The organism is Nocardia abscessus NBRC 100374, from assembly GCF_000308455.1.
Classification (GTDB): domain Bacteria; phylum Actinomycetota; class Actinomycetes; order Mycobacteriales; family Mycobacteriaceae; genus Nocardia; species Nocardia abscessus.
Genome location: NZ_BAFP01000003.1, coordinates 57,400 through 115,070, shown reverse-complemented (window position 1 = coordinate 115,070; position 57,671 = coordinate 57,400). Strand labels below are relative to the sequence as shown.

Below are 57,671 nucleotides of genomic sequence, written 5' to 3'. Positions count from 1 at the left end.
AGCGGTCACCGAAGGTCTCCACGACCTCGATATCGGCGTCGCTCTGCGTCTGCGCGGCGATCGCCGGGACCGGCTCGGCCGCGACGGGCTCCGGCGTGGGGTGCGCGGGCTGACTCGAGGTCAGCACGGCGTCGAACACCAGCCGGAAGGCGTTGCCCTCCTTGGCGTGAACCTGCACCGAAGCGCCGCCCGGATGCGGGGTGAGCGTGGTGGTGAGCGTGCCCGCACCCGGGATCGGCGCGTGCGGAACGGACGCGCCCAGCGAGACGTCGCTGAGCACCTGCGCCGCCGCGGCGCGCACCAATCCGGCGAGATCGGTCACCGAGGACGCCTGCACTTCCCAGACGTGCCTGCCGTCCGGCAGCGCGACGTGCGCACCGGGAACCCGTCCGTTGCCGCCGGTGGACAGCTGGACCTTCGGCCAGTACTCCTTGCGCAGGAACGTGGTGCGCGGGACGTCGGCGTAGTCACCCGGCCCGAGCAGCGAGAACAGATCCACCTTGTGCCCGTGCACGTAGAGCTGGGCGAGCGCGGCGATCACACCCGCGGACTCGTCCTCCTTGCGCTTGAGCGTGGGGATGAGCTGCGCGTCGTGCACGCCCGCGGCGAAGGTGGTGCCCAGGACCTGCATCAGCGCAACGGAATTCGGCGCCAACTCCAGGAACGTGGTGTGGCCCGCGTCCACCGCGAGCTTCACCGCGTTGGTGAAGTACACGCTGTGGCGCATGTTCTTGACCCAGTAGTCCTCGTCGTGGAGTGGGTCGCTGCCGGGGCGGAAGTACTCCTCCTTGTGCACCGTCGAGTACAGGCCGGCCTTCAGCTTCGTCGGCTCGATGCCCGCCAGTTCCGCGGCCAGCTCGCCGAGCAGCGGATCCATCTGCGAGGTGTGGCCCGCGCCGCGGGTCTGCAGCACGCGGGCGAACTTGCCCTCCGCCTCCACCCGCGCGACGATCGCCGCGACCTGCTCCTGCGGGCCGCCGATCACCGTGTTGGTCGGCGCCGCGTACACCGCGACCTCGACGTCCGGGTAGTCCGGTAGCAGGTTCGCGACATCCTCGGCGCTGTACTCGATGAGCGCCATGTTGCGCACGTCGTCGTCGCTGATCATCTGCTCGCCCTCGCCCATCAGGCGGGAACGGGCGCAGATCACGCGGACCGCGTCCTCGAGCGGGAGACCGCCGGCGATGTACGCGCCCGCGACCTCACCCATGGAATGGCCCACCACCGCTTCGGGTTCGGCACCGTGCGCGCGCAGCAGCGCGGCCAGGCCGATCTGGATGGTGAAGATGCCGACCTGCGAGGTGCCTACGTTGTAGTCCTGGCTGTCGTCCAGGAACAGCTCACGCACGGAGTATCCGGCCTCGTCCTGCACCAGCTCGTCGACCTCGTCGACGGCCTTGGCGAAGATCGAGTTCTCCAGATAGAGCTGCTTGCCCATCTTGCGGTGCTGCGCGCCGAACCCGGCGAACACCCACATCGGGCCCATGGCGGCGGGCGCGTCAGCGGTGAAGACACCGGTGCCCGGCTTGCCCGCCGCGATGGCGCGCAGTCCGGCGACCGCCTCCTCGTGCGTCTTGGCGAGCACCACACCGCGCGAACGCCAGTGACTGCGCTTGGCCAGCGACCGCGCCACGTCGGCGAGCGGGGTTCGCGCGCCCGCCTCGGACTCCAGCCAGTCGGCCAGCTCGGCGGCGGCGCGACGGCGCCGCGAGGGCAGGTAGCCCGACACGGGCAGGATCTGCGGCAGCGGCTCGGCGCGCTCGGAGGTCCATTCGGCGACGGGCGCGGCGGCTTCGGCGGCCGCCTCGGCCCCGGCGTCGAGCGCGTCGGATTCCGCGTCCCGGTCTTCCAGCGCATCCTCGTCCAGCTGGGCCTCGAGTTCGGAGAACGGTGCCTGGTTCTCGGCCGCGGCGGCAGGCACGTACTCCTGCACGACGAGGTGCGCGTTGGTGCCGCCGAACCCGAAGCCGGAGACACCGATGGTGGCCTTGCCGCTGTAGCGCGGGAACTCGGTGGGTTCGTCGACGATCTTCAGGTGCGCCTGGTCCCACGGAATGTAGGGGTTCGGACCGGCGTAGCCGATGTTCGGCGGGATGACGTTGTGCTGCAACGACATGACCACCTTCGCCAGGCTCGCCGCACCGGCGCCCGACTCCAGGTGACCGAAGTTGGTCTTGGCCGAACCGAGCAGCGCGGGCTTGTCCGCCTCGCGGCCACGGCCGACGACGCGGCCCAGCGCGTCCGCCTCGATCGGGTCGCCGATCAGGGTGCCGGTGCCGTGCGCCTCGATGTAGTCGACCGTGGACGGAGCGATGCCCGCGTCGCGGTATGCGCGCCGCAGCACCTCGGCCTGGGCGTCGGGATTCGGGGCGAGCAGGCCGTTGGACCGCCCGTCGTTGTTGACCGCCGAACCCTTGATCACCGCGTAGATCGTGTCGCCGTCGCGCTCGGCGTCGGCCAGGCGCTTCAGCACGACCAGACCGCCGCCCTCGGAACGGACCATTCCGTCGGCGTCACTGGAGAACGCCTTGATGTGGCCATCCTTGGCAACCCCGCCGTTGGCGTCGAAACCGAGCGTGGCCATCGGCGCGAGCAGCATGTTCACACCGCCGGCCAGCGCCAGGTCGGCCTCACCGCCGCGCAGCGCCTGCACCGCCTCGTGTACCGCCACCAGCGTCGACGAGCACGCGGTGTCGACCGCCACCGACGGGCCGCGGAAGTCGAAGAAGTAGGAGACCCGGTTCGGGATGATGGACGTGACGCTGCCCATGATCGCGTAGGCCTCGGCCGAGACCGGCACGTTCGGATCCCGGTCGCCGCCCAGCCCGAGCGCCGCGAGCAGCATGAAGTCGTTGCCCGACGAGCCGATGAACACGCCGACCGGCTCGCCCTTGAGATCGCTGGCCGGAATCCGGGCGTGCTCCAACGCCTCCCAGGTCAGCTCCATCATCAGGCGCTGCTGCGGATCGACCCGCTCGACCTCCACCGGCGACATGGCGAAGAACTCGGCGTCGAAACCTTTGACGACCTCCTGATCGAGGTAGCCGCCCTTGGTGTTGGCCTTCTCGATCGCCTCGGCCAGCTGCGGCTCGGCCGTGAACTCCGACCAGCGTCCCTCGGGCCGCTCCCGGATGCCGTCACCGCGGCCGATGAGGAAATCCCACGTCGACTCGGGGGTGTCCCCCGCGCCGGGCAGGCGGGTCGACAGACCCACGATCGCGATGTCGTGCGCCTCGCCGGGGCGGTAGCCCGCGGTGTAGAAGGCGTCGTCCTTGGATTCCTCCGGCACGTCCGGCTCGCCGTTGACGATCCGCTCGGCCAGCGCGGCGATGGTCGGATGCTGGTACACGATCGTCGCGTTCAGCATCACGCCGGTCAGTTCCTCGATGTCCCCGCCGAGGGCGATGGCGTCACGCGAGGCGAGCCCGAACTCCTCCATCGGCCGGTCCACGGTGATCTGCTCGATCGGTTGCCCGGTCGCCTCGCAGACCCAGCGCCGCAGCCACTCACGCAGCTCCGCCACCGATAGGTCGGTCTGCGCGCCACCGCCCTTCGCGGACTCGGCCGGGGCCGCCGCGTCGGCGACGGTCTCCACAGGCGGGGTGTCGGTCGTCTGGGTGGGCGTGCCCTCGTTGTCAGCCATCAATTCCTCAAGCTACCTGTCTGCGTACCGGGCGTACCGTGTATCGACGCCCGGCGCGTGGGAAGGTCGGCGCCGAGCGTCGATGGTCGGTCCGAGGCCGCCCCTGGCAATTACTCTTCCGGTGCATCGGGGAATGCCTGCTGGGTGTAACCACCCCGCAGCGTTCCCTCCAGATAGGCCGCCCGGCAGGCACGTCGGGCGATCTTGCCGCTGGAGGTGCGCGGGATCGAACCCGCGGGCACCAGCAGCACGTCTCGAACGGTCACGCCGTGGCGCTGCGAGACCGCCGCGCGCACCGCGTCGGCGATGGGCAGCGGATCGGCTTTACCCGCGCCCGGACCCCGCTCGCCCACGATGACCAGCTGCTCGGAGGCGTCGTCGGCGTCGAACTGCAAGCCGGAATGGCTGCCCTGCTCGAACACCTCGGCCGGCAGCTGGTTGGCGGGCACCGAGAACGCCGCCACGAAGCCGGGCCGCAGCGCGGTGCTGGCCTCCTGCGCGGAGAACTCCAGGTCCTGCGGGTAGTGGTTGCGGCCGTCCACGATCACCAGGTCCTTGACCCGGCCGGTGATGTAGAGCTCGCCCTCGAAGTACACGCCGTAGTCGCCGGTGCGCATCCAGTTCGAATCCGGCTCGGTGCCCTCGGCGTGGCTGCCCTCGGGCAGGCGCTCGGTAACCTTGTTCTGGAACGTCGCCGCCGTCTCGTCGGGACGACCCCAGTAGCCGATGCCCATGTTGTTGCCGTGCAGCCAGATCTCGCCGACGTGCCCGTCGGGCACCTCGCGGCCACCGCCGGACTCCGGATCGACGATCGCCGCCCACTGCGAGAGCGCGACGTAACCGCAGGACACCTGCGCGATCGCGTCCTCGTGGCCGGGATCGACCTTCACCATGCGACCCGCGTTGAGTTCCTTGCGGTCGACGTAGGTGACCTTGGCCTCGTCCTCGGCTTTGGTGGCGGAGACGAACAGCGTCGCCTCGGCCATGCCGTAGCACGGCTTGATGGCGGTCTTGGGCAGGCCGTAGGGGGCGAACGCCTCGTTGAACTTCTTCATCGACGAGGTGGTCACCGGCTCGCTGCCGTTGATCAGGCCGATGACGTTCGACAGGTCCAGCGACTCGCCGTTCTTCGGCAGACCACGCGCCGCGGCGTGCTCGAACGCGAAGTTGGGTGCGGCGGCGAAGGTTCCCGCGCCGTCGGAGACCGCGGCCAGTTCCTTGATCCAGCGATAGGGACGGCGCACGAACGCGCTCGGCGACATGATCGTGATGTACTTGCCGCCCACCGCGGGCAGGATCACCGTCAGCAGACCCATGTCGTGGAACAGCGGCAGCCAGGTGACGCCGCGCGAGTTCCAGTCCAGATTGATCGCGTCGACCATCTGCAACAGGTTGGTGCCCACCGCGCGGTGGGTGATCTCGACACCGGCGGGCACCCGGGTGGAGCCCGAGGTGTACTGCAGGTAGGCGATGTCGTCGATCGCGATGTCCGGACGCACCCAGCTCTCGCCGACGCCGTCCGGGATCGCGTCCACCGCGATGATGCGCGGGCGCTGGGCGGCGGGCAGCGAGCGGAAGAACTGCCGGACCCCGGCCGCGGAGGAGCTCGCGGTCAGGATGGCCGAGGGCTCACAGTCGCCGAGCACCGCGTGCAGGCGATCGGTGTGGCCGGGCTCGTCCGGGTCGAACAGCGGGACCGAAATGGTGCCCGCGTAGATCGCGGCGAAGAAGGAGATCACGTAGTCCAAGCCCTGCGGCGCGAGGATCGCGACCCGGTCGCCCGGGTTGGTCACCTGCTGCAGTCGAGCGGCCACCGCGCGCAGCCGAATACCGAACTCACGCCACGTCAGCTCCTGCGCCTCGCCGTCGCGCTCGCGCGAGTAGTCGATGTAGCGATACGCCAGGGTGTTCGCGTCGTTCCGGGTGTGCTTCTCGACGTGATCAACCAGGGTGTGATCCTCGGGAATGCGGATGTTCCCGGTTTCGTCCAGGTAGTCGTCGAAAGTCTCGTCCATTCCTTCTTCTCCTCCGAGGCACACGCAGCAAGACGGCGAGATCGCCGCTTTTACCTGTGAGGCCCCGACTCGCTTTCGCCCGCGGGTGCTCCAAGTGCAGAGCCAGCCTGCAGATTTTGTGCGGTCTGCGCGGTGACCGCTATCGGCTAGATGTACTCAAACCAGAGTCATGTTACAGAGAAGACCGGCTCACTCGTCCCGCAGCAGGGGAATAACGGGGGCGAACGCGTCCATCTGGGTGGGGAATACACCGACGTAGGACATCGAGGTGAGTTGCCGCACACGTCGGATCTGCTCGGCGATCTCCTCGAAAGTACCGATCGCCACGTAGGGCGAGTTCAGGATGTCCTCGACGGACAGCTGGACATCGACCTCCAGATTCGGGTGCAGTCCCCGGTCCAACGCCGACAGGGCCATCTCCGCGGTCTTCTCGCGATCGTCGGTGATCACGACGGCGGTGATGGCCCAGTTCAGCTCGATGTCGGCGAACCGGTCACCGGCGGCCTCCTTGATCAGATTCACCTTTTCCACGGCCTTCTCGATGGTGATGCCGGAGAGCAGGCCCTTGCCGTTCTTGGTGGTCACCGGAACGACGGAGACGATGTCGGCGTGCTTGGCCGCCAATCGCAGCATCTTAGGACCGCCGCCGCCGGTGCAGATCGGCGGGCGCGGGCCCTGCCGCGGCCGTGGCGTCCCCTTGACGCCGCGGACCTGGTAGTGCTTGCCCTCGAAGGTGCACTCCTGGCCGCGCAGCAGCACGTCGAGAATGGTCAGAGCCTCGTCCAGCTTCTCCAGCCGCACACCGGGCGACTCGTAGGAGATGCCCGCGTTCTCGAACTCCTCCTTGATCCAGCCCGCGCCGAGACCGACCTCGAGCCTGCCCTTGGACAGCACGTCGATGGTCGCCAGGTCCTTGGCCAGCACCACGGGGTGGCGGAAACCGTTGGCCAGCACCGACGTGCCGAGCCGGATCTTCTCGGTGGCCTGGGTCAGCGCGCCGAGCGCGGCGATCGGACCGATCTGCTCGCCGAGGTGGTCGGGCACCACGAAGGTGTCGAAGCCGTACTCCTCGGCCTGCTGAGCGGTCTGCACGAACTTGCGCGCACCGCCCTCCTGCTTGTTTCCTTCGCCGGCCGCCGCGAAGCGGAACAGGCGCAACGGAGTGCCCAGCGCGGTCAACGCAGCATCCGCGTCACGGCTCGCCGTGGTGGCCGGTGCGGCGGCTTCTGTCATGAACTCATGCTCCTGGCTGTAAGGAAATTACGGGCGCGACGCCCGCCCGAGGTCTGCGCTGCGGCGATGCCCGGCGTCGCGATCACCAGCGCACTTTACAGCGTGCTACCCAACTCGAGTTGCGCTTGTCACGCCAATCGGGTGCGGGGTATCTCACGGCCTGTGAATTCTCACGAATGGGCGGGATGCGGCGCTGCCTCGACGAGGCCTTGGGCCCAAGCCGCCGTCCACTGGGTGGCGGTGGTTCCGTCACCGTCGACGACGTAGCCGTTGTAGAGGGCGTGCACCGGGTTCCCGGCCGCACGGACCAGCGCATTCACGCTGCCCATGATGTTCCACGGACTCAGGGCCTCCCGGGGCGCGTCGCAGATCAGATCGCCGGGCGCGCAGATGGTGTAGGTGCGGTCGGCCAATTCGCCGAAGCCCCCTTGACGCGGACCGGTCATCGTGATGCCGGGCACGTTCAACCCCTTCAGCGCGACTTCGGCACCCACCCCCGGCGGCGGCGTCCCGATCGGGATCGCCTGACCAGGGCCGGTCTCGCCCGTGCGGCGTCCGTCGGCGATCAACGCCACGCCGAGCACCAGGTCGGCGGGCACAGGGCCGTTGCCCGCGCCGATCTGCGCGGCCACGTCACCCGCGATCACCGCGCCCTGGGAGAACCCCGCGAGCACGTAGGTGGTCAGCGGGCACTCCTGATGACGGGCCGCCATGACGTCGATCATCCGGCGCATGCCCTCGGACCGGCTGTTGTTGTAGGACTGCTGGCCGTCCGGCGGGATCGCGATCGGATTGGAGAACTGCGCGACGTACGGAACCGTGTACACCTCCACCCGCTCGCTCGGGAACCGCTGGGCGACCGGGCCGGAGACATTGAGCATCAGCGACACCGGGTTGGCGGTCGGATTGTGCGGATCGTCGAAGCTGTTGGACTCCCAGGTGCCCGGCACCGACATCAACTGCACGTCCGGACAGCTGGCCGGCTGCGAAGTCGGCCGTTCCGGCGGCTTGGGCCCGGGGCCGGGCGGGCGCAGACGGCCCGCGAGCAGATACCACAGCAGCACGACGACCAGGACGATCAGCAGGACGACGCCGATCACGACCAGACATCCCGCCGGCTTGGACCGGCGGGAGGTCGAACGGACACGCGAACTCACTGGCAGTACGTGGCGCGAGCGGTCGAGATGTAGATCTGCCCGGCCTTCTCCACCGGCATCTTGGCCGGGTCGAAGGACGGATCGGAACCTGCCATGGCGTTGACGAAGGTCATCAGATCCTGGTCGGACGCGCCCGCGGCGGTGCCCTGGCAGACGTAAGCGCCGATGCTCAGCGCGATGTCCGGGGTCGACGGGGTGACACCCTGCTTGGCCAGATCGTCCAGGAACCGCTTGTCCTTGTCGGTGAGCTTGGAGGTGTCCGCGGGCGGGACGGCTTCGGTCGGCACCGGCTGCGGACGTTCGGGCGCCACCGTCGTAGTGGGCTCCTCCGGCGCGGGAGCGGGCTGCCCGGTATCGGCGGGCGTCGACGCAGCCGGCGACGTCGGCGCCACCGTCGTGGTGCGGGTCGGCGTCGGGGTGCTCGTCGCGGTCGAATCATTGTCGCCGCACGCGGCGAGCAGGCCGGTAGCGGCGATCGCCGCTACCGCGCCGAATACCTTTCCACGGGTCCGATGCATGAATTCTTGTCCTCGATCTGTCGCTGAGCGGGGGTCAGGTCGCCCACCAGGCTAGCTGTGTTGGATTTGCCGCGCCTTCGCGCGGCGGGTTCGCGGCCCTCTTGTGGCTCGAACCCAACCGGCGCTTCTCACAGGGCGTGCACTTCCGGCTTGCCGTCGCGCAGCGTGATGAAGCCGCCCTGGAAGTTCTGCTGCACGCCGTCGGAGATGGGGAACTCGTCGCCGGTGGGGTAGCCGAGTTTGCCGTTCTCGTAACCCATCTCGCGCCAGGCGTCCAGCATCGGGCCGTTGCGTACCGCCCAGGCTCCCGACACCGGGCTCCAGTAGATGTTGCCGCCCTCGAATCGGCTGAACCGGCCCAGATCCTTCAGCTCCTGTTCCCCGGCGACCGGGAAGCCGAGCGGGCTGTTCTCGAAGCCCAACTGGGCGTATTTGCCGAGGATGAGGCCTTGGACACGGTGCACGCCGGTGGCCTGGCTGTAGTAGTACGGACCGTTCTCGAACGCCTGCACCGCACCGTCACGGCTCGGCGTCTTGATCTCCGGTGCGACCGGATAGCCCGCTGGGCCACGCTCGAACCCTTGCTTGCCCCACTCGTCCAGGATCGCGCCGCGGACGACCTGGGCGCCGGTCTGCGGCGTCCAGTACAGCGAACCGTGCTGGAAGGTCTGCAATCTGCCGCGGCCGTCTTCCAGCGCACGCTCGGCGCCGGTCGGCAGGCCCAGCGGTCCGGCGGGCCCACCGGCCGCCTGATAACCGGTGGCGAGCACGCCGCCGACCGGGTACGCGCCGCTGTCGGGGGTGAGGAACACCCGTCCACCCTTGAAGTCCTGAGCGGTGCCCCCGGCGACCGCGTACTCCGCGGTGAGGCATTCGCCGAGCCAGCCGGTCGCTGCGGCCACCGGGCCGATCGCGCCCCCTGGCTGGCAAGCGGGCTTTTCCTGGTCGGTGCCGAGGGCCGCCGCGGCCTGAGTCCAGGACTGACGCATCTCGAAGTCCCAGTACGGCCAGGAGTGGGTGCCGGACGGGCGATAGTTCACCTGCGCCGGAATGGCCAGCTTGGACAGCTTGGTCACGAAGTTCTGCGAGGTGAGCCGGGAGAGGATCTCCAGGCCCATGCCCGCGACGTTGGTGCTCACTCCGGGAATACCGAGGGCCTGGTCGTAGGGGCCGATCGCGCCGCTGCCGCTGGAAACGTAGAGGCTGACGCCCCGCAGCTTGTCGGCCAGCGCGTACGGATCGTGCGCCTCCCACGCCGGGCCCGTCTGCGGGCCCCACATGGCGGTGGAGTCGAAACCGCCCGCGTCGCGCATCGCGAACTCGATGGCCTGCGGCATGCCCAGCGTCGTCGTGGTCAAGAAGCCGGAGTACGACGCGGCGTGCCGCGCGAAGCCGGGGTTGCGGGCGGCGAGGAACATCGCGGCCGTACCACCCATCGACAGCCCCTCCACGCCCCGCACGCTCGTCGCCCGCCAGTGGCTCTCCAGCAGGGGCGGCAGCTCCTTGGTCAGGAAGGTCTCCCACTTGTAGGTGCGGCCGTTGTTCGGTTCCAGCCAGTCGGAGTAGAAACTGGACTGCCCGCCGACCGGCAGCACCACGGTGACGTTCTTGTCGGCGAAGAAATCGACCGCCCCCGCCTCCTTCGTCCAGCCGTTCTCATCGTCGGTCGCGCGCAAGCCGTCGAGCAGGAACAGGACGGGGAAGCGGGCCTCCGGGCGGGCGTTCCAGTCCCTGGCCAGCAGCAACTGCACTTGGATCGGCACACCCATGGACGGTGAGGTCACCCACAGCGCCACACGACGCTCGCTGAGCCACTGAACCCTCTCCAGCACCGGCGCGGTCACGGCCGCCGTCGGCTGCGCGGTGGCGGGTGCCTCCACGGACATGCTCGCGGCTAGGGGAACCACCATTGCGGTGGCGAACAGCATCAGCTGCTCGCGTGCCGAACGAGCGCCGAGACGCCCGCGTATGCCACAGCTACCGCGCGTAATCCCTGCCACTAGAGCTTTGTACTCCCGTTATAGCAAGGTTTACGGGAGACACGCGCTGCACAGCAAACTATGTTCGCCGCCTCGCGATCGAGACTGCCCCCAAACGCAATTCGGGCCGCACCGAATCGGTGCGGCCCGAATGTGTCGAGCGAATCAGGTCACCAGGCGCCGGTGGCGTCCAGGATCATGTTGCGCGAGGCGAACAGCTGGCCCTCCCAGTACTTCCAGGAGTGGGTGCCCGCGGCCGGGAAGTCGAACCGGGCGGGGATACCCAGCGAGCTCAGGCGGGCCTGGAACGCGCGGGTGTTGACCAGCGAAAGGGCTTCCAGCGCCATCGCGTTGCCGGTGTTGAACACGCCGACCGCCGAGTTCGGCTGGTCGAACTGACCGGGCAGACCGCTGGCCGCCGAGATGTACATCGGCAGGCCGCGCAGCTGCGGCGCGAACACGAACGGGTCCATCCGCAGCCACTGCGAGCTCCACGGCGCGGCCATCGAGTCCACGTTGTAGCGGCCGGCGTCCAGCATCGCGATGCGGATCGCCTCGCGCATGCCCGGCGCGGAGATGTTCAGGTAGCCCGAGTAGGAGGCCGCGAACTTGAACTGATCGCGGTGGTAGGCCGCGAGAGCCAGCGCCGCGCTACCACCCATGGACAGGCCGACGACCGCGTTGTTCGTGCGCGAGACGCCGTAGCCCTCCAGGAAGGCCGGGAGCTCCTTGGTGAGGAAGGTCTCCCACTTGTAGGTGGTCTTCTGGCCGTTCAGGTTCGACGGCGCGTACCAGTCGGTGTAGAAGCTCGACTGGCCACCGACCGGCATCACCAGGGTGATGTTGTCGTTGCCGAACTGCTGCAACGCGTTGGTCTCGAACGACCAGGCGTTGCGGTCGTCGCGTGCGCGCAGACCGTCGAGCAGGTAGAGCGCAGCGTTGCCGCCGCGCGAGGCCCACTGCACCTGAACCTTGATGGGGCCCATGCTGGAGGGGACCATCAGGTCCTCGAAGCCACCCGCGGGCGCCCGTAACACCGGCGCGTGCGCCGACGGCGCCGCGGTGGCGAGAGTCGGGGTCGCCATGCCTGCAGCGATCGGTAGCGCCAGTACGGCGGCACCGACAGCCAGAACTCGACTACGCCAACCGCGAGGCGTGCCTCGCCGTCCCGACTGTGTTCTCTTCGGCGCGGCCGCCCTGCCGAAACGCATGAATCCTGCTCTCTTTCTGCTGTTGTGGTGCCACCTCGCCACCCGAAGGGCGAAGCGGCACCCGTGTTGCCAACGAGACGCGCGTCACGGACATGGTCCCGACAATCCGTTACCCGTGGCGGCGCTACAACGATCTGGTCACACTTGCGCTCGCTGGACGATATTCGACGCCCTTCGCTTTAGCAAGATCCGGGTCTTTCCACTGGCCGAAATCCATCCGTTTGCGCAAGGTAATGATGCGGTGACCTTATCGCGTTCTCGCGGTGATGTCGTGTTGGATCGCAAGATATTTGCGCTCCTGGCGGGAACTGTCACCGACCCGAGATCTTCGCAATCCCGGCACCGGCCACAGCCCCGGCCCGAACCCGAGCTTCGGGACGCGTGGACTACCCGCGCCGAAGCCCGTGACCGGACCGTGATCGGGACCGAGATGCACCGTGATAGCACACGGAAATGACCTCTAGCAAACAGCCCTTATCACCGATAACCATACAGCAGCGATCAATTGGCAAACATTCGGAGGGCCGTGTCGCGACCCCTAGTTCGCGCGGCCGACCCGTACAGCTCGCTCCCTATCCCCCAGCTCGACCCCTAATACTCGATCCCCTAGCGGACCCCGATCCCCTAGCGGACCCCCTAAGGCTCGATCCCCTATAGCCCGACCAAGCGCGGCAGCCTTCCAGCCACCACGCCCCTCCACACGCCTACGGAGAACACCACCGAACAAACGCGAACAAATACTCCGTCCCAACCAACCCCGCACAATAAATCCCAACGCAGGACACCCACCCTCTCCACCCCTCGGGTGCGAGTCTTACGAGCACCGTTCGCGGCCCGGCTCGCGTCCGAGCGGACGAAGCGCATGCGCCGCAGGCGCGAGTCTCGTCCGCTCGGACGCGAGCCATCCAGGGGCCGCGAACACGCAGCGCCGCAGGCGCTGCCAATATTTCAGCCGATGTGCGCCGACATATCCCGAATCATCCGCATGGCCTCGTCGGCCCAGTTGTTCCAGGCGTGGATACCGAACGGTGGGAAGGAGTAGACCGCGTTGCCGCCGCCCAGGCTCCCCATCCGGACCTGGAACGCGCGGGTGTTCGCCAGCGCCAGTGTCTCCAGCCACATGCCGTTGAGGGTGCCGAAGCTCGGCGGGTCGCTGCCCGCGGGCAGGCCGCTGGCGGCGGCAATCCACAGGCGGGTGCCGTTACGGACCAAGTTGGGCGCGAAGACGAACGGGTCCATGTGCAACCACTGCGGGCTCCACGGCGGGGCCATCGAGTCGACGTTATAGCCGCCCGCGTCCAGCATGGCGGCGCGGATCGCCTCACGCATGCCCGGCGCCGAGTTGTTCAGGTAGCCGGAGAACGAACCGGCGAAGCTGAACTGGTCCGGGTGGTAGGCCGCCAGGGTCAGTGCCGCGCTGCCACCCATCGACAAGCCGAAGGCGCCGTTGCGGTACGGGTTGAATCCCAGCCGGTCGCGCAGCGCCCAGCGCAGGTTGTTGGTCAGGAAGGTCTCCCACTGGTAGCGGTAGCTCTTGCCCGGTCCGCCCGCGAACCCGTCCAGCCCGCCGGAGCCGGTGCTGGAGCCGCTGCCCGCCGGCACGCCGAAGAACTCGCTGGCCGCGTTCCAGTCGGCGTAGAAGCTCGACATGCCGCCGACCGGCATCACTACGTTGATGTTCTGACCGGCCAGAACCTCCGGGATGTTGGTCTCGATCTCCCAGCCGTTCAGCGACTCCGGCGCCCGCATGCCGTCCAGCACGTAGGCGACGCGGTTGGTGTTGCCGTCCGCGGCACGCAGGATCCGGGTCTTGATCGGCCCCATGCCGGAGTCGACCCAGAAGTCGAAGGCCGCGGGGTTGAACGCGGCCGATGCCGTGGCGCCCGTGCCCGCGATGGCCGTGCCGAGCGGCAACAGCATCGCCACGGCGACGCCGACAACGGACCTTCGCAACCAGGAACGGGGTGTTCGAGACCTCTCGGGCCCGCGCTTGCTGCGCGCACTTCGCATCACATTCGACCTTTCCCTCGGGCGGCCTGATCAGCAAACTTTTAGCGATCTCTACTGGCACCCTCATCGGGCACCGAGGCACGACTTCCACCAGTACCCGGACGAAACGACCTCGGTGCATGTTGTTCGCGTATCAATCGGAAGCGAATGCCTTCATGTTGCTGGATGGTGATCCAGACCACAACTACCGAAGCCGTTTTCTCTTCGTATTCGTTGCCCGTGTATCCCCGGACGACCGTGGAAACGCCGAAAGACCGCTTCGCGCCAATGACGCGGAGCGGTCTTTCGCCGAGATCGTCCGGGCTATTACCCGATGTTCGCGGACAGGTCCGGGATCATCCGGTAGACCTCATCGGCCCAGTAGTTCCAGTTGTGCACACCCACGGCCGGGAAGTCGTAGGTGACGTTGTTCGCACCCAGGGTGAGCATGCGGACCTGGAAGGCCCGGGTGTTGGCCAGTGCCAGCGCTTCCAGCCCCATCGCGTTGATGGTGTTGAAACTCAGGCCGTCGACCGCGCTCGGCAGACCGCTACCGGCGGAGACCCACAGGCGAGTGTTGTTGGCCTTCAGCCGCGGCGCGAACACGAAGGGGTCCATCCGCAGCCACTGCGGGCCCCACGGCGGCGCCATCGCGTCGATGTTGTAGCCGCCCGCGTCCAGCATCGCCACGCGCAGCGCCTCGCGCATGCCCGGCGCGGAGATGTTCAGGTACCCGGAGTACGAACCGGCGTAACGGAACTGGTCGGGGTGGTAGGCCGCCAGGGTGAGCGCGGCGCTGCCGCCCATGGACAGGCCGAAGACGCCGTTGCCCCTCGGGTTGAACCCGAGCCGGTCGCGCAGCGCCCAGCGCAGGTTGTTGGTGAGGAAGGTCTCCCACTTGTAGGTGCTGGTCTTGCCCGGCCCGCCCGCGGAACCGGTGAGCAGGCCCGAGCCCGAGTTCGCCGAACCGGTGGAGGACGAGCCCGCGCTGCCCAGGCCGAAGAAGTCGCTCGGCCCGTTCCAGTCGGCGTAGAAGCTGGACGGGCCGCCGACCGGCATGACCACGTTGATGTTCCACTTGGTCAGCTCGCGGACGACCTCTGTGTCGATCTCCCAGCCGCTCAGGTCGGTGCGCGCCCGCATGCCGTCCAGCGCGTAGACCACGCGCCCGGTGTTGCCGTCGGCGGCGCGGAAAACGCGCGACTTGATCGGCCCCATCTCGGAATCGACCCAGAAGTCGAAGCCGTCCGGATTGAACGCGGCGGACGCCGGGGCGGCAGGACCTGCCACCGACACCCCGAGCGGTAGCAGAACAGCCAGCGACACCAGCATGGACCGCTTGAGCCAAGAACCTGCTCTTCGAGTTTTAAGACGACGCCCGATCACGCCTCGCATCAGATTTAACCTTTCGTTTGCACAAGCGACAGCGGCAAGCCGTCCACACGGTAACCCGCCCATGCCCACGACCGGTGGACGCCGGGCCGGGCATACGGTCGTAGCGTATATCGGTATCGACACGGTGGCGTTACCAAAAAGAGATAAAGCGGCGTACGCCACTCAATCTACCGCGCAGATCGAGATCACCGGGCCCATCGCGACCGATGGGCCCAGTGTGATTCCGGCGTCAGCGCGGCGCGAGCGGCTGCGGGAACGGATCGACCAGCCCGCAACGCTGGATCTCGTACTTCGGCACCCGGTCGATGCGGTACTTCGCGAACCGCAGCGCATTGCGCAGATTGTGCCGGAAACGCTCGAAGGTGAGCGGATCACGGTGCGAGATCATCAGCGCCTGGGTGTCGGGGCAGGACATCGCGGTGCGCGCCTGGGTGACCCACTTCTCGTCCAGGTACCAGGGCATCCACGGCTTCTTGTCCACCATGCCGGCGTCGACGACGACCCAGTCCGGGTAGAGGCTCTTGTCATGCCCGATCCGGCCGTCGGTGAGCCGGTCGGTGTGCGCCGCCAGCGGATAGGCCAGGCCCATCGGATCGATCACCGGCACGTCCAGCGGCACGTTCATGCTGGTCATTCCGAGATTCAGGAAGTAGACCGTGTGCCCGGCGCCGCCGTCCGGAATGGGCTGCGGTGGCGGAGCGATGTACCAGAACATGAACGAGGGCGAGTTCAGCAGCAGGCCGCCGTCGGGGGTGTTGGTGATGTCGTTGACCATCGCGCGGATGCGCGGGTAGTCCAGGTAGTCCTCGGCCAGGATCGGGTGGTCGTGCCCGGTATTGAGGACGTAATAGACGCGCTCGTCGACGATGCCGGTCGAGGTGATCTTGGTGCCGGTCTTGATCGCGGTGGTGTCGGCCGCGAACAGCGCCCAGCCCGTGACGCCGACGAAGGCGACCGCGAGCGCCGCGAGGGGCCAGTCGGCGGCCGTCGCCGCGCGCAGGCCACCCTGTGGCACCCGGATCGGAAGGACAGCGACAGGGAGCAGCAGCAGGAACAGCTGCGGCAGCAGCATCCGGCCGTGCATGAAGTCGCCGCCGACCCGCAGCGCGTACAGGGTCAGCAGGAATCCGCTCACCAGAACCAAGGTGACCACCGCGCTCGGCGAACGCAGCCACTGCCGGACTCGGCCGGCCGACCAACCGCGCGCCGAGTCTCCCTCGGCAGGGGCGGTGCGGCGCGCCCGTGTGCGCGCGGCGAGCACACCGGCGATCAGCAGCACCAGCAGCGGCGCCCACAGGAAGTACGGACCGACCAGGTCCCAGAGGTAGGTGAAGCCCTGCCCCCACTTCGCGCCGCCCGCGTCCTTCGCGACGGCGGTGTTCGGGTACGGCAGGCCGTAGTAGCCCATCCGCCAGACCTGATAGCCCAGCGGAACCAGCCCCGCCACCACGACGATCACCGCGCGCAGCAGGATCGGGCGCAGTCTGCTCTCCGGCATGGGGGCACAGAAGATCATCAGCAGCGCCAGCGCGCCGACCAGCGTCATCTCGGGACGGATCAGCGGCGCGAGACCGGCGAGGAAGACGAGTCCGAGCAGGCCGGGCACGCGCACCGACTTCGCCTGGCTCCAGCGCATCAGCTGCCACCACAGCAGGCCGATCCAGCAGATCACCAGACCGCTTTCCAGGCCGGAGGTGACGTAGTCGCGGGCCGGGGGCAGTGCGATGTAGACCAGCACACCCGCGGGCAGCAGCAGCCCGGCGCCTGCCCCGCCCCACAGCCGCGCGGAACCGAACATGGCGAACACCACCGCGGCCAGCGACACCGTGAGCGCGACGCCGAGCACCACGTACTCGAGCCGCGCCTGGGTCAGCCAGCTGAAGAACCAGACCAGATAGGTCCACGCGGTGCTGGTGTTGGTTTCGACGCGCTCGCCCTCGTTGAAGACGGGCCCGTTGCCGGCCATCAGGTTGCGCACGGTGCGCAACACGATGAGGCCGTCGTCGGCGATCCACCGCCGCTGCCAGCCTCCGATCGCGAAAAGGACAACGGTGAGCGCGATCCCACCGACGAACATGGTTTTGGATAGACGCGCGAACCGCGACGCGGAGCGGCTCTGCTCATCGGCCTGCCGCTGCGCCGCGTATTCCGTTCGCTCCGCTACCAGCATCTCGTCAGGTGAGATAGACAGCGACACCTACCGCTCCGATCCAGGCGATTGCGAGGAACTGGAGGATGCGGTCCCCCAGCGCGATCTCTTCTGGTTCCCCGGCCTCGCCGCCATCGACGTCGACCGCGTAACGCAGGATTGCGATGGTAAACGGGATCATCGAGATCGCGAACCAGTTGGTGTCTTTGATGCCGTCCTGCTGAAACGCCCAGAGTCCGTAGAACACGACGACCGCCGTCGCGGCCAGGGTCCAGATGAAACGCAGGTAGGTGGGCGTGTAGTACTCCAGCGACTTGCGGATCTTGGCGCCGGTGCCCAGCGCGATCTGCAGTTCCGCGTAGCGCTTGCCCGCCGCCATGAACAGCGAGCCGAAGGCCATGATCAGCAGGAACCACTGCGACAGTTCGATGTTCGCGGCGGCGCCACCGGCCACAGCGCGCAGCAGGAAGCCCGAGGAGACGATGCAGATGTCCAGCACGGCCTGATGCTTGAGGCCGAAGCAGTAGGCCAGCTGGATGCCGATGTAGACCGCCATCACCACGGCCAGGTGCCACGACGCGAGGAACGACCCCGCGATCGATCCGGCGAGCAGCGCCGCCGACAGCAGGTAGGCCAGGTTCACCGGGACGACGCCCGCGGCGATCGGCCGGAACCGCTTGGTCGGGTGCGCCCGGTCGGCCTCCACGTCGAGCGCGTCGTTCACCAGGTAGATGCCCGAGGCCGCCATGCAGAACACCACGAAGGCGATGCCGACGGGCGCGAGCACGTTCACGTCGGTGGCGGTGCCCGCGGCCAGTGGGGCGGCGAGCACCAGGACGTTCTTGACCCACTGCCGCGGACGGACTGCCTTGAACAGACCGCCGGCCAGCGTCTTGGGCGGACCCTTGACTACCGCCTCAGCGAGGTCGGCGCCGGTCGGCTCTTCACTCATGTCAACCAAGGCTCTTTCTTGTGCGGTCACTGTCGAGTCTCTTTTCGGCGGCGAGCAGGGCGGCGGCGGACGCGGCGCCGAGCGCGGAACCGGCGAGCACGTCGGAGGGGTAGTGCACCCCGAGGACCACCCGGGAAAGCAGCATCGGGGGGACGAGCACCGCAGGCAAGGGTAGCCCGGTCAATCTGCCGAGCAACACGGCCGCTGCCGTCGTCGAGGTCGCGTGCGAGGACGGGAAACTGAGTTTGCTCGGCGTCCCCACGTTGACCTGCACCGACGGATCGTTCGGCCGCGGACGGCGGACCACGCGCTTGATGACGATCGAGGCCGCGTGCGCGCCGACGGCGCCCACCGCGACCCCGGCCCACTGTCTGCGCCGCGGCTTGTCCACCAGCCAGCCCGCGGCGGCGATACCGACCCAGCCGAGCGCGTGCTCACCGAAGTGCGACAGCCCGCGCGCCGCGGACACCACGGCGGGCTTGCCGCCGAGGGCGGCCTGCACGGCGTTGATGATCGCGACCTCCGGCGGCGCCTGCTCGGCAGCCGCCGGTCGCGCCGACACCGGGCCGCCGTGACCGTTGGCGCTGTGCAGGTGTGGCTGCACCGCCGCGTCGTCGGCGGCGCTCGCTCCGAGACTCACTGCTGCCCATCCTTCGTGTCGATGCCGAAGACCTTCTCCCACGCCGCGGTGCTGGTCAGCTGCGGGTGAGCGGCGCGGTAGCGCTCCTGCATCTCCGGGAAGCGGGCGGCCAGCTCCTTGCGCAGGCGCATGGCCTCCTTGAACAGGCCGAGCGCCTGACGCGGATCGCGCTTGCGGTAGACGACGCCGCGTCCGTCGGCCGTGGTGACGGTGACGCCGTCGACCTGCGAGAGCAGGAACCAGCGCGCGTCCAGCGTCGGCACGTTCAGCTGCGGGGTGTCGTGATGTTCGGTGTGCGCGGGGCGGAAGTTGTGCACGACGCCCTTGGCCAACCGCACCACCTTGGCGATCGGGTTGGCGGGCTCGCCGACCGCTCCGACGCCGACGTGGCTGGCCAGCGGCAGTTCGGTGGACGAGGGCAGGATCACCGCGTCCGGGTACTGCTTACGCAGTTGGTGCACCGCGCCGAGCGCGCTCGGCAGCAGCTGGAACAGCCGTTCCGGGCCGGCGAGGAAGTCGCGGATGGCCAGGTTCTGGATCGCGACCGTCGAGTACTCCAGGCACAGCAAGTGCTTCAGGGTGGCCTTGATCGTGTTGACGACCATGGCGCGCCCGTTGCCCGGCAGGTGCAGCGAGGCGACCACCAGGCGATTGCGCAGGTGGAAGTACGCCTGCCAGTCGATGGCGTCGTCCTTGTCGCTCCAGGCCATGTGCCACACGGCCGCGCCGGGCAGGGTGACGGTCGGGTACCCGGCGGCCCGGGCGCGCAGGCCGTACTCCGCGTCGTCCCACTTGAGGAACAGCGGGAGCGGCTGGCCGAGTTCCTCGGCGACGCGACGCGGGATGACGCAGGTCCACCAGCCGTTGAAGTCGACGTCGATGCGCCGGTGCAGCAGCTTCGAGTTGTCCCGGTCCTTGAGCGGGTACTTCGAGAAATCGTGGTCGTACTCGACGTTCGGCGCCGCGGTCCACATGAAGATGCCGCGGTCGACGACCTCGCCCATGACGTGCAGGTGCGAGCGCTCCTGCAGGTTGAGCATCTGGCCGCCGACCAGCACCGGCGACTTGGCGAACCGGGCGAAGGCCAGCGCGCGCAGGATCGAGTCCGGCTCGATCTCGATGTCGTCGTCCATGTAGACGATGTACTCGGCGTCGGTGTTCTTCAGCGCCTCGTACATGACCCGGCTGTAGCCGCCGGAGCCGCCGAGGTTGGGCTGGTCGTGAATGGACAGGCGATCACCGAGCGCCGCCGAGGACTCCGCGAAGCCGGGCTCGTCGACGACCTTCCTGGTGCCCTGGTCCGGGATGATGACGGCCTTGATCTTCTCCAGCACCAGCGGATCCGAACCGAGGGCGGCGAGGGTTTTCACCGCGTCGGTGGGCCGGTTGAAGGTGGGCATGCCGACCGCGATGCTGCCCTCGCCGGGCGCCTCGACCGGCGCGTACCAGCCGCCGGACAGCAGCGTGACCGCCGTGTCGGTGGTGATGTCGAACCAGATCCAGCCGCCGTCCTCGAACGGGCCCAGGTCGGTCTCGAATTCCACGATCACCGAATCGGCGCCGGTCGCGACGGCGAATTCCTTGCCCTGCACGTGGATCCGCGAGCCGTCGGCCTTCGAGCGGTACACGTCCACCCGGCCGTGGCCGGCCAGTTCCAGACGCAGCACCACCGAGGGCAGGACGCTCCAGCGCCGCCAGTAGCTCGCGGGCAGCGCGTTGAAGTAGGTGCAGAACGAGACCTCGGACTCCGCGCCGATCGACAGCGACGTGCGCGTGGTCGCGTGCGCGCGCCGGGCGTTGGTCTGCGACTCCTCGACGTAGAGCGTGCGCACGTCCAGCGGCTCGCCCGGCCGGGGCAGGATGATGCGCTGCAGCAGCGACTTCGCGCGGGTCTCGGTGGTCATGTCTTCCAAAATGGATTGGGAGGTCATCGGTGCTCCTACGCCTCCTGGTCCACGAGCGGTGCTCCGTCGGCCAGGTGCGGCTGGAGCACGTTGTCGAACATGCTCAGCGCGCTGCCGATCGCCATGTGCATATCCAGGTACTGGTAGGTGCCGAGGCGACCGCCGAAGACGACCTTCGCCGAGGCGGTCTCCTGCTTGGCCAGCTCGCGGTAGGCCAGCAGCTTGGACCGGTCCTCCGGCGTGTTGATCGGGTAGTACGGCTCGTCACCGGTCTGCGCGAAGCGCGAGTACTCCCGCATGATCACGGTCTTGTCGGTGGGGTATTCGCGCTCCGGGTGGAAGTGGCGCGGCTCGATGATGCGGGTAAAGGGCACGTCCGCGTCGTTGTAGTTCATCACCGAGGTGCCCTGGAAGTCGCCGACCGGCAGCACCTCGGTCTCGAAATCGATGGTGCGCCAGCCCAGCTCACCCTCGCGGTAGTCGAAGTAGCGATCCAGCGGGCCGGTGTAGACGACGGGCGCGTCCGGGCTCTCGGCGCGCAGCTGCTCGCGCACCTCGAACCAGTCGGTGTTCAGCCGCACCTCGATCAGGTCGGAGGCGGCCATGTTCTCCAGCCACTTCGTGTAGCCCTCGCGGGGCAGGCCCTCGTAGGTGTCGTTGAAGTAGCGGTTGTCGAAGGTGTAGCGGACCGGGAGCCGGGTGATGTTGCCCGCGGGCAGCTCCTTCGGGTCGGTCTGCCACTGCTTGGCGGTGTAGTCGCGCACGAACGCCTCGTAGAGCGGGCGGCCGATCAGCGAGATGGCCTTCTCCTCGAGGTTCTGCGCGTCCTTGGTCTCGATCTCCGCGGCCTGCTCCGCGATCAGCGTGCGGGCTTCTTCCGGCGAGAAGTAGCGGCCGAAGAACTGGGAGACCAGACCGAGGCCCATCGGGAACTGGTAGGCCTGACCCTTGTGCATCGCGAAGACGCGGTGCTGGTAGCCGGTGAACTCGGTGAACTGCGTGACGTAATCCCACACCCGCTTGTTCGACGTGTGGAACAGGTGGGCGCCGTACTTGTGGATCTCGATCCCGGTTTCCGGATCCGGCTCGGAATAGGCGTTGCCACCGAGGTGGTGGCGCCGTTCGATCACCAGAACCCGTTTACCCAGCACGGTGGCGGCGCGTTCGGCAACGGTCAGCCCGAAGAATCCGGAGCCGACGACGATCAGATCGAACTGTGAGGCGGAATGGACGGAGTTACCCGGGGACGATGCGACGGTCACGGGAGCCCAGAGTATCGGAAGTCCTCGCCGCGTCCGGGTGGAGTCGGAAGTGCGCTGAGCGGCACCGCTCACCGCACCCGATTTCACGCCTCCGACCTCCTGATTTCGCCCGATGTTTGCCGAAATGGGCTTCGCCGGCAACCGGCGTGCTGTTTACTCCCCTGGCCGGATGATCGCGTCCGCTTCGCGGCGTTGTCCGTTCCCATCGGCCGCCGCGAACCGGGACGCGATCCAAGGGCTTCCTTCGTGTGGGCTGCGCTCAGGCCGGGAAACCGACGTCGAGCTCGACCTTGTCCCGCTCGGTGTACAGCCGCCAGTAGTGGTCACCGAGTTCGTCGCCGCTCATCCGGACGATCTCCAGGCCCTCGGGAATCACCTCCGGGTGCTCGTCGACGATCTGCGCGGCTTTGCTGCGGTCGATCAGCGCGCCGATATTGAGCAGCCCGACGTAGACGCCGGTGCCGCGCAGTTCCACCTCGAGCTGGCGCAGGTAACCGCGCTGCGCGGCCAGCGCGATACCGAAGTGCGCCAGATAGGGCGCCACGAAATGCTCGGACGAGCCCGACGAGAACAGCAGCGCGCCGTCGCCTCGCGCCACCATTCCCGGCGCCAGCGCCCTCGTCATCAGGATCGGTGAGTGCAGCTTCAGCGCGATCGGCGCATCGAGGGAGGGGAGGTCCACCTCGAGGGTGGAGGGCAGCCGGTCGCTCATATTGCCCGCCGCGCCGTGCATCGCCACGTCGATCGGCCCGAAGGTCGCCTCGATTTTCTCGATCACGCCCGTGACCTGCGCGGCGACGGTCACGTCCGCCGGGAAGGCGGCGGCCTCGATGCCTTCGGCCGTCAGCTCCTCGGCATGCCACCGCGCCTTCTCGGGATCGCGCCCGATGACCGCCACGCGGAACCCTTCGCGTCCGAATCTGCGCCCGGTGCCGACCCCGAGGCCGGGGCCGTACCCGAAGATCGCGATGGTCTTGGTCATTTTCACTCCCGGATAAGTTGAGCCATGGTTCAAGTTCGCGCTCGACGTTAGCCTAAGTTGAACCCATGCTCAACATATATGGGGCGTCCGATTTGTAGGATCGGCGCGTGGACAAGCCGTTACGCAGCGATGCCCAGCGCAACCGGGACGCGCTCGTGAACGCCGCCCGCGCCGTCTTCACCGAACGCGGCCTCGACGCACCGCTGAAGGAGATCGCCGCCCGCGCGGGCGTCGCCATCGGCACGCTCTACAACCGCTTCCCCACCCGCGACGACCTCATCGCGGCGGCGGTCGAGGACCGGATCGAAGCGGGCAGCCGCATCGCCGAAGACGCGCTGGCCATCGACGACCCGTGGGCGTCGTTCGTCTACCTGGTGGAGCAGGTCTGCGCCTTGCAAGCCGCCGACCGGCTGCTCAGCGAACTCGCCGTGCGGGCGGCCCCCAGCCACGCCATCGCCCGAGCCCAGGAATACGGCCACGGCCTGATGCGCCGGATCATCACCCGTGCGCAGGAAGCCGGGGTGCTGCGCGACGACTGGGTACTGGAGGACATCGCCTTCATCACCTGGTCACACACCAGGATCGTGGAGGCGACAAGTCAGATCGCCCCCGAAGCCTGGCGCCGTAACCTCGGCCTCGTACTCGACGGCCTACGCGCGGAGGCCGCTCATCCTCTTCCGGTGCCGCCGATCACCGAAGACCAATTGATGCATGCGCTCGGACGCGACGACGACCAGGCCTAGCGACGCCGTGACGTGGCTATGGCGTCGCGGCGAGCGAGCCGGACCGCGCGTCAGTGCGGCGGTAGCGACTGCGGTGCGGGATGGGGGCCGAACTGCGGCGGCGGTGACTGATGGCCGGGCTGCGGCGCCGGTGACTGGTGACCGAACTGCGGCATCGGTGACTGGTGACCGAACTGCGGCGGCGCGGGCATGGCTGACACCGTGGGGCGGGCCGGCGGACTGGTCGCGATCGTGACGAACGCGACCGAGCAGAAAGCGGCCCCGACGATCAGGTAGAGAGACGAGGCGGACGACTGCGCCGACAAGCCGTACTGTCCGCCATAGGTCGCGGCGATCAGACCGCCGACGAATCCCCATGCGGACCCGATCAGCACCGCAGGCCGTCCGGCCGGCTTGCCGAGCAGCAGGAGAATCCCCCCGGCGAGCAGGACAAGTGCCAGCAGGGCGGACACCCCGAGCAACGTCTCCTGCACGTGACGAATGTTGGTCGCGGCCCACCAGGCGTCGAAATCCTTGACCGAGTCCGGGGTTCGAATGGAAGAGCGGTGCAGTAGCTTGATGCCCAACAGTGCACCGACGCAGATCCCGCCGCCGCCGAGACATGCCGCGATCACCGCCAACGCGGCCTGCCACGTCGACGGCGCTCCGCTGCCGCCCTGTACCTCGGGCCGCGCGTACGAATTGTTCATCGAACCCCCCTTGTGGCATCGAACCTTACCGCGCCGCGCCCACGCCGAGCGACCCGAAAGCCACTCCTGCACAGCGCAGCGGGCAGCGCTGGATCACCGAACGACCGGTGGCCGGTACGCGTGCACGCGTACCGGCCACCGGAGGGTTGTGATTTACAGCCGCCGCTCGGCGTAGACCTTCATCGCGTCGCGCACGAACTCGGCGGTGCCCGCGCCGTGCACGTCGTAGTTGACCGCGAATCGCGGGTCGGCCACGTACATCTCACCGAGGTTGACGAACGCCTCCTTCACCACCGGACGGCCCTGCCAGCCGATGCCGATCCAGTCGTAGTGACGCTGGACGACGGCCTGCACCTCGTCGCTGTCCGGGGTGAGCCCGTCGGCGTGCGCCCGGCCGTAGTCGGCGGCGATGTCGAGATGGGTCTGCTGGAAGGTCTTCTTGTCCGCGTCGGACATCGAGCGCCACCAGCGGTCACCGCTCTCGTAGGCCTCCTTGCCCCAGCGTTCGATCACCTCGTCCTTGTACTTCGTGTGGTCGAAGCCGTCGAAAACTTCTGCTGCCACGAGTTGTTCACCTCTTTCCGTCTTGTGCAGGGTGGTTTGCACCGACTCGATCTGCCGCCGGATCCGATCCTGTTCCTGCCGCAGCAGTTCCAGGTGCGTGCGCAGCGCGGCGGCGGTGTCCTGCTCTCCGGCGAGGACTTCGGCGATGACCGGAAGGCCGAGGCCGAGTTCCCGCAGCAGCAGGATGCGTTGCAACCGCACGAGGGAGCCCTGGTCGTAATAGCGGTAGCCGTTGGCGCCGATCCGGCTGGGCGGCAACAGCCCCAGCTGCCCGTAATGGCGCAGCGTGCGACTGGTGGTACCGGCCGCCTTCGCCAGATCCTGAATGGACCATTCCCCGGCTTCCACGACCTGTCCTCCCTTCTCTCTCGTCGGTGTAACCAGCTTGCAAGTTGACGTTACGTCAAGGTCAACCCTTATTCAGCAGGAACTTTCCGGCGCTCAGCGCAGTCCCGGAGCAGGGGCGACCAGTACGGGCGACGGCACGGACAAGCCGGTGCCGTCGGTGCACCGACCGCTCGGCCGAGCAGCGTGCCGCCCAGCGCAATCGCCATACCGAGCATCCGCAGCCCGGTGAGCGCGTGCCCGAGTGCGACCCATCCGATCACGGCGGTCGACACGGGACTGAGCAACCCGCGGAAGGCGAGACCATTACTCACCGCGGGTGCCGCCGAGGGTGGTCATGGTGACCTCAGGCACCATCACCAACCGGATCGACCGGCTGGCGGCCAAACGCCTGGTAGTGCGCAAACCGTGCGCGGAAGACCACCGGGCGGTCCGGATTTTCCTCGCAGAGCAGGGCCGAGCACTGATGGACGACCTGTAGCCCCGAGCACATGACGAACGAACAGCGGTTGCTCGCGGCCTTTGACCGCACCTCCCAAGAGCAGTTGACCTGTTTGCTGCACGTCGGCCGAGTCACTCGGCGACATACCTCGGGAGTGGGCATCCGCGGCGAGGAGCGAGAGCGGACGCCGCACCGAGCGGCGCCGCACTAGCGGGAAGGCGCCTGCCAGGCAGGCGGAGAGGCGGGCGCAGCTCCTGCGGCTCGTGACGAGCCGGCAAGCTCCGCAGGCGAAGGGAGGGCCACACCAGCACCACCAGGCGTAGCTCCACCGCCCGGCGAAGCCATTCCATCCGGAGCCGCAGCATCGCCGATCCGAGCCGCACCACCAGGCAAAACCCCACCGCCAGACTGAGCCGCACCACCAGACTGAGCCGTGCCGCCAGGCTGAGCCGGACCACCAGACTGAGCCGGACCGCCAGACCGAGCCACGCCATCGGGTGCCGCCGCAATATCAGGCAGAGTCTCGCCGCCGGGCTGAGCCGCACCGCCGAACGCGGTAGCACCGCCAGGTGCAGCGGCGCCGGACTGCGCGCCACCAGGCGTGACCGCAACTGGAGAAGACGCACTGCCGGGCAGCGGCGCGGACGGAACCTGCTGCCCCTCAGCCACTTCCGGCACCGGCTGCAGCATGCGGGAGTAGTCCACCACCTGCGCGCCCAGCGTGGACGTCACGATGATGACGCCGTTGGTGTAGAGCCGGTAGGTGCCCGCGCGCCGGGGCAGGATCATCTCCGGCCCGAGCGGCGTACCGATGGTGCTGTTCGCGCCGCCGATCCGGCGGTACTCGGCATCGATCGCGGACTCGGCGGCCGCCTGCTCGCGCGGATCGTCGGGTGGCGCTGTGGTTACCAGCTCGCCGGGCGCGGGTCCGACAGCCATGGTCTGGATGTCCGCGGGTTCCCCGCCACTGGGCGCGGCGGAGTACTCGGTCCGCAGGATCCGGCCTTCGCGCAGCAGGACCGTGGCCGCCGTGGCCGCGACGGCAACTGCCGTCCGCGGGTCCTCCTGCGCGGTACCGGGATACCTCTGACAGTCGGTGGTGTCGCAGGTCTGAGCGTATGGATAACGCTGTTCGGCAAGGGCATACGAGCGCGCCGCGATCGCCTGGGCGCGCAGCGCCTCTGCCGCGCCCTTGTCCGCCCAGTTGGCCTGCACCTCGGCCGGAACCACGCCGAGCAGATAGTCCTCGACGTCCACCTGGTTGATCGTGCGGGCCGCGCCTTCCTCGAGCGCCACCCCGAGCGCACCGCGGTACGCCGAGCCGCCGCACAGCGTGAGATGTTCTGCCGCAGGACGGTCCGGCCGCGGGTCGATCGGATGTAGCCACGGGTCGTCGGTCCGCGCCTGCCACAGCACGTCACCGTCACAGCCGACGGTCACCGCCACGTTCGCGCCGCCACCTGGCAGCGGCGTCAGATGCGCGACCTGGCCGGGCGCGACCTCCCGACCGCCCACGCGCAGACCGGCGGCGGCGAAGGCGTCGAGAGACGAGTCGTCCTGCTCCGCGAGCCGGACGCGAACGGCCGTCGGCGCGATGGTGGAGAGTGCCGCGCCGGGGTAGAAGTGCGCGAGGATACGTTCGGCGGACCACCCGTCGCGAGCGCTCTCGAACGCGCCCAACTGGCTCATGCCCCGTCCATGTCCTGGACCAGCCAGTGTCCGAAACGGGACATCATTCCGCGCAGTAGACAGCGTCAACACCACGCTGGCAATCAGCAGGACTCCACAGAGCAACACAGACTGGATCATCGGCAGGCCACTTGGCGGTCGGCGCGGCACCCGACGTACGGGTCTCCCAAAAATACTTCTCACCAGCATTTTCATGCCCTCTGCGTGTTCGCATTACGGCGCATACGTGCACTCCCACGGTTTCCAGGGCGGATCGATCCGGCATGGTGCGTAGATAGGACAGCGATCCAAGAGTTACATTCAAGCAATCACATAATCCTCAACAAGAGGTTTAGCTATGTGACAATTGTGGCTATTGTGATCATTGATACATCAGGAAGCAATCTGAATCGCAGGTGATCGCCGGTTCGACCTGATTGGAGACGCTCGTGCGGTACCGCAAACCGAAACGCTCCTACGTGCTCCCGGTAGTCACGACCCTCGCGGTAGCGGCACCGCTCGCCACCCTCGCGCTCGACGATTCGACCGACTACCACAGCGCCAACAACACCGGACCGGCCGCCGTACCGGCCGAACTCGCCGAGGTCGCGCTCACGAACGCGCCCGATACCGTGCTGCCGCTGCGCGAACTCACCGGGCTGAGCCTGCCTGATCTGCATCTTTCCGATCTGCGCATGCTGCCGATTCCGGAGTCCATTCCGAATGCCGACCGACCACCCCTACCATCGGGCGTGCCGCGGCCAGAAGAAATACGACTACCCAGTTCTTATTCCGGCCAAACCTCCGGCCCGAACATTTCGAGTCCGACACCCGACCGGCCGAATTCCCCAGCTCAGCCGATTCCCGAACGCGTACCGGGCAGTGTGCGCTTCATCGCGGATCCCGCCCGGCTCCAGCCCGGCACTACTCCCGACACGCCCGCGCTGTCTCCCGGCGCCGTGACCCCCCAACTGATGAGCCAAGTAGGGGCCCAGGTGAAGGAACTCTCCAGCGAGACTCCCTTCAGCATGGTCGCGTTCACCGCCAAGGAGTTGGCCGACACCACGGCCACGATCCGCGCTCGGCAGCCCGACGGCACATGGGGGCCCTGGTACGACGCCGAACCGGTCGACACTCATCGCACCGACCGTTCCGGCCCCGGCGCGACCAACGGCACCGAACCGATCTATGTCGGCGACACCAACGCGGTCCAGGTCCTGGTCACGCACAAACAGGCGGCGGCAGAGACGATCCGGCCGGTGGCCGAGACCGCCCCCATCGTGGACGACCCGGCCGCGCAGGCGGGCGACCCGGCCCGGCAACCCGTGCCGCACTCCGACGACCCGGCCCAGCAGCCCGCCGACCTGACCGCCGTGCTCATCGATCCGGGCCGCGGCGCCGTCGACGGCGCGCTGCACAACGTCGCCGCGGAGCTGCCCGGCGGCGGGCCGAGCGTGATCACCCGCGCCCAGTGGGGCGCCGACGAATCCATCCGCTGCGATCAGCCGACCTACGACGACCACATCGGCGGCGTCACGGTGCACCACACCGCGGGCCGCAACGACTACAGCAAGTCCGAGTCGGCGGGGATCGTCCGGGCGATCTACACCTACCACGCGAAAACGTTGGGCTGGTGCGACATCGGCTACAACGCGCTGGTGGACAAGTACGGCCAGGTCTTCGAGGGACGCTTCGGCGGCCTCGACCGCCCGGTGCAGGGTGCGCACGCGGGCGGGTTCAACGAGAACACTTCCGGCGTGGCCCTGATGGGCAGCTACGAGTCCGAGCAACCGACCGAGGCGTCGATCGAGGCGCTCGGGGCTTTCGTGGGCTGGCGCGCCAAGGTCGCCGGGCTCGATCCCAAGGGCCACACCACGATGTACTCCGAGGGCACTTCTTTCACCCCGTATGCCCAAGGCGAAGCGGTGCGGTTGCCGATCGTCTTCGCGCATCGCGACGTCGGCAACACCACCTGCCCCGGCGACGCCGCGTACGCGCTGATGGATCGGATTCGCGACATCGCCGCCGGTGCGCCGGGCGCGCCCGGCACGCACGACAGCCAACCCCCCGCACCCAGCGAATCGGATGTGGCGGCCCTCGCCGCACTCACCACCAAGCTGCTGAACATGGTGCACGACAACATCATCGCCAGGCACTGGTCGCAGTCCGGGGGACCGAACGGACCGCTCGGGCCCGTGCGATCCGACGTGCTGCCCGCCGTGCAGGGCCAGCAGTACGCGCAGTTCTCCAACGGCTACGTCTACACCGCAGCGGACGGGCAGGTCGTCGAAGTAATCGGCACCATACTGGACCGCTTCCTGCAACTCGGCGCCGACGCGGGCGTCCTCGGACTCCCGCTGCGCAACGCCTACCCGGTCCCGGACGGCCTGCGCGCCGACTTCGAGCACGGCTCACTGATCCTCAACCAGCTCACCGGCATCGTCACGACGGTGTGGAAGACCTACAACGACACCTACCAGGAGGAAATGAGCCGCAACCCGGTCGCGGCCCAGGTGAGCGCCCCGGTTGCGGGTCGAACACCGGCTCCGGACAGCGCGCCGGTTCCGGCTGGTACCCCCGCACCCTCCATCGGCCCTGCTCCGGAGGCGCGAACCCCACTCGCCCAGGCTCCAGCGGAGGCGGGCGCTCCGACTCCGATCGGTCCCGAGGGACAGACCCCACTCACCCAAGGACCCGCAGAGGCAGGCTCCCCGACTCCGGCCGGTCCCGAGGGACAGACCCCACCCACCCAAGGACCCGCAGAGGCAGGCTCCCCGACTCCGGCCGGTCCCGAGGGACAGACCCCACCCACCCAAGGACCCGCGGAGGCGGGCGTTCCAGCCTCGCTCGGTCCGTCTCCGACAGGCGCGCAGAAGCCGGATGCCGTCCAGCGACCGCACGTTCCAGCACCCGAGGTCGCGCCCCCTTCCGGAGACACGTTCGCGAACTCATCGCCGTCCCCCGAAGGTTGATCGCGAACGACCCGACCTGATCCGGAGCCCGCGTACGGTGCGCGGGCTCCGCGTCGTTCCGGATACTTCACCGCCCGCACGAGCCGCGTCCTCTGCCGACCAACGCGACCGAGCATCGCCCGTTCGCGGCGCCGCGAAGCGAAACCCAGCTCACGCCCACCAGCGTTCGAGGACGCGTGCGACTCCGTCGTCGGAGTTCGATTCGGCGATCTCGTCTGCCGCCGCGAGGGCCTCCGGGTGGGCGTTGCGCATCGCGACGCCGTGGCCGGCCATGGTGAGCATGGGGACGTCGTTGGGCATGTCGCCGAACGCCACGATGGTGGCCTCGTCCACGCCGAGTCGCTGGGCGACCACGGACAGGCCCGCGGCTTTGGTGATGCCGGGCGCGGACAGTTCGATGAGTCCGTGCTCGGTCGAGTAGGTGATGTCGGCTCGTTCGCCGATCAGCGGAGCGAGCACCGTGCGCATATCCGAGCTGCGCGCGCCCGGCAAGCGGATCAGCATCTTGATGGCGGGCGCGTCGATGACCTCCTCGCGGGCCACCGAGGTGTCGTCGGGGTTCAGCCAGGCGTGCTCGTACTGCGGCGAGCTGACGAACTGCGGGGTCACCGCGTCGTGCGCGCTCTCGCCGACGCGTTCGGCCGCGAGACCACAGCCGGGCAGCGCCCGCTCGGCGACGTCGGCGAGCCAGGAGAGCGTCGGCACGTCCAACGTCATGCTGGCCAGTACCCGGTCGGCGGCGCTGTCGTAGATCACCGCACCGTTGCCGCACACGCACAGCGGCGCGTAGCCCAGGCCCTGCACCACCGGGTCGATCCAGCGCGGCGGACGCCCCGTGGCCAGCACGAACGGCACACCGTCGGCGATCAGGGCGCCTACCGCCGCCTTGGTCCGCGCGGTGACCCGCTCGTCGTGATCGATGAGCGTGCCGTCCACATCGGTGGCGACCATCTTCGGCTTGGGCAGGTGCAGGGGCGTCACCCATTCCATCCTGCCGGACGGCTTCCGCCTGGTTCCCGGCCCCGTGTCCGGCCATGCCTCGGACATGCCCGGATGTCATGTGGCACGCGCGCCGCCGACCACGTCCTTATGATCGGGGGCTAATACCGACGCTGGCCCGCCCAGCCGAAAGACCAGAGGACTGATGACCGGCTTCCTGCTACGACGCGCGCTCAACTATGTCGTGCTGTTGCTGCTGGCTTCGTTCCTGACGTTCAGTCTGGCGTCACTGACGTTCCGGCCGCTGGACAGTCTCGAACAACGCAACCCGCGCCCGCCACAGGCAGTGATCGACGCCAAGGCCGAGGAGTTGCATCTCAACGATCCGATCCCGCAGCGCTATCTCACCTGGATCAAGGGCATTCCACAGGGTGACTTCGGCACCACGCTGGCCGGTCAGCCGGTCAGCGAGGAACTGCCGCGGCGGGTGGCGGTGAGTCTGCGGCTGCTGGTCGTCGGCTCGCTGGTCGGCACGGTGCTCGGCGTGCTGATCGGTGCGGCGGGTGCGATCCGGCAATACAAATTCAGCGACTATTTCACCACGGTGATCTCACTCCTGGTGCTGAGCACGCCGGTGTTCTTGCTCGCGACGCTGTTGAAATACGGTGCGCTGGAGATCAATTCGCTCACCGGAACGCAGATCTTCCTCTATACCGGCGAGACGTCGGCGAACAAGATCGAAGGGTTCTGGCCGCAGTTGCTCGACCGCATCCAGCACCTGGTGCTGCCCACCACCGCGCTGGCCCTCGGGGCCATGGCCGGTTACAGCCGCTACCAGCGCAACGCCATGCTCGACGTGCTGCAGAGCGATTTCATCCGTACCGCTCGCGCGAAAGGTCTCACCCGCAGCAAGGCGCTGTACAAGCACGGTCTGCGCACGGCGCTGATCCCGATGGCCACGCTGTTCGCCTACAGTCTCGGCGGGCTGATCACCGGCGCGACCTTCACCGAGAAGATCTTCGGCTGGCACGGCGTCGGCGAGTGGCTGGTCGACTCGATCAACGCCCAGGATCTGTATGTCGTGGTGACGGTGACCGCGTTCGCCGGCCTGGTCGTGCTGGTGTCGGGTCTGCTGTCCGACATCGCGTACGCGATTCTCGACCCGAGGGTGCGTGTGGGATGACAGAAGCCGAAATCATCGTCCAAGGCGCTCCCGAGGTCACCGCGACCGGACGGCGCAAGCTGGTCCTGCGGCGCTTCCTGCGTAACAAGCCGGCCGTCGCGGGTGGCTCGATCCTCATCGCGCTGTTCATCGCGAGCTTCGCGCTCCCGCCCCTGCTGCCCTACGACTATCAGCAGTTGGACTACACCGCCCTGCTGAAGCCGCCGAGCCTGGAGCATCCGTTCGGCACCACGCAGATCGGTCAGGACGTGCTCGCGCAAACCTTGCGAGGATTGCAGAAGTCCCTGGTCATCGGCCTGTGCGTCGCATTGTTGTCCACCACCATCGCGGCGACCGCAGGTTCGCTGGCCGGCTTGCTCGGCGGGTGGACCGACCGCGCGATCATGTGGCTGGTCGACCTGCTGCTGGTGGTTCCGAGCTTCATCATCATCGCGCTGTTCGCGCCGCGCACCAAGGGCAGCGGTTCCATCGTGCTGCTCATCGTCCTGCTGTCCTGCTTCGGCTGGATGATCTCGGCGCGGATCGTGCGCGGCCTGGCCTTGAGCCTGCGTGAGCGCGAATTCGTCCGGGCCGCACGGTACATGGGCGCGCCCACCCGCACGGTGATCCTCAGTCACGTGATCCCGAACATCGCCTCGATCCTGATCATCGACACCACCCTCGCCGTCGGCGCGGCGATCATGGCCGAAACCGGGCTGAGCTTCCTCGGTTTCGGTGTGCAGCCGCCGGATGTGTCGCTGGGTTCGCTGATCGCGGCGGGCACCAAATCAGCGTTGACCTATCCCTGGCTCTTCCTGTTCGCGGGTGGTTTTTTGATCATCACCGTGCTGTGCGCGAACCTCGTGGGTGACGGACTGCGCGACGCGTTCGACCCCGGCGCGAAGCGGGCTCGGTCGAAGAAGAAGGCGAAAGCATGACGAGCGCAGGAGCAACCGAGAAGACGTCCTCGACCGCGCCGCTGCTGGAGATCACCGATCTGCGGGTGTCCTTCCCCAGCGAGGAAGGCCGGATCGACGCGGTCCGCGGCGTCACCTACACGGTGTCCGACGGCGAGGTGCTCGCCATCGTCGGTGAGTCCGGTTCGGGCAAGTCGGTGTCCTCGCTGGCCGTGATGGGGCTGCTGCCGGAGCAGGCGCGGATCACCGGTTCGATCCGGTTCCGCGGACGCGAACTGCTCGGGCTCGGCGATCGCGAACTGTCCAAGCTGCGCGGCAGCGCCATCAGCATGGTGTTCCAGGACCCGCTCTCCGCGCTCACGCCGGTGTACCGGGTGGGCGATCAGATCGCCGAAGCCCTGCTGGCCCACGGCAAGATGGGCAGGAGCGAAGCCGCCGAGCGCGCGGTGGAGCTGCTCGACCTGGTCGGCATCCCGGATCCGGAGATACGGGCCAAGGCGTTCCCACACGAGTTCTCCGGCGGTCAGCGCCAGCGCGTGGTCATCGCGATGGCGATCGCGAACGATCCGGCGCTGATCATCTGCGACGAGCCGACCACCGCGCTGGACGTGACGGTGCAGAAGCAGATCCTCAACCTGCTGCGCAAGGCGCGCGACATCACCGGCGCCGGCGTCATCATGATCACCCACGACATGGGCATCGCCGCGACGCTGGCCGACCGCGTAGCCGTCATGTACGCGGGCAGGATCGTCGAAACCGCCACCACCGAGGACCTGTTCAACGCGCCGCGGATGCCCTACACCGTGGGACTGCTGGGCTCGATTCCGCGCATGGACGGCCCGGCCCGGCGTCCGCTGATCCCGATCGTCGGCGCACCGCCCGCCATGCACGCGCTGCCGCCGGGATGCTCGTTCGCGCCGCGCTGCCCGGTCTCGATCGAGGAATGCACCGCCGCGGAACCTCCGCTGGAGCCGATCGGACCCGGGCACACCGCCGCCTGCATCCGGACCGCCGAGATCGGTACCGACGCGCTGTTCGAGGCCTATCGCAGCGAGATCTCCGAGCCGGACGCCGAGGCCGAGGTGGAGTCGGATGTGGTGCTGCGGGTCTCGAATCTGGTGAAGGTTTTCCCGATCACGTCGGGCGTGGTGCTGCGCCGCCGCAAGGGCGAGATCAGGGCGGTCGACGGCATCAGTTTCGAGGTGCGCCGTGGGCGCACCTTGGCGCTGGTCGGCGAGTCCGGCTCCGGCAAGTCCACCACGCTCACCCAGATCCTCGATCTGGTCACCCCGCAGGCGGGCGCGATCGAGATCATGGGCAGCGACGTCGCGTCGCTGAGCAAGGCACGCAAGCGGGAGATCCGCCGCAAGATGCAGATCGTCTTCCAGGACCCCACCGCCTCGCTCGACCCGCGCCTGCCGATCTTCGACGCGGTGGCCGAGCCGTTGCGCATCGACAGGCGTCCGAAGGCCGAAATCGCACGCCGTGTCCCCCAACTGCTCGAGCAGGTCGGCCTGCGCCCCGAACACGCCGACCGCTACCCCACCGATTTCTCCGGCGGCCAGAAGCAGCGCATCAGCATCGCCCGCGCGCTCGCCCTGGACCCGGAACTGCTGGTGCTCGACGAACCGGTCTCCTCGCTGGACGTCTCGATCCAGGCCGGTGTGCTGAACCTGTTGCGCGACCTGCAGACCGAGCGCGGGCTGTCCTACCTGTTCGTCTCACACGATTTGTCGGTGGTGCGGAACCTCGCACACCACATCGCCGTGATGTATCGGGGCAAGATCGTGGAATACGGCTCCGCCGAGCAGATCTTCGCGGCGCCGACGCACGAATACACCCGGGCGCTGATCGACGCCGTGCCGGTGCCGGCCGTGAACCGGTAGGAAAGGGAGCACGATGCGAATCCGGTCCACCCGAGGCTGCACCCGGCGACGCTCAGCACGCTGGGCGGTCCCCGTCGTCGCGCTCGGACTGGTGGTCGCGGGGTGCGGGGCGAACGACGGCGAGTCGGCGACCGGCCTGTCCGACGCGCTCGGCACCACCAGCGATGTCAATCCCAAGAACCGCGACGAGGTGCGCGAGGGCGGCAACCTACGCCTGGCGGTCACCAGTTTCCCGGCGAACTGGAACACACTGTCCACCGACGGCAACGACGCCGAGATCGGCGATATCGAGCGCCCCCTCATGCCGCGCGCGTTCGACGTCGACGCGGCGGGCAACCTCACCGTCGACAAGGACTTCTTCACCGATGTCGCGCTGACCGGCACCAATCCGCAACAGGTCACCTACACCATCAATCCCCAGGCGGTCTGGTCCGATGGCAATCCCATCACCTGGGAGGACATCGCGGCGCAGGCACACGCGCTGAGCGGTCGCGACAAGCGCTTCTTGATCGCGATCACCAACGGCTTCGAGTTCGTCGAAAAGGTCGAGCGCGGCGTGGACGACCGGCAGGCCGTACTCACCTTCACCCATCCCTTCGGTGAATGGCGCGGCCAGTTCGCGGGCGACACCGCCCTTTTCCCGAAGTCCGTGACGGCGGATCCCGAGTCCTTCAACAAGGGGCTGGTGGACCGGCTCGGCCCCAGTGCGGGCCCGTTCGTGGTGCAGTCCACCGACCGCTCCCAGGGCCGGATCGTGCTGGGCCGTAACCCGAAATGGTGGGGCGAGACGCCCAAGCTGGACACCATCACCTACAGCGTGCTCGATCACGCGGCTTGGGTGGGCGCCCTGCAGAACAATGAGCTCGACCTCGTTCGGCTGGCCTCGATCGACGAAGTCAAGACGGTCCGCAATACCGACGGGCTGGTGATTCGCCGGGCGCCGGGCAACCGCTGGCGGCACATCACCTTCAACGGTGCGCCCGGCTCCATTCTCGCTGATTCCCGGCTGCGCGTCGCGATCTCCAAGGCTATCGACCGGCAGGGCATCGCGACCGCGACCCAGAACGGCCTGGTCGAAAACCCGAAGCCGCTGAACAACCACATCTTCCTCCAGGGTCAAGACGGCTACCAGGACAATTCGGCGCCGGTGGCATACGATCCCGACCAAGCGGCACGGGAACTCGACGCGCTCGGATGGAAGCTCAACGGCGACGTGCGGGAAAAGGACGGTCGCAAGCTGGAAATCCGCGACGTCATGTACAACGACCCGCTGTGGATCCAGATCGCTCAGATCATTCAGCAGAACCTCGCCCGCATCGGCGTGAAGTTGACCATCGATACCAAACCCGGTGCGGGCTATTTCACCGATGTCATCATCCCCGGTGATTTCGACGCCGCGCAGTTCATCTTCTCCGGAGACGCCTTCGCGATGAGCGATATCCGGCAGATCTACTACTACGACCCGAACGATCTGCAGGGCAACTACGGCCGTATCGGTTCGCCCGAGCTCAATGCGCTGATCGAGCGCACGCTGACCGAACTCGATCCGAAGAAGGCGATCGAACTGGCCAACGAGGTCGACCGAAAGGTGTTCGAGGAAGGACATTCCCTGCCGCTGACCCAGTCCGACGGCAGTTACGGCGCCCGCGCGGACCTCGCCAATATCGGCTCGCCCGGCCTGGCGTCCTACGACTACACCAAGATCGGATTCGTGAAATGAGACCAGCACAGCCAACCCGCAACCGCCGGAGGCAAGCACGGACCGTGATCGTTCGGGCTCTCACCGTGGGCACGGCGCTCGCGTTGTTGGTGGGCTGTGGCTCGGGCAACGAGGTGAAGTCGGGTTCCAGCTCGATCGGCTCGATCAACGACATCAATCCACGAGACCCGAGCGAATTGCGCGACGGCGGAAACCTTCGTCTCGCCATCACGGCTTTCCCCGCCACGTTCAATTCGCATCACGTCGACTCCGACGGTGACCTCACCGAGGTGGTCGACTGGACATTGCCGGGACCGATCATGGCCGACGCCGCCGGCGAGTTGTCGATCGACCACAACTTCTTCACCGACATCAAGTTGACCGAGACCGAACCCCAGCGAGTGGTCTACACCATCAACCCGAAAGCGGTCTGGTCCGACGGCAGCCCGATCACCTGGGAAGACCTGCGGTCCCAGGCCGAGGCGCTGAGCGGCCGGAATACCGAGTACCGGGTCGCCGCGACCCAAGGCTACAGCCGCCTGGCCAAGGTCGAACGCGGCGCCGACGACCGTCAAGCGGTCGTCACTTTCGCCGAGCATTACGCCGAGTGGCGCGGCCTGTTCAGCCAGCTGTATCCGAAGGAGTCGACCGAGACGCCGCAGGCGTTCAACGAGCGCGACCGCAACGGTCTCGCCAAGTCGGCGGGACCGTTCATGATCACCTCGGTCGACCGGGCGCAGCAGCGGATCGTGCTCAGCCGCAACCCGAAATGGTGGGGCGACACACCGAAGCTCGACACCGTCACCTACAGCGTGCTCGACTATTCGGCCCGCCTCAACGCTCTGCAGAACAACGAACTCGACGCCATTGATATCTCGGGCATCGAGGAGGTCAAATCCGCGACCAACTCGCCGGGCATCATCGTGCGTCGCGCCTCGCGCCCGTACAACTCGCACATTACGTTCAACGGCGCGCCGGGGTCGATTCTCGCGGATCCGCGCCTGCGCGTCGCGATCGCGAAGGCCATCGATCGCCAGGGCATCGTCACCGCGCTGCAGAACGGGATCGTGGAGAATCCCCGGCCGCTCAACAACCACATCTACCTCGACGGGCAGAAGGGCTACCAGGACAACTCCGCGGTGATCGCATACAACCCGGACGAGGCCGCCCGCATGCTGGACGAACTCGGCTGGAAACTCAACGGCGAGGTCCGCGAGAAGGACGGCCGTCAGCTGGTGATCCGGGATGTGATGTTCCAACAGGACACCTGGGTGCAGATGGCTCAGATCATGCAGCAGAACCTGGCGCGGGTCGGGGTGAAACTGGTGATCGAGACCTACCCCGGCAACGGGCTGTTCACCGATGTCATCGACCCGGGTAACTTCGACATCGCCCAGTTCAGCTGGCAACGAAGCGTTTTCCCCCTCGGCGCGCTGCCCCAGATCTACGCGTACGACCCGGCGAACACGCTGAGCAACAAGGGACGGATCGGATCGCCTGAGTTGAACGAGCTGATCGAGCAGGTCATCTCCGAACTCGACCCCGAGCGAGCGATCGAGCTGGCGAACAAGGCCGACCGGATGATCTTCGAGCTGGGCCATTCGGTACCCATCGCGCAGTCGCCCGGCAACGTGGCCGTCCGTGCGGAACTGGCCAACTTCGGCGCCTTCGGGCTGGCTTTCCCGAACTACCTCGAAGTGGGCTTCGTGAAGTGAGGCCGACCGGTAGCACGCAACGAGCAGGAAGGACCACCATGCGGATTACCTCTGCGTGCGCCCGGCTGGCCTTGTCGCTGGTCGTCGTCGGGCTGACGCTCACCGGATGCGGCGGCGACAATGACGTCGCGCCCGGCACCAGCACGATCGGCAGCACCAACGACATCAATCCGAGGGACCCGAGCGAACTGCGCGATGGCGGCAACCTACGGCTGGCACTCTCCAACTTCCCGGAGTCCTTCAACTATCTGCATGTGGACGGCGGAACGGAGACCGTCTTCTACATAGTCGAAGCGACCATGCCCACCGCCTTCGTCAGCGATGCGGCCGGGCAGCTGAGCGTCGACCACGACTTCTTCACCGATATCAAGCTGACCGGAAGCAGCCCGCAGCAGGTGGAGTACACCATCAATCCGAAGGCCGTATGGTCCGATGGCTCGCCGATCACCTGGGAAGATCTGCGGTCTCAGGCGAATGCCCTGAGTGGCAAGGACAACGCGTTCCTCGTCTCGGGCACCGCCGGTTTCGAACGGGTCGGCAAGGTCGAGCGCGGCGCCGACGACCGGCAGGCCGTGGTGACCTTCGACCAGCCGTACGGCGAATGGCAGGGACTGTTCAACCCGCTGTACCCGAAGTCGGTCACCGCGACCCCCGACACCTTCACCAACGCGGCCAAGAACGGGCTGCCGCTCAGCGCGGGCCCCTTCATGGTCACCTCCATCGATCGCAGCCAGAATCGCATCGTGCTGGGGCGCAATCCCCGATGGTGGGGTGATACGCCGAAGCTGGATTCCGTCACCTTCAGCGTGCTGGATCACTCGGCCTGGCTGCCTGCGATCCAGAACAACGAACTCGATATCGCCTATATGTCCGGCATCGAGAACGTGAGCGCGGCGCGCAATGCCAAGGACGTGGTCATCCGGCGCACGCCGGAGCCGACCTGGTCCCACATCACGTTCAACGGAGCACCCGGTTCCCTGCTCGCCGACCCGCAGCTACGGATCGCCATCTCCAAGGCGATCGACCGGCAAGGAGTGGTCACCGCCTCGCAGAACGGCGTCGTCGACAATCCCAAGCCACTGAACAATCACGTCTTCGTCGCGGGACAGAAGGGCTACCAGGACAATGCGGCGCCCATCGCCTACGACCCCGACGAGGCGGCCCGAATGCTGGACGCGCTCGGCTGGAAACTCAACGGCGATGTCCGCGAGAAGGACGGCCGCAAGCTGGAACTCCGAGACGTGATGTACCAGCAGGATCAGTGGGTGCAGACCGCGCAGATCGTGCAGCAGAACCTCGCGCGGGTCGGAGTGAAGCTGAACATTCAGACGGTGCCCGGCACCGGACTGTTCACCAACGTCATAGACCCGGGCAATTTCGATCTCGCCCAGTTCAGTTGGGGCGGTAGCGTCCTTCCGCTCGGCGCGTTGCGGCAGATCTACTACTACGATCCCAACAACTTGCAGGGCAACAAGGCGCGAATCGGCACCCCGGAACTCAACGCGCTGATCGACCAGACCCTCTCGGAACTGGACCCGGACAAGGCCATCCAGCTGGCCAACCAATGCGATCGAATGATCTTCGAAGAGGGTTACTCCATCCCGCTGCACCAGGCGGCGGGCACCTATGCCGCCCGGGCCGACCTCGCGAACTACGGTGCGTTCGGGCTCGCCTCGCGGGACTACACCAAGGTCGGCTTCCTGAAGTGAGAGTCGGATCGGGCCCGCTGGCCTATCCGCTCAGGGTGACGATCGGCGCCCTCACGGTCTGTGCCGCGTGGGCGCCGTTCGGCACTCTGGATCAGGTGGCGGGCATAGGGTCCGTCGTGCTCGGCGTGATGGGATACACCGGGTATCGGCTCGCTGTCGCCTTGGGCGTACTTCCGTCCTGGCGCACGGGCACTGCGCAGATCGTGCGGGTCACCCGCGTTCGCCAGCAGCACCGCCTGGTCAGCCGGTCGTGGTTACAGGTCGAAGGCACCGGACGTCCACGGTGGCTTCCGGTGTACTTCGACCCGGTGCTGGTCACCCTCACCGAATCCGAAGCGCAACTCGATGACCGCACGGTTCACGTCGCCGGACGACGCTGCTACCCGTCCGGCCGCATCCGCGACGTCGAACCACCCGGCCGTCTCGTCGACAACCCGAGCCGCCCCGACCCCGACGCGCCCACCCACATCGCGAAGGCCACCCGGCTGCGCCGCCGTCTCCTGCTCGACGCGCAATCTACTGTCGCCGCCCCTATCGCCGCGCTTTTGTGGGTCTACATCGATGGTGGTGGTTTTCCAGCCTTCCTCGCCGCCACCACCATCGCGGCCGCGTGCTCGATCTGGCTCTCCGCCATTCGGGGCTCCGATCCCACGTGACCGCCAAGCGATACCGCCGCGCCGGCTTTTCGCGGTGGACCACGGGCTGCACATCTCCCTGGGGAGAGCGCCCACGGTGCCCGACCCCGGTGGTGGGGCGGATCTCGAGCCGCCCCACCACCGGTACCGTCAGCCGCCGAAGCTAACGGTTCTTGCTAGTCGATACCGAACGGCGCGGCGTAACGAACCGTGCCGTGTGGCAGCGGGTGTGCCGGGTCGAGCGTCAACGCCATCAACGCCTCATCCGGCACCTCGATACTCAGGCCGATGCCGTACTCGGATGCCCGGCCGAAGCCGAAGCGCGGGTAGTACGTCGGATGACCGAGCACGATGACGAAAAGCTCGCCCATACGCGTCGCGGCCGCGAGCGCGGCCCGAATCGCGGTCGCACCCGCACCGGTCTTCTGGTACTCGGGCAGCACCGCGCACGGGCCGAGACACAGGGCCGGTGTGGTGTCGACGTGGCAGCGAGTCAGCAACGCGAAGCCGACCGGCGTGCCGTCCGGCAGCGTGCTGACAAGGGACAGACCGTCTATCCACGCGGGGTCGTCGCGCAGGGCGTCGACCAGATCGGCCTCTTCGGCCCTCTCGAAGGCCGCGCGGTTGATCTCGTGGATGGCGGGGATATCGGCATCGGTTTCGGCGCGCACACGCCAATCAATGGTGGGACTCAACTCGGATTCTCCGTGTTCTGATGGTCGGGCCCGGTCTGGGACAAGGCACCACCGTCACGCGAGCCGGATGGCTCGCAACACGAACGCCGGACGGAGAGAATCAGACCGGGACCCGGGGCAATAGGACAGTCCGGGCGTCGTGTGTGACGGCGGTCTTCGGCGCGGTCATCCCGCCCCACCTCCTTGGTGCACTACCAATCGAAATCGAACGACCGATGCTAGCGCCGGTGGTCGCGGACGGGCCAGCGAATTAAGGAAGCAATTCACGCAGGTGGTCTGACCACTTGACCTCCTGACCAATACGGCGCACAGTAGACGCATGGCGTTGCAACCTGTGGTCAAGCGGTCGGTGTCGGCGGATGTGTTCGAGCAGATCGCCGCGGATGTGCTCAGCGGCGAGCTGGCGCCGGGGGCGACCTTGCCCAGTGAGCGGCAGTTGGCGGAGGCGCTGGGGGTGTCCCGGCCCGCGGTGCGGGAAGCGCTACAGCGGCTGGCCGCGGCGGGGCTGGTGTCCGTGCGGCAGGGTGACGCGACGACCGTGCTGGACTATCGGCGCGGCGCGGGGCTCGAGGTTCTGCCCAGGCTGCTGGTGCAGGCCGGGGAGCTGGACCCGGCCGTCGCTCGCAGCATTCTGGAGGCCCGGCTGCACAACGGGCCGAAGGTGGCGGAGTTGGCCGCGCGCCGGGTCGGCGCGATCGGCGCCGGCGAGGTTCGCCCTCTGCTGGATGCGTCGGTCGAAGCGCTTGCGGTCGAACCGGATCCGATCATTCAGCAGCGGCACGCGATGGAGTTCTGGGATCACGTCGTGGACGCGGCCGACTCGATCGTCTTCCGGCTGATGTTCAACATGTTGCGCGCCGCCTATGAACCGGCGCTCGCGGCGCTGGCCCCGATCATGTCCGCCGAGGTGGGCAACGTCGAGGCATACCGCGAACTGGCCGCCGCCATCGCGGCGGGACGGCCGCAGAAGGCCGCCACCACCGCTCGGGCACTGCTCGAGCCGGCGACCACCGCTCTGATCGAGGTCCTCGGCGGACCATCGGTCACGCACAGCTAGGAACGAACATGACCAAATCCAAGGCATCCGAACGTGCTTCGGTCGAGTCCGAGGCGCGGGCACGGGTGCGCAGGGACGAGCGGGCACTGCGCCGCGGACTCACCCTCGGACAGGCCTTCGAAGAATTCCTCCGCCATCCATCGCCGTGGATGATCGGGACCACGCTGGTGAGCGCGGTGATCGCCCGGATCGTCGTGGGCGGCTGGCAGCCGACCGACCTGCTGGTGCCCGCCGTGATGCTGGCGATGTTCCCGGTCTTCGAGTGGATCGTGCACGTCACCGTGCTGCATTGGCGGCCACGGCGGCTCGGCCCGATCGCGTTGGACAGCGAACTGGCCCGCAAGCACCGTGAGCACCACGTGGACCCGCGCGACATCCCGCTGATCTTCATCCCGACGAAAACACTGTCGGTGCTGGTCGTGGTGCTGGTCGCGCTGGCGCTGTTCGTCTTCCCGCGGCTGGGCCTCGGGCTGACCTTCCTGATCACCATCACCCTGCTCGGCCTCGGTTACGAGTGGACGCACTACCTCGTCCACACCGACTACAAGCCGAAAGGCTCGCTCTACCGTGCGGTATGGCGCAACCATCGCCACCACCACTACAAGAACGAGCACTACTGGTTCACGGTCACCAGCTCGGGCACCGCCGACCGTCTCTTCGGCACCTACCCCGACCCGGCCACGACCGAAACCTCACCCACCGCCCGCAACCTGCATTCGGCCTGAATATCAGCCGCAGCGCACTGTCCAGCTGGACCCCGCGCAGTCGCATCCCGCAGTTCTGCGCCGGGTCCAGCACTCCGCATACCTTCTCGCCCGGTCGATTTCACTCATCGCCGCACATCAACGATACGTTTCTGTCCAGAAGAGCGAGCGCGCCGTTCGAGCGGCGCAGTCTCCGATCACTGAACATGAGGCCGGCCGCACGAAGATCACGCAAGGCCCGCTCGAGGCCGAGCTCCGACTGACGCGAGTATCCGTCGGAGAGTCCGACGAGGTCGATCATTCGCTCGACCGCGGCGTAGCAGTGACTGCTCGCTACCGTCTTCAGCACGTTGAAATGGATCTGATCCGGGATCCCGGACAAGTCATGAACATTGTTCTCAGACATCCGCGCCACGCATGTCCGAAGACAAGCCGCAACGATCTCCAAGTGCTCCCGTACCCGGCCGACTTCCTCGAGAGCCGAGTCCGAGTCGAGGAACGCTCGATGTCGCTTTCGTCCGCTCCAGCGCAGCACGCGTGACCACGCTTCTTCTGCACAGCCGAGCCAGGATGAGGCCCAGCCGACATGTGCCAACGGGCCGAACGAAGCCGCCGCAATCTGGGCGAGCGGAACAGTGAGCTCGTTCGACCGCGGAACAGAGCCGTCCAGCTCGAGCGCGACATTTCCGGTGGATCGCATCCCCAGCATGTCCCACGGCCGGCCCGCGGTGATTTCGAGATCACTGCGATCGGCATAGACCAGCGCCGTATCTCTGGGTGTGCGCCCCCCGGCCGATCTCATCTTTATGAGAAAGGAATCCGCGACGAGTCCGCCGGTCACGATAGGCGCGGTGCGGCGAATAGCGATCCGTCCGTCCCTGGCGGACGGACCAGGAGGACTGGTGAAGAGATCTCCCCCAGTGTCGGGCTCGGTGGTCACTGAGCCGATGTAGTTCCTCCCGCGACGGACTTGCTCCAGCACGCGCCCCCGTAGGTCATCGGAGCCATATCGCGCGATCGTCATCACCTGTTGGCTGTGCATGACCCACATGACCGCCACAGATAGCGAGGCACGGCCGAGTATTCGAGCCACCTGGGAATAGTCACCGATCGTCGCGGCGGTGTCATCGGCTTCCCTACCCGGCACAAACATCCCGAGCAGACCGGACGACCGCAGCTCCGCCAGAGCCTCTTCCGCGAACGCGCCGGCTCGGTCCGCAGCTACCGCCTCGCGACGTGCCACCGCGGCGACCGCCACCGCTGCCGCTCGGATTTCCGAACCTGTCGACCGTGTACTCATGAAGCAACCCCGGGCAGCGGCCGGCGCGTCATGACGTAATGGGACGCCGACGTCACAGTTGTCCCCTCGACTACGAGTTCGATCGGAATCGGATGACTCAGGAACGCCAGCAAGCTCGCCGTCAGGCCGTAAGCACCGACATTCGGGATCGCGAGCACATCTCCCACGCAGAGGCTTTCGAAAGATACGTTGGATACCAGGATGTCGGCCGGAGTGCACAGCGGCCCGGCCAGCGTACCGTTGAACGGTGCGGCCTGCTGTGACCGACCATCGGAAGTCGAGCCGATGCGTCTCGGCTCCAGTCGCGCGGCCAAGACTCTGCCCAAGCCGCTCATACCACCGAGGTGATGCACTCCAGTGTCCAGCACCGCGAACGTACTGCCGTGTGATCGCTTGACGTCACGCACGGTCGACAACAGTGTTCCAGACGTTCCGACCACACGCCTGCCGGATTCGAACGAGATGGCCGGTCTGCGATCCCGCCATCCCGGAAGCCACTCATCCAGCATCTGCTCGAGCCGTTCGCGCAACCGTGGATACGCTTCGTACTCACCCGGCACGCCGAAAGCCGCCGCGAATCCGCCGCCCAGGTCCACCTCACGTACCTCGAGCTGGTGCCGATCGATGAGTCTGCGCGCCTCCCGCGCGCTGTTGGCGAAGGACTCGAGCAGATCCGCTTCGTCCGCGATCTGGGTCGCCGGATAAAAATGCAGCCCACGAAAGGTCGAATGCAGATCGCCGGTGAGCAATGCCGAGAACTCACCGATTCCACTCGGGTCGACTCCGAACTGGCTCGGCCGCCCGCTCATCCGCAGACCGGCGCTGCCACGTGCCGGTGAGTTGACGCGGACGAGATATTCGACGAGGGTCCCGGCCTCGGCCGCCGCCTGTCCCAGACGAATGCGGTCCGCTACCGACTCGACAGAGAACTTGCGAACTCCCCGTGCTATCGCTTCGTCGAACTCCGCCCTCGACTTCCCGGGGCCGGTGAACATCGCGTCCGCCGTGGCCGACAGCGACTCCGCGATCCGTACTTCACCGATCGAACTCACTTCGAGCGCGAGGCCGCTCGCGTAAACCAAGCGCACGAGGTCGGGATGCGGGTTCGCTTTCACGGAGTAGTACAGGGCGCTCCCGCCCGGCAACAGTGCTGTGAGGGTGTCGATGGCCCGGACGACATCACGGACGTCGTACACGTAGAGCGGCGTTGGGTACGCCAGCGCAAGCCTCACCAGGTCGGCATCGTCGATAGTCACCGCGCTGTGCCCTTCGGAGAGAACTTCCCATTCGCGTTGACTGGAATTCGCTCTACCACCGCTGTGGCGGATGGAATCTTCGCCGAGTCCAACTCGCCGCGTAGCGCTTCGAGTAGATCCGGCGCGGACACCGAACCGGCGACCCACAGCTTCAGTTCGCCTGCCGCATCCGGACCGCAGTATGCCTGCAATACACCGGGCACTCGCTCGGCGGCGCGCTCTATCTCCAGTTTGGAAACGCGAATTCCGTTGTTCTTGAACAAGTCCCCACGCCGACCTTCCACGTACAGCAGGCCGAGTTCATCGACGCGACCGAAGTCGCCTGTCCGCAAGTCGATCTCATCATCCAGCGGCAGGTACCGTCGCTGTCGATCCGCCAGGTCGATCCGGGACACAGCAGGTCCGCGAACCACGATCTCACCGAGCTCGCCAGGACGCACGGCACGACCCTGCGGATCGCGTACCGTCACGTCGTGACCACTCAGCGGAGTGCCGACGTCATCGCGTGGTAGTTCGACTGCCGCGTACAAGCCGATCGAAACACGTTTACACTCACTGAGGCCGTACATCAAAGCCATGGTGACCTCCGGATGCACCATGGCCACGAGTTCCTGCAGGGGCGCGGGCAGCCGTTCACCTGTGTTGGTCACCATGCGTAACGGCGGGAGAACTCGACTTCGCTGAGCCGCGGTGAGATACATGCGCAGCAATGTCGGGACGACGGGCAGAACTGTCACGTTACGCTGCGCCAGCACTCGCGGAATCGCAGCACCTGCGCCTGCCTCCGCCAATGCGACGTGGCAACCCGCCGTGAGACTCAGCAGAAGTTGGTAGTACCCGTAGTCGAAGGCCAATGGCAACGCGCAATACACGACGTCGTCCGCGCGGTACCGCAGCCGGTCGGCGATCGTGTGCATGAGCAGACTCATCTGCCTCTGAGTGAAGCCGATCCCCTTGGGTCGACCAGTGGACCCAGAAGTGAAGATACCGAAGGCCAAGTCGTCCGCGAGAATTCGTCGACGATGCTCCGGTACCGGGGAATCGCCGTCAGAGATGAGCACCGCCTCGGGGTGGGCAGCCAGCGCGCTCGGCAGCGCCTCCACCGACGCGCGAACATCCGCTCGAGCCGAAATTACGGCGCTCGCTCCGCAGGTGCTGACAAACGCGACAACCTCGCGCGGCGTCGCGGTAGCACTGATCGGAACAACGACGATGCCTTCGATATGACAGGCCACCACCGTACGTAGAAACCGGTACGAAGATTCGGCCTGGATCAACACGATCGCATCGCCGACACAATCCCCGAACAGTTGCTTTGTACGCCTGCGCGTTTCGGCGACATCGAGCGCGAGTTGGGCGTGGGTAACCTCCACACGACCATCCGAGCACGCTATTTTGGATGGGTTGGACACCGCATTTCTCAGCACTGCGCTTTCGAGCGCACTCGCCAGACTCTCCAAACGTAGCCTCCCCCGGAGCATATCGATCCCCCATGCGTCCCTTTGCGGCCACAGTACCATTTCTCCGCGCCTGGGCAAGTCCGACCGATACTTATGGTCCCCGAACGCCCCGCTCGGCGGAATCCGCAGCGCGGCGGCTTCTTCGAAGGCGAGCCGGCATCACCTCCGGCAAGCCGCGTCCTGTGGCCCCCGATGCGAAAGCCCGCTGAGCTCACGAGGACTCGTTGACACGTGGACGAACCGAACCTATGCTACGACCAGCGAGGCTGGACAGCGCCATCGCACTTGGGGAGGGAGTACCCATCATGGGCATATTGATTTCTGTCGTGGTCAACAAAACGCACGCAGAATTACCTCAGCTCAGCTGAGTATTCGCGACAAGTTGCGCTCTGCGAGAGAACTCGATCGACACGCGCACATTTCTCGACATGTGCGACAGCAGATTCTCTCGAATTCCTGCATCGATTTCAGCTAGCGCACACGGACGACATAGGGCTGCAAAAAAATAAATTGCCCTATCGCTCTCCGTGTTCGCGCAATCGGTGCTGCCAGAAATAGACATCGAGAGACTACGATAGTGAATGAGTCAAATGATCGACTCGGCTCTCCCTGCGTTGTGGTCCTGGCAACTCCCGCACCAGTTACGCACAGAACCGCAGAAGAGAACCTCGGCATCGGGTACTTGGCCGCGGTGCTACGGAATCACGGCGTCACCGTCGTAGTAATCGACGGTTGGCTCGAAGGGCTGAGTACCGAACAACTCGCATCCAGGATCAGCCGCCACGACCCCGATCTGATCGGATTCTCCTGCTACCGCACCAATATGGAGCGCGCGATGGAGACGATCCGGCTGGTGCGTGACTCCGGGTCGACCGCCTTCTCCGTGGCCGGCGGCTACGGCCCGACTTTTCACGCCGAAGAGTTCGTGCGAGCGGGCTTCGACGCTGCGGTGCGCGGCGAGGGCGAGATTCCGTTGCTCCAGCTCATCGCGCACGTCAGATCCGGGACACCATCACTAGCCGCGATTCCGGGTTTGACCCACCGGAACGGCGACGACGTGGTGCACAATGCCGCCCCGGCGCCGAAGCTGCCGATGGACGAGTTGCCCCATCCCCAGCGGGACACCTTGAGCTTGACGATCGCCCGTCGAAGTCTGGTCCACGTGCAGAGCGCCCGCGGGTGCCAAGCGTCCTGCACGTTCTGTTCCATCGTGGCGTTCGAGCGCATCGCTCCTGGGCCGACCTGGCGACAGCGCACCATTGAGAACTTCGTCGACGAGGTGGAAAACCTGTGGCGTAGGGGCGCCACGCATTTCAAGGTCATCGATGACAGCTTCATCGAGCCGCCGCGGGATGCCGAGTGGTGTACGGATCTGGCCGATGAGATCGAACGTCGAGGGATCTCCCCTCGGTTCCGGGGATCGATCAGGGCTGACCGCGCATCGGATGGGGTGCTGCGTGAGCTGGCGAGGGCGGGGTTCTTCTCGTTCTCCTGTGGCATCGAGAACTTTTCCGCATCCGCGCTCCGACGCATGGCCAAGCGAGCGGATGTGCCCGCGAACTGCAGAGCCCTGAACGCGATGAAGCGCTATGGCCTCTATGTCCAAGCCGGCCACATCCTCTTCGATGACGGCACGACGGTGGCGGAATTACAGGACAACTACTTATTGATGAGAAGGTACAACTGGACGATATCGAAAGGCATCTTCACCGAGATGTATGCGGCTGCGGGGACGAACTTCACCCGTAAACTGCGGAAGACCGGCGAGCTGATCGATGCCGACTCACTCGGTAATAGCCGATACGCCGTCAGAGACCGCACCGCGCGCGCCGTGTACAGCGCATTGAAGAAGTGGCACAGCCATCACTCGGCCGTATACGACAAGGCAATAGATCCGCTCTCCGCCCCGAAGACATTGGCTGCCGATGAGCTGGACACGTTCCACCAAATCTCGGTACAGCTTCGCGACAAAGACCTCGACTTCTTCGGTGCCGTACTCGATATCGTCGCCCAGGACATCTCGATCAAAACGATCGAGCAGGAGGTCGACGAATTACTCGACCAACAGCTGCGGGTATCGGATGACTGGTACGCCGCGTTCGAGCGGGAAGTCGAAGCCGCATACGCGCACGCCGGTTTGGTCTACGACGCGGATCCCAACCCTTTTTTGTGCTAGCAGCAAATCGGAACTCGTGACTATGAGGAAACCATGACGGAAATTACAGAGAATGAGGCCGAGGCGGGTTCGGCGGTCGCGAAATTCCCGTGGGAGCGTTCGTCGGAGCTCGTGGGCAAGTCCATCCAGATCGACCCTAAAGAGCATTTCGACCGGCAGGTCGGGCCCATCGAGCATCCGGATCTGGACGAATGCCCCATCACCATCAGGAATATCGGCTGGACACTCGGAAACGATTGCCCGTATCGATGCACACACTGCTATTCGATGTCGGCTCGTGAGAAGGGTATGAACTTCTCCGTCGACATCATCGACCGCATCGTCTCCGAACTCGCCTCGAACGGCGTCGAAACGGTGAACCTCGGTGGAAACGAGCCCCTGTTCACGAATGGCGCGAACCCCAGAGACACCCTGCTGCCCTACATCCTGGACGCCCTCAACGAGGCCGGAATCATCGTGGGCCTCACCACGTCCGGCATCACGGCGATACACCTCGAGCGCGATCACAATGCGCAGTGGCGCAAGCTGAACGATCTGGACGTGAGCTTCGACTCGCCGTTCGAGGACGAGCACAATGCGAATCGGGGCGCCAAGATCTACAAGCAGGCAATTCGCACTCTGCAGCTCGCGAAAGACTACGGCATCGACCACACCGTCATCATGTGTGGGATGAACTGGAACTTCACACCCCGCCATATCGAAGCGATCCTGGAGCTCGCCGCCAAGTACGATGCGCATATCCGGATCAATCCGATAAAGCCGGTCGAACCTGCTCACATGGATTCTCTTCTGACTGCCGAACAGTACTACGAAGGGTTCGCCATGCTGATGGAGCATTGCGATCCGATTGATCTCGGTGAACCGCCTATCGCCGCGGTTACCGACTATCAGGGAGCCAAAGGCTGCCCGTGTGGTCGCACTTCGTTCCGCATCCACTCGATCACGCCGGACGGTCGCATTCCGGTGTCACCCTGTGTCTACCTGCACGACTACAAGATAGGTGACCTGCGAAAGGACAGCTTGTACGACATCGTCCGGTCGCCGCAGTTCCAGTCGTTTCGTCGTCGAAATGCGAATCCCGAAATGGTCGAAGGCTGCGCAGGATGTTCGATGTTGCACAGCTGCCGTGGCGGCTGTGCCGGGCGGTCTTACCTGCACAACGCACACGTAACCGGCAAGCGTTCACTGTTCTCGAGGGATCCTTACTGCCCGCGAGATGTGCAACCCCAGCAGCAGTTCCCGCAGAAGCCTGAGGCGCCGACCGACATCAGGCTCGTGCATATGGACTATCTCTGCACCTGGATCGGAAAGCCGCGCGGCAGCTAAGCTGCTGCGCATGGACAACAGCAAAACACTGGCGCTCGGCAAGGCGTTCCTCGGCAAGCATGTCCGGGTGGTTATCGACCGGCCGTTGGGGTCACACCATCCGACCGACGGGTTTCATTACGACCTGAATTATGGCTACCTGCCAGGCGTCCCTGCGCCCGATGGTGAGGATCTCGACGCATATCTCATAGGACCGACCGGTCCGGTTGCCGAATCCGAGGGCTTGTGTATCGCTGTTGTGCATCGCTTATACGAGGATGACGACAAACTTGTGGTTGTTGAAGACGGGGAACAAATTTCTGATGAGCGAATCAAGGAACTCGTGTGGTTCCAGGAAGGCGACCGGCCGTACACAATCGTACGTTCGGCAGCCGGTAACGACTGAACTCACGCGTGATTCGGTATTCGCCGGCGGCCTGGTCGACCGGCTGCCCGCCACTACCGTGGAGCAGATCCGCGTTCGCCTGGGTTATCGACGACTTCGCCAGATAGAAGCTCCGACAGCGGACCGTCGTTCGGCCAATGCCTGGTTCTCCGGTCACGGAGGCGAGGGCACAGTGTTCTTGAAGCTGTACGCGTCGGATCGCCGAGGCGCCACCGAGGCCGCGGTGGCGTCACAGCTGCCGAGAGCGATCACAACCCGATTCGTGAACAGTGGGATGTTGGACAAGGTAGGCGCGTACACAGCATTCGGGTGGGCACATTTGGATGAGGTCACCTTGGACCGCGACGGCCTGGGAGTGTCCGCAAGATTACTGGCCGCGGTGCACGACTGCCCGCTACCACCGAGCAGTGGCATCGCGGCCGACCACATCAGTCCCGCGTCGTACGAGAAGGCTGTCGAGCGTCTCGCGCGCATCGCTCCGGATAGTTTTGCCGAAGTGGAATCGGTGGTTGCCGGCGCCTGGGCGCAGGACCTGGTAACCGCCGCGTCAGAAATCGCGACGACCACTCCGTCGGTTGTTCTGCACGGCGACTTTTCGTCCCGCAACGTCGCAAAATGCTCTGGCCGACATGTCGTTTTCGATTTCGAGCGCGCCTGTACCGGCCCGGCCGAACTCGACCTGGCCCGGATATGGGATCGAGAACTCACCCGCGTACCGAACGGGCAGTCGCTGTTCGCAGCCGCTTATCGTCGCGCACGGGGGCTTACCCGACCCTGGCCCGACCCGGTGTTGTTGCGATTCAGTCGGATCAGATGCGCCGTGACAACGCTGACGACGGCCCGATTACAGCGCGAGGAACAGTTCGCGGACCAAGGTTATAGGATACTGGAAGCCCTTCGGCGATGAAATCCATCAAACTGAAATCCATAAACGCGTTGTACTCGATTCACGGCAGTGCGGATATCCTGGATCAGATCGCGAATACGGTGGATCCCTTTCTCGAACCGGTGCCCGCGTCCTCAGCGGGCGACTACTGGTCCATTCACATCGAAGAAACCGGCTCAGTTTCCTCTGGTCCGGATTCCGAACCCGCCGTCGACTGGCAGGTCGCCGATCGACAGGTGAACATCGTCGGCTCATCCGATTGGGTGTCCACATTTACCAACAGATACATTCGCACCCTCGATCGCATCGCGGCGATGATGGCCGGATGGCGACCGGTTCACGGTGCGGCGGTGACGGTCGCGGGCCGCGGAGTCGTGATAGTCGGCAACAAGTTCGCGGGAAAGACGACGGCGGCGCTTTCCCTCGTTCGGTCCCGTGGGGGAGAGTTCATCTCCAACGACGACACGATGCTCGCGCTGACCGACCGCGCCTCTGCCATGGGAACGTCGCGCTCCATCGGTGTCCGGGTCGGCTCACTCGCTGAGCACAGGCCCGCCCTCCCTCTCGCCGACCTGGCGCGAGCAGCCCGCCTCCACCCTGCGAACGTGGCAGTGCCCACGGCGGAGAAGATCTTTCTTTCACCATCCGAACTGCCGGCCATCGGAGGTCGTGCGGCACAGACCATGCGGGTGGATGCCCTCGTCGAGTTGCGCTGTTCGACAGCGGCCGATGGCGTTATGCGCAGAATTCCTGCTGGGCAGGCAGCCGAACTCGTGGAAAAACATGTCGAGCGGTATCCGGATCGCAACAGACACGAGTTCATCAGCGATTTGGGTCTCTCTTTTCCGTCCATGGACGATACTGCCCAGCTCATTTCGCACAACGTCGATATATTCAAGTTCGACCACCCCCGATCGGGATGGGTCGAACAATTTTTGAGGGAGATGGATAAAGTGATGTTCTCGGCGGTGGAGTCGTCATGAAACTCGGCGTAGTGTTGCGCGCTGATCGCATAATCCGCGACGAAGCGTTTCGGCAACAGCGGATCGTCACCGCGAACGGCCCGGTCGACCGGGTCTTTTCGGGAAAACTCGGCGGTGTCGAGACGCACTTTCTGTACGGACGATTCCCGGGGATACGCACGCCCAGTTGGGATATACCGTACGAGACCAACCAGCTGGTATTCGACGAACTCGGCGTCGATCACGTGATCGGGACCTTCGTCGTCGGGGGTGTCGACAGTCGCGTCAGCAGCGGCGACCTCGTCATTCCGCACGACCTCGTCTGCTTCGCCGGACCGCAGCGAGCGGTGACCGCGCCGAACGTGCGCTTCTCCAATGCCCACGTCATTCCGTCGCTGTGCCCCTTCTTACGAGCGTTGCTCGTTCGAGGTGCGCGAGTGACCGGAATTCCCGTCCACGAAGAGGGCGTCTACTTCGGTTTCTACGGGTTCGGGCGGATAGAAACCCTGGCCGAGCTGGAACTGATGCAACGACTCGGCGCGACCATAGTCGGGCAGACCATGGACCCCGAGTTCACGCTCGCGCGACAACGTTCGTTGCACTATGCATCGATTGCCGTCGCGATCGACTCGTACGACGAAATGCGCGACGAGTCGACCAAGGATCCCGATGAGTTCCGTGCCAGGTCCCGGGAAGCGATCGGGATCGGGCGGGAGAAATTCGAGGCGATTCTGGAGGCCGGGCTCGCCACACGTACCTCGAAGCAGCCGGACGACTGCGGATGCGCTTCGAGACCACGAGCCAAATACCGGGATATGTTCATGTCTTATCCCGAGGGCATGTGATGAATGTCTACGACAACTTCCAGGATGCATATCTCGACACCCTCGACGACATTCTCAAGAAAGACTCCTACCAGGTCTCGCCGCGGGGATTTCGCAGCTTGGAGCTACTCGGGGCGGGGTTCCGGATCGACAATCCGCTGGACCGGCTGATCACCCATCCGTCGCGTCGGTCCAACCTTGTCTTCAATTTCGCCGAAGCTCTATGGTATTTGACCGGACGAGACGACCTCGCATACTTGTCCTACTACGCACCCTCCGTGCGACGATATTCTTCGGACGGTGTGCGGCTGACCGGGACGGCTTACGGCCCCCGCATCAGTAGATATGGTGCTGCCGGAATAGACCAGTGGGATGCCGTGCTGATGCAGCTTCGCAATGATCCGGATAGCAAGCGCGCGGTTATTCAGATATATCAGGCCGAAGAACTGCAGATACCCGACAACATAGACGTCGCGTGCACGCTCGCGCTGCAGTTTCTTCTCCGCGAGGGCCGGCTGCATGCGGTGGGCTATATGCGGGCGAACGATGCCTATCGCGGCATGGTCAGCGACGTTTTCTCGTTCACCTTTCTTCAGGAGGTGCTGGCCCGCCAGCTCGGGGTCAGCGTCGGTACTTACACCCACATGGTCGGTTCGATACACGTGTACGATCCAGATCTGCCCGCGGCATCAGACCTATTGGCCACCGAGAACACAGAGGGATCCAGTCCGATGCCGTCCATTCCGGAGGGCGACGTACCCGGCGACATCATGCGGCTCATGGCACTCGAGCATCAACTCCGGACGAATGCGCGCCGGCTCGCTCCTGGGGATATCGACAGTCTCGAATTGCCACATTACTGGTGCGAAGTAGCGGTGCTGCTGGAGCTGCACAGGCGCGTCAAGTACAGCGAGACAGCGGATGCCGAAACGATCAGTGAACTGCTGGACTGGATCAATCCCCGATATCGGCAGCTGATGACGAGGCGTTTTCCGGTGCTGGATCGAGAGGCATCTCATGCGTGATGTGAACACCGTCTTCATCGGAGGACCCTTCAAGGGGATGATCGACCCGGAGACCGGCTCGATCATCCCCGAGTACCGGTACAGATACGAGTTGCTCACCGCGTTCTTCACCCAAGCCGGCTGGCTGGTACACAACGCCCACCGGTCCGAAGGTTGGGGTTTGAACACCGTTTCGGACCGAGCTTGCACGGAGCGTGACTTCCAGTGGATGCACGATTGCGACCTGTTCATCGCATTCCCGGGCTCTCCGGCGTCGCCGGGGACACATGTGGAGATCGGCTGGGCAACAGCAATGGCCAAGCCTATGATCCTCCTCCTGGAAGCGACGGTATCCTACGCCGCGCTTGTCACCGGGTTGTCCAGCATCGCCCTGATCGAGTACGTGCGGTTTTTCGATCTCGACAAAGCGCTGACGGACATCTCCACCGCCGTTGATTCGCTCGCCCGTGCCACCGGGGCATCATGGGCTCTGAGTCCGGTGTCCGGGGGAACGCATGGCCGGTCGTAGCATTCGCATTCTCACCGTGGGCTCATCGGACTCCTCTGGCGGCGCCGGCATTCAAGGCGACGTCAAAGCAGTTACCGGCATGGGCGCGTTCGGCAGCACGGTGGTGGTGGGTGTAACGGCACAGAACACTCTCGGCGTCGTAGCTCGGCACAGCGTCCCGATAGAGGTGATCGCCGCGCAGTGGCGGGCAGTCCTCGACGATATCGGAACCGACGCGGTTAAAATCGGTACGACGTGGAGCGCGGAGATCATCGAGTGGCTCGGCGACGAGATCCGTGCACTGAACGTACCCGTAGTGCTGGACCCGGTGATTTTCACGGCCGCTGGAGCACGATTGTCCGACCAGGGCGCGATCGACGCGCTGCGCCGTGCGTTGCTGTCTGCCGCGACGGTCGTGACACCGAATGTTTCGGAAGCACGGTTGCTCGGAAACGTCGGCGACGACGCGGAGATCGGTGATGTCGCAGAAGCAATGGTCGCTGCCGGTGCCCGAGCGGTCGTGATCACCGATGCGCTGCCGGAAGGCGGCGACTGGTTGTTCGATGGACGCCGGCACATCGCCATACCCGGCCGCAGGCACCAGACCGGCTGCGACCATGGCGCCGGTTGTGCGCATTCCGCAGTGCTGGCAGTTCTGCTGGGTTCCGGAAGTGGATTGTCCGAAGCGGCGCATCTCGCGCAGCGGATTGTGTCCCGCGCTGTCGGCGTTGGCCGGCAAGGCATCGGGTCGGGCAGACACCCAGTTGATGTAGCCCAGGCGCTGCGTGACGGAGCTGAATAGTCGTCATATGGGGATCGAGGTCGGGGTTGTCGGGGGAGGCATCGTGGGCGTGTCCGCAGCGATCGTGCTGCGGGAGGCCGGATACGCCACGACGTTGTCCACCGCGGGCTGCGTCGGCGACGGAGCCTCCGCCGCCGCGCATGGTCAACTGGTCCGGCCTGACGTGAGCATGACCTCGTTGTGGCGAGACAGCGTTGCGTTCTACGACCGTTTCGCGTGCGCGAGGAGAGTTGGAAATCTGGTGCTGGTGGCCAATGCGGGTGACTCCACCGCGCTGGCTGGACGCGTGGACGGGCACCTGATATCCGGCTCCACGATGCGAGCTCGATTTCCATACCTCGGCCCCCGCGTCACCGCCGGGCTGTGGCAGGACGAGGGGCGGCGCATCGACCCGAATCAGGTAGTCCGTCACCTTGCGTCGGTCGCCGCCGCACGCGGCGCAGTCCTGCGCGAACACACGAAAGTTCGAGCGATCGTCCCTGGGCGGCGACGGCAATGGGCGATGCACCACAATGACGGCTCCCGCTCGGAATTCGACGTCGTCGTACTCGCCGCAGGACTGGGTACACGCGAATTGGGCGCAAACTCCGGAGTGGATGTGCCGATAGCCGGAGTCCGGGGTCGCATCCTGCGTACGCAGCCGATGAGACCGCTCTTCTCCACCATCGTCGGTCAGGCGGCCGTCGGCTATCCGCGCCCGGCACACCAACCGGTGGCTCTGCTGGCCCATCAACGCGCGGATGGCGTATTCCTCATCGGAGGCTCGTGGATCGACGAAGATCAACCCGACCCCGCTGATCTGGACCAGGCCATTGTGGACAACGCCATCGAACTCATACCCGCCCTGCGCGGTTCGCGGATTGAAGGCAGCTGGTCCGGAATACGTCCGACCACACCGGATGGCCGCCCGATCATTGATCGCCTCGATGACAACCTCTTCGTCTGCTGCGGTCACGGGGGAAGCGGTTTCATCACCGGTCCTGGCACGGTGCTCCGGCTCACTGAGAGCATTTCCGCTCGATGCCGAACAGATCACGAGAATCCCTTTTCATATGAACGTTTCCGCACGGGCTGAGGAGTACATGTGACGACCTTCATCGAGGAATGCGAGGAGTTCACCGCGGAGGTATGGGCTGCGTACAAGAACCATCCGTGGATCGAAGCGCTGGCGGGCGGTATCCTGACGGTCGCGCAATTCTCCTTCTTTCAGAT

General features: G+C 66.2%; 46 protein-coding genes (2 of these 46 only partly in view). 23 read left to right on the top strand and 23 right to left on the bottom strand.

All coding sequences use genetic code 11. From position 1 onward, the window contains the following. From pks13 to ON19_RS00940, 15 genes are all read right to left on the bottom strand, one after another. A protein-coding gene (gene pks13, locus ON19_RS01010; protein WP_043684888.1) for a polyketide synthase Pks13 crosses the window boundary here: on the bottom strand, positions 1 to 3,643 show its 5' portion. It extends 1,685 nt beyond the left edge of the window; 3,643 of the gene's 5,328 nt are visible here — the first part of the coding sequence; its start codon is at positions 3,641 to 3,643; the stop codon falls past the left edge of the window. A 110-nt stretch (positions 3,644 to 3,753) separates the two neighbouring features. Next, a complete protein-coding gene (gene fadD32 / locus ON19_RS01005) occupies positions 3,754 to 5,658 on the bottom strand; it encodes a long-chain-fatty-acid--AMP ligase FadD32 (RefSeq protein WP_043684885.1) in 1,905 nt (634 codons plus the stop codon). 189 nt (positions 5,659 to 5,847) lie between these two features. Further along, complete coding sequence (locus ON19_RS01000; protein ID WP_083899073.1) at positions 5,848 to 6,891, bottom strand: LLM class F420-dependent oxidoreductase; 1,044 nt, start codon at positions 6,889 to 6,891, stop codon at positions 5,848 to 5,850. A gap of 170 nt (positions 6,892 to 7,061) precedes the next feature. Continuing rightward, complete coding sequence (locus ON19_RS00995) at positions 7,062 to 8,054, bottom strand: cutinase family protein (protein ID WP_083899072.1); 993 nt, start codon at positions 8,052 to 8,054, stop codon at positions 7,062 to 7,064. Next, positions 8,045 to 8,566: a DUF732 domain-containing protein gene (locus tag ON19_RS00990; RefSeq protein ID WP_043684877.1), complete on the bottom strand. Its 522-nt coding sequence runs from the start codon at positions 8,564 to 8,566 to the stop codon at positions 8,045 to 8,047. The genes ON19_RS00995 and ON19_RS00990 overlap by 10 nt, the downstream gene beginning before the upstream one ends. Before the next feature lie 128 nt (positions 8,567 to 8,694). Next, positions 8,695 to 10,476, bottom strand: a complete 1,782-nt coding sequence (locus ON19_RS00985; RefSeq protein ID WP_227954546.1) for an alpha/beta hydrolase-fold protein — start codon at positions 10,474 to 10,476, stop codon at positions 8,695 to 8,697. 239 nt (positions 10,477 to 10,715) lie between these two features. Next, positions 10,716 to 11,756, bottom strand: a complete 1,041-nt coding sequence (locus tag ON19_RS00980) for an alpha/beta hydrolase (RefSeq protein WP_372478668.1) — start codon at positions 11,754 to 11,756, stop codon at positions 10,716 to 10,718. Positions 11,757 to 12,704: 948 nt separating this feature from the next. Next, positions 12,705 to 13,766, bottom strand: a complete 1,062-nt coding sequence (locus ON19_RS00975) for an alpha/beta hydrolase (RefSeq protein WP_043684874.1) — start codon at positions 13,764 to 13,766, stop codon at positions 12,705 to 12,707. A gap of 306 nt (positions 13,767 to 14,072) precedes the next feature. Further along, positions 14,073 to 15,140, bottom strand: a complete 1,068-nt coding sequence (locus ON19_RS00970) for an alpha/beta hydrolase (protein ID WP_043684870.1) — start codon at positions 15,138 to 15,140, stop codon at positions 14,073 to 14,075. Positions 15,141 to 15,369: 229 nt separating this feature from the next. Next, positions 15,370 to 17,310: an arabinofuranosyltransferase AftB family protein gene (locus ON19_RS00965; protein WP_280925636.1), complete on the bottom strand. Its 1,941-nt coding sequence runs from the start codon at positions 17,308 to 17,310 to the stop codon at positions 15,370 to 15,372. Between the two features lie 4 nt (positions 17,311 to 17,314). Continuing rightward, positions 17,315 to 18,241: a decaprenyl-phosphate phosphoribosyltransferase gene (locus ON19_RS00960; RefSeq protein WP_043684867.1), complete on the bottom strand. Its 927-nt coding sequence runs from the start codon at positions 18,239 to 18,241 to the stop codon at positions 17,315 to 17,317. A 1-nt stretch (position 18,242) separates the two neighbouring features. Continuing rightward, a complete protein-coding gene (locus tag ON19_RS00955) occupies positions 18,243 to 18,803 on the bottom strand; it encodes a phosphatase PAP2 family protein (RefSeq protein ID WP_051168419.1) in 561 nt (186 codons plus the stop codon). Between the two features lie 74 nt (positions 18,804 to 18,877). After that, complete coding sequence (locus tag ON19_RS00950) at positions 18,878 to 20,812, bottom strand: glycosyltransferase (RefSeq protein WP_043684864.1); 1,935 nt, start codon at positions 20,810 to 20,812, stop codon at positions 18,878 to 18,880. Between the two features lie 8 nt (positions 20,813 to 20,820). Continuing rightward, positions 20,821 to 22,047, bottom strand: coding sequence for a UDP-galactopyranose mutase (glf, locus tag ON19_RS00945; protein WP_043684862.1), 1,227 nt, complete (start codon positions 22,045 to 22,047; stop codon positions 20,821 to 20,823). A gap of 259 nt (positions 22,048 to 22,306) precedes the next feature. Further along, complete coding sequence (locus tag ON19_RS00940; protein ID WP_043684858.1) at positions 22,307 to 23,029, bottom strand: SDR family NAD(P)-dependent oxidoreductase; 723 nt, start codon at positions 23,027 to 23,029, stop codon at positions 22,307 to 22,309. 107 nt (positions 23,030 to 23,136) lie between these two features. Here ON19_RS00940 and ON19_RS00935 point away from each other — a divergent pair, with 107 nt between their 5' ends. Beyond that, positions 23,137 to 23,772: a TetR/AcrR family transcriptional regulator gene (locus ON19_RS00935; RefSeq protein WP_043684855.1), complete on the top strand. Its 636-nt coding sequence runs from the start codon at positions 23,137 to 23,139 to the stop codon at positions 23,770 to 23,772. A 50-nt stretch (positions 23,773 to 23,822) separates the two neighbouring features. Here ON19_RS00935 and ON19_RS00930 read toward each other — a convergent pair whose 3' ends face one another. Then, on the bottom strand, positions 23,823 to 24,461 hold the full coding sequence (locus ON19_RS00930; RefSeq protein ID WP_043684852.1) for a hypothetical protein: 639 nt from the start codon (positions 24,459 to 24,461) through the stop codon (positions 23,823 to 23,825). A gap of 153 nt (positions 24,462 to 24,614) precedes the next feature. Next, positions 24,615 to 25,373 (bottom strand): MerR family transcriptional regulator, encoded by a 759-nt coding sequence (locus tag ON19_RS00925; protein WP_043684849.1) that lies wholly within the window; start codon positions 25,371 to 25,373, stop codon positions 24,615 to 24,617. Positions 25,374 to 25,710: 337 nt separating this feature from the next. On the opposite strand from ON19_RS00925, the gene ON19_RS41565 reads away from it, so the two are divergent. Next, the gene (locus tag ON19_RS41565) at positions 25,711 to 25,851 is read left to right on the top strand and encodes a helix-turn-helix domain-containing protein (protein WP_169334149.1); all 141 of its coding nucleotides are present in this window, start codon (positions 25,711 to 25,713) and stop codon (positions 25,849 to 25,851) included. A 168-nt stretch (positions 25,852 to 26,019) separates the two neighbouring features. Here ON19_RS41565 and ON19_RS00915 read toward each other — a convergent pair whose 3' ends face one another. Next, positions 26,020 to 27,501 carry a SpoIID/LytB domain-containing protein gene (locus tag ON19_RS00915; RefSeq protein WP_051168406.1) on the bottom strand — a complete coding sequence of 494 codons (1,482 nt, stop codon included), beginning with the start codon at positions 27,499 to 27,501 and terminating at the stop codon, positions 26,020 to 26,022. A 428-nt stretch (positions 27,502 to 27,929) separates the two neighbouring features. Between ON19_RS00915 and ON19_RS00910 the strand changes: the two genes are divergently transcribed. Beyond that, on the top strand, positions 27,930 to 30,452 hold the full coding sequence (locus ON19_RS00910; RefSeq protein WP_083899081.1) for an N-acetylmuramoyl-L-alanine amidase: 2,523 nt from the start codon (positions 27,930 to 27,932) through the stop codon (positions 30,450 to 30,452). A gap of 150 nt (positions 30,453 to 30,602) precedes the next feature. Here ON19_RS00910 and ON19_RS00905 read toward each other — a convergent pair whose 3' ends face one another. Beyond that, positions 30,603 to 31,442, bottom strand: coding sequence for a Cof-type HAD-IIB family hydrolase (locus ON19_RS00905; RefSeq protein ID WP_043684845.1), 840 nt, complete (start codon positions 31,440 to 31,442; stop codon positions 30,603 to 30,605). A gap of 154 nt (positions 31,443 to 31,596) precedes the next feature. Between ON19_RS00905 and ON19_RS00900 the strand changes: the two genes are divergently transcribed. The 7 genes from ON19_RS00900 to ON19_RS00870 are packed head-to-tail and all read left to right on the top strand — an operon-like array spanning position 31,597 to position 41,135. After that, positions 31,597 to 32,574 (top strand): ABC transporter permease, encoded by a 978-nt coding sequence (locus ON19_RS00900; protein ID WP_043684840.1) that lies wholly within the window; start codon positions 31,597 to 31,599, stop codon positions 32,572 to 32,574. Further along, positions 32,571 to 33,491 carry an ABC transporter permease gene (locus ON19_RS00895; RefSeq protein ID WP_043684837.1) on the top strand — a complete coding sequence of 307 codons (921 nt, stop codon included), beginning with the start codon at positions 32,571 to 32,573 and terminating at the stop codon, positions 33,489 to 33,491. The genes ON19_RS00900 and ON19_RS00895 overlap by 4 nt, the downstream gene beginning before the upstream one ends. Beyond that, positions 33,488 to 35,356, top strand: a complete 1,869-nt coding sequence (locus ON19_RS00890; RefSeq protein ID WP_051168405.1) for an ABC transporter ATP-binding protein — start codon at positions 33,488 to 33,490, stop codon at positions 35,354 to 35,356. The genes ON19_RS00895 and ON19_RS00890 overlap by 4 nt, the downstream gene beginning before the upstream one ends. 13 nt (positions 35,357 to 35,369) lie before the next feature. Beyond that, on the top strand, positions 35,370 to 37,076 hold the full coding sequence (locus tag ON19_RS00885; RefSeq protein WP_043684833.1) for an ABC transporter family substrate-binding protein: 1,707 nt from the start codon (positions 35,370 to 35,372) through the stop codon (positions 37,074 to 37,076). Next, a complete protein-coding gene (locus ON19_RS00880; RefSeq protein ID WP_043684830.1) occupies positions 37,073 to 38,770 on the top strand; it encodes an ABC transporter family substrate-binding protein in 1,698 nt (565 codons plus the stop codon). Before ON19_RS00885 ends, ON19_RS00880 begins: the two co-directional genes overlap by 4 nt. A 38-nt stretch (positions 38,771 to 38,808) precedes the next feature. Continuing rightward, positions 38,809 to 40,479, top strand: coding sequence for an ABC transporter family substrate-binding protein (locus ON19_RS00875; RefSeq protein WP_043684827.1), 1,671 nt, complete (start codon positions 38,809 to 38,811; stop codon positions 40,477 to 40,479). Further along, complete coding sequence (locus ON19_RS00870; RefSeq protein ID WP_227954544.1) at positions 40,476 to 41,135, top strand: hypothetical protein; 660 nt, start codon at positions 40,476 to 40,478, stop codon at positions 41,133 to 41,135. The genes ON19_RS00875 and ON19_RS00870 overlap by 4 nt, the downstream gene beginning before the upstream one ends. A gap of 155 nt (positions 41,136 to 41,290) precedes the next feature. Here ON19_RS00870 and ON19_RS00865 read toward each other — a convergent pair whose 3' ends face one another. Then, positions 41,291 to 41,809, bottom strand: a complete 519-nt coding sequence (locus tag ON19_RS00865) for a GNAT family N-acetyltransferase (protein ID WP_043684823.1) — start codon at positions 41,807 to 41,809, stop codon at positions 41,291 to 41,293. Positions 41,810 to 42,128: 319 nt separating this feature from the next. Between ON19_RS00865 and ON19_RS00860 the strand changes: the two genes are divergently transcribed. Next, positions 42,129 to 42,866, top strand: a complete 738-nt coding sequence (locus ON19_RS00860; protein WP_043684820.1) for a FadR/GntR family transcriptional regulator — start codon at positions 42,129 to 42,131, stop codon at positions 42,864 to 42,866. An 8-nt stretch (positions 42,867 to 42,874) separates the two neighbouring features. After that, positions 42,875 to 43,591 carry a sterol desaturase family protein gene (locus ON19_RS00855; protein WP_083899071.1) on the top strand — a complete coding sequence of 239 codons (717 nt, stop codon included), beginning with the start codon at positions 42,875 to 42,877 and terminating at the stop codon, positions 43,589 to 43,591. 100 nt (positions 43,592 to 43,691) lie between these two features. Here the strand turns inward: ON19_RS00855 and ON19_RS00850 are convergent, their stop codons facing one another. From ON19_RS00850 to ON19_RS39865, 3 genes are read right to left on the bottom strand one after another with little or no spacing between them, the layout of a single operon-like run. Next, complete coding sequence (locus ON19_RS00850) at positions 43,692 to 44,870, bottom strand: acyl-CoA dehydrogenase family protein (RefSeq protein ID WP_063709372.1); 1,179 nt, start codon at positions 44,868 to 44,870, stop codon at positions 43,692 to 43,694. Further along, positions 44,867 to 46,126 carry a type III PLP-dependent enzyme domain-containing protein gene (locus ON19_RS00845; protein ID WP_051168403.1) on the bottom strand — a complete coding sequence of 420 codons (1,260 nt, stop codon included), beginning with the start codon at positions 46,124 to 46,126 and terminating at the stop codon, positions 44,867 to 44,869. The genes ON19_RS00850 and ON19_RS00845 overlap by 4 nt, the downstream gene beginning before the upstream one ends. Continuing rightward, positions 46,123 to 47,586 (bottom strand): class I adenylate-forming enzyme family protein, encoded by a 1,464-nt coding sequence (locus ON19_RS39865; RefSeq protein WP_157229552.1) that lies wholly within the window; start codon positions 47,584 to 47,586, stop codon positions 46,123 to 46,125. The genes ON19_RS00845 and ON19_RS39865 overlap by 4 nt, the downstream gene beginning before the upstream one ends. Before the next feature lie 577 nt (positions 47,587 to 48,163). Here ON19_RS39865 and ON19_RS00835 point away from each other — a divergent pair. The 11 genes from ON19_RS00835 to ON19_RS00785 all read left to right on the top strand — a co-directional run. Then, complete coding sequence (locus ON19_RS00835) at positions 48,164 to 49,762, top strand: B12-binding domain-containing radical SAM protein (RefSeq protein WP_306307014.1); 1,599 nt, start codon at positions 48,164 to 48,166, stop codon at positions 49,760 to 49,762. 33 nt (positions 49,763 to 49,795) lie between these two features. Continuing rightward, positions 49,796 to 51,088, top strand: coding sequence for a radical SAM/SPASM domain-containing protein (locus tag ON19_RS00830; protein WP_051168401.1), 1,293 nt, complete (start codon positions 49,796 to 49,798; stop codon positions 51,086 to 51,088). Positions 51,089 to 51,098: 10 nt separating this feature from the next. After that, the gene (locus ON19_RS00825) at positions 51,099 to 51,473 is read left to right on the top strand and encodes a hypothetical protein (protein ID WP_051168400.1); all 375 of its coding nucleotides are present in this window, start codon (positions 51,099 to 51,101) and stop codon (positions 51,471 to 51,473) included. 172 nt (positions 51,474 to 51,645) lie between these two features. Next, positions 51,646 to 52,380, top strand: coding sequence for an aminoglycoside phosphotransferase family protein (locus tag ON19_RS00820; RefSeq protein ID WP_043684813.1), 735 nt, complete (start codon positions 51,646 to 51,648; stop codon positions 52,378 to 52,380). Further along, the gene (locus ON19_RS00815; RefSeq protein WP_043684810.1) at positions 52,377 to 53,342 is read left to right on the top strand and encodes a phosphoenolpyruvate carboxykinase (ATP); all 966 of its coding nucleotides are present in this window, start codon (positions 52,377 to 52,379) and stop codon (positions 53,340 to 53,342) included. The genes ON19_RS00820 and ON19_RS00815 overlap by 4 nt, the downstream gene beginning before the upstream one ends. Beyond that, positions 53,339 to 54,166: a phosphorylase family protein gene (locus tag ON19_RS38605; RefSeq protein WP_051168399.1), complete on the top strand. Its 828-nt coding sequence runs from the start codon at positions 53,339 to 53,341 to the stop codon at positions 54,164 to 54,166. Before ON19_RS00815 ends, ON19_RS38605 begins: the two co-directional genes overlap by 4 nt. Continuing rightward, positions 54,166 to 55,170, top strand: coding sequence for a thymidylate synthase (locus ON19_RS00805; protein WP_043684806.1), 1,005 nt, complete (start codon positions 54,166 to 54,168; stop codon positions 55,168 to 55,170). Before ON19_RS38605 ends, ON19_RS00805 begins: the two co-directional genes overlap by 1 nt. A 1-nt stretch (position 55,171) precedes the next feature. Beyond that, positions 55,172 to 55,678, top strand: coding sequence for a nucleoside 2-deoxyribosyltransferase (locus tag ON19_RS00800; RefSeq protein ID WP_051168398.1), 507 nt, complete (start codon positions 55,172 to 55,174; stop codon positions 55,676 to 55,678). Then, the gene (gene thiD / locus ON19_RS00795) at positions 55,665 to 56,459 is read left to right on the top strand and encodes a bifunctional hydroxymethylpyrimidine kinase/phosphomethylpyrimidine kinase (protein ID WP_043684803.1); all 795 of its coding nucleotides are present in this window, start codon (positions 55,665 to 55,667) and stop codon (positions 56,457 to 56,459) included. The genes ON19_RS00800 and thiD overlap by 14 nt, the downstream gene beginning before the upstream one ends. A 7-nt stretch (positions 56,460 to 56,466) precedes the next feature. Further along, positions 56,467 to 57,534 carry an NAD(P)/FAD-dependent oxidoreductase gene (locus ON19_RS00790; RefSeq protein ID WP_043684800.1) on the top strand — a complete coding sequence of 356 codons (1,068 nt, stop codon included), beginning with the start codon at positions 56,467 to 56,469 and terminating at the stop codon, positions 57,532 to 57,534. 9 nt (positions 57,535 to 57,543) lie between these two features. After that, on the top strand, positions 57,544 to 57,671 hold the beginning of the coding sequence (locus tag ON19_RS00785; RefSeq protein ID WP_043684797.1) for a TenA family protein. 574 nt of this gene lie beyond the right edge of the window; the window shows 128 of its 702 coding nt (coding positions 1–128); its start codon is at positions 57,544 to 57,546; its stop codon lies off the right edge, out of view.

What these genes read in the sequence shown, in the direction of transcription:
- ON19_RS00850 (WP_063709372.1), bottom strand. Translation starts at nt 44,870, where the DNA reads ATGAGTACACGGTCGACAGGTTCGGAAATCCGAGCGGCAGCGGTGGCG.
- thiD (WP_043684803.1), top strand. Translation starts at nt 55,665, where the DNA reads ATGGCCGGTCGTAGCATTCGCATTCTCACCGTGGGCTCATCGGACTCC.
- ON19_RS00790 (WP_043684800.1), top strand. Translation starts at nt 56,467, where the DNA reads ATGGGGATCGAGGTCGGGGTTGTCGGGGGAGGCATCGTGGGCGTGTCC.
- ON19_RS00960 (WP_043684867.1), bottom strand. Translation starts at nt 18,241, where the DNA reads ATGAGTGAAGAGCCGACCGGCGCCGACCTCGCTGAGGCGGTAGTCAAG.
- ON19_RS00980 (WP_372478668.1), bottom strand. Translation starts at nt 11,756, where the DNA reads ATGCGTTTCGGCAGGGCGGCCGCGCCGAAGAGAACACAGTCGGGACGG.
- ON19_RS38605 (WP_051168399.1), top strand. Translation starts at nt 53,339, where the DNA reads ATGAAACTCGGCGTAGTGTTGCGCGCTGATCGCATAATCCGCGACGAA.
- ON19_RS00965 (WP_280925636.1), bottom strand. Translation starts at nt 17,310, where the DNA reads ATGCTGGTAGCGGAGCGAACGGAATACGCGGCGCAGCGGCAGGCCGAT.
- ON19_RS00905 (WP_043684845.1), bottom strand. Translation starts at nt 31,442, where the DNA reads ATGGAATGGGTGACGCCCCTGCACCTGCCCAAGCCGAAGATGGTCGCC.
- ON19_RS00950 (WP_043684864.1), bottom strand. Translation starts at nt 20,812, where the DNA reads ATGACCTCCCAATCCATTTTGGAAGACATGACCACCGAGACCCGCGCG.
- ON19_RS00830 (WP_051168401.1), top strand. Translation starts at nt 49,796, where the DNA reads ATGACGGAAATTACAGAGAATGAGGCCGAGGCGGGTTCGGCGGTCGCG.
- ON19_RS00970 (WP_043684870.1), bottom strand. Translation starts at nt 15,140, where the DNA reads ATGCGAGGCGTGATCGGGCGTCGTCTTAAAACTCGAAGAGCAGGTTCT.
- fadD32 (WP_043684885.1), bottom strand. Translation starts at nt 5,658, where the DNA reads ATGGACGAGACTTTCGACGACTACCTGGACGAAACCGGGAACATCCGC.
- ON19_RS00805 (WP_043684806.1), top strand. Translation starts at nt 54,166, where the DNA reads ATGAATGTCTACGACAACTTCCAGGATGCATATCTCGACACCCTCGAC.
- ON19_RS00855 (WP_083899071.1), top strand. Translation starts at nt 42,875, where the DNA reads ATGACCAAATCCAAGGCATCCGAACGTGCTTCGGTCGAGTCCGAGGCG.
- ON19_RS00860 (WP_043684820.1), top strand. Translation starts at nt 42,129, where the DNA reads ATGGCGTTGCAACCTGTGGTCAAGCGGTCGGTGTCGGCGGATGTGTTC.
- ON19_RS00915 (WP_051168406.1), bottom strand. Translation starts at nt 27,501, where the DNA reads ATGAGCCAGTTGGGCGCGTTCGAGAGCGCTCGCGACGGGTGGTCCGCC.
- ON19_RS00815 (WP_043684810.1), top strand. Translation starts at nt 52,377, where the DNA reads ATGAAATCCATCAAACTGAAATCCATAAACGCGTTGTACTCGATTCAC.
- ON19_RS00885 (WP_043684833.1), top strand. Translation starts at nt 35,370, where the DNA reads ATGCGAATCCGGTCCACCCGAGGCTGCACCCGGCGACGCTCAGCACGC.
- ON19_RS00895 (WP_043684837.1), top strand. Translation starts at nt 32,571, where the DNA reads ATGACAGAAGCCGAAATCATCGTCCAAGGCGCTCCCGAGGTCACCGCG.
- ON19_RS00975 (WP_043684874.1), bottom strand. Translation starts at nt 13,766, where the DNA reads ATGCGAAGTGCGCGCAGCAAGCGCGGGCCCGAGAGGTCTCGAACACCC.
- ON19_RS00900 (WP_043684840.1), top strand. Translation starts at nt 31,597, where the DNA reads ATGACCGGCTTCCTGCTACGACGCGCGCTCAACTATGTCGTGCTGTTG.
- ON19_RS01000 (WP_083899073.1), bottom strand. Translation starts at nt 6,891, where the DNA reads ATGACAGAAGCCGCCGCACCGGCCACCACGGCGAGCCGTGACGCGGAT.
- ON19_RS00890 (WP_051168405.1), top strand. Translation starts at nt 33,488, where the DNA reads ATGACGAGCGCAGGAGCAACCGAGAAGACGTCCTCGACCGCGCCGCTG.
- ON19_RS00825 (WP_051168400.1), top strand. Translation starts at nt 51,099, where the DNA reads ATGGACAACAGCAAAACACTGGCGCTCGGCAAGGCGTTCCTCGGCAAG.
- ON19_RS00990 (WP_043684877.1), bottom strand. Translation starts at nt 8,566, where the DNA reads ATGCATCGGACCCGTGGAAAGGTATTCGGCGCGGTAGCGGCGATCGCC.
- ON19_RS00985 (WP_227954546.1), bottom strand. Translation starts at nt 10,476, where the DNA reads ATGGTGGTTCCCCTAGCCGCGAGCATGTCCGTGGAGGCACCCGCCACC.
- ON19_RS00875 (WP_043684827.1), top strand. Translation starts at nt 38,809, where the DNA reads ATGCGGATTACCTCTGCGTGCGCCCGGCTGGCCTTGTCGCTGGTCGTC.
- ON19_RS00880 (WP_043684830.1), top strand. Translation starts at nt 37,073, where the DNA reads ATGAGACCAGCACAGCCAACCCGCAACCGCCGGAGGCAAGCACGGACC.
- ON19_RS00930 (WP_043684852.1), bottom strand. Translation starts at nt 24,461, where the DNA reads ATGAACAATTCGTACGCGCGGCCCGAGGTACAGGGCGGCAGCGGAGCG.
- ON19_RS00940 (WP_043684858.1), bottom strand. Translation starts at nt 23,029, where the DNA reads ATGACCAAGACCATCGCGATCTTCGGGTACGGCCCCGGCCTCGGGGTC.